Below are 57,671 nucleotides of genomic sequence, written 5' to 3' on the forward strand. Positions count from 1 at the left end.
GCCGGGACACCGGGCGCCGTCTCGGCACTCCCAGCGTCGGTTACGTCGGGCACGACCACATCACGGGGCACACAGACTCCTTACTATCGAGTCCAGGCCCCCCAGTGTATCCAGGTGACAAACCTGGCCTCTCTCGGGGCGGGCTCAGACGATCACAAGGGAGCGCAAATCCACTCCCGCGAGACGCTCGCGTCCCTTGAGAAAGGCCAGCTCCATCAGTACGGCGACGCCGACGACCTCGGCACCGGCCCTGCGCACCAGTTGTACGGTGGCCTCCGCCGTGCCGCCGGTGGCGAGCACGTCATCGACGATGAGCACCCGGTCGCCTTCGGCGAAGGCGTCGCGGTGCACCTCGATGGTCGCGGATCCGTACTCGAGATCGTAGGACTCCTCCAGGGTTTCGGAGGGGAGTTTGCCCTTTTTTCTGATGGGCACGAATCCGGCCCCCGCCCGGTAGGCCACCGGAGCGGCCAGAATGAAGCCCCGCGCCTCGATCCCGACGATCTTGTCCACGTCGAACGCGCCGGCCAGTTCGTCGACCACGGCCGTGAACGCCACCGGGTCGGCCAGCAGCGGGGTGATGTCCTTGAACATGACTCCCGCCTGGGGGTAGTCGGGAACGTCCCTGATCCGGTCGCAGATCAACGAGCTCAGGTCGCTCATGACGGCACTCCTTCGGTTGACCGCCTGGCGGTCCTCTCCCACGACTGACGGCCTCCATGATGGCCCATCCGACGGACCACCGGCGCCTGCCGGGGGGTGGTAAGTGGCATTCACCCGGTTATGTCCGGCCCTGTGAGGGCCCTCAGGGCTTCTACAAGCCGACGCCCCCGCCCATCTGGGCGGAGGCGTCGTTCACGCGTGTGCGGGCCCGTGTGGGCCGAGCCGGGCTAGCCCTTGGCCGTCGCCGCGCTCTTGGCGCCCTTGCCACCCTTGGTGCCGGTGGAGGCGAGCCGCCTGGCGATGGCCTGGTATCTCGGCTCCCGCTCCTTCAGCGTCACCAGCAGCGGCGTGGCCACGCACAGCGAGGAGTAGGTGCCGACGATCATGCCCACGAACAGGGCCAGCGACAGGTCCTTCAGCGTGCCCGCGCCGAGCAGCGTGGTGCCGATGAACAGGATCGCCGCCACCGGCAGGATCGCGACCAGCGAGGTGTTCAGTGATCGGATCAGCGTGTGGTTGAGGGCGTTGTTGGCCGCCATCGAGTAGGTCTGCTTCGACGTGGTGCCCAGCTTGGCCGTGACTTCCTTGATCATGTCGAACACCACGACCGCGTCGTAGAGCGAATAACCAAGGATGGTCAGGAAGCCGAGCAGCGTCGCGGGCGTGACCTCGAAGCCCGACCAGGCGTAGACGCCCGCCGTGATGACGAGGTCGTGGATGAGCGCGACGATGGCGGCCAGCGCCATCTTCGGCTCGAACGCCATGGACAGGTAGAGAATGATCGCCAGCATGAAGACGCCCAGGCCGATCCACGCCTTCTTGGAGACCTCACCGCCCCAGGACGCGCCGATCGACTGGATGTCGACGTCCTTGACCGGGACGCTGAAGTCCTTCGCGATGCCGTTCTGGACCTTGGTCACCGCCGCCGTGTCAAGGGTCTCAGTGGTGACCCGCCAGCGGTCGCCGGCCGTCTGCACGATCGGCTGGTGCACGCCCTCGTCGAGGAAGGAGGAGCGGACCTGCTGGATGGTGGCGGTCTGCGCCTTGAAGGAGAAGACCGACCCGCCCTTGAACTCCACGCCCAGGTTGAGCCCGTTGATGAGCAGCCCGGCGAGGGAGACGATCAGCAGGAAGCCGGAAAGGCTGTACCAGAGCTTCCAGCGGCCGACGAAGTCAACGTCGATCTCGCCGCGGTAGAGGCGACGCCCCAGTCCCATCTCAGGCCTCCTGCGGGGTGGTCGTACGGCCGGTGGTGCCAAGGTCCTGGCTCATACGCTCGGAGTCGAGGCCGGACAGCGGGTGACCCTTGGCGAAGAACTTGAGCTTGGCCAGCACCGCGATGAGCGGCTTGGTGAACAGGAACACGACCACGATGTCGATCAGCGTGGTCAGGCCCATCGCGAACGCGAACCCGGCCACACCGCCCACGGCCAGCAGATAGAGCACGATCGCGGCGATGAACATGACGGCGTCGGCGATCAGGATCGTGCGCCGCGCACGCACCCAGGCCACCTCGACGGCCGCGCGCAGCGTCCGCCGCCCTTCCTTCATCTCATCTCGGATGCGTTCGAAGTAGACGATGAAGGAGTCGGCGGTGATGCCGATCGAGACCACCAGGCCGATGATGTGCGGCAGCGACAGCCGGAACCCGGCGTTGTGGCCGAGCACGACCACCGCCGTGTACGTGATGATCGTGGCGACCGCGAGGCTGAGGACGGCGACGATGCCCAGGCCGCGGTAGTAGAACAGCGAGTAGAGCACCACGAGGGCGAGGCCGAAGGCGCCGGAGATCAGGCCGCCCATGAGCTGGTCCTGGCCGAGCGTCGAGGACACGGTGTCGATCGAGCTGGGGTTGAACTTCAGCGGCAGCGCGCCGTACTTGAGCTGGTCGGCCAGGTCGGTGGCGGTCTTCTGGGTGAAGCCGCCGGTGATCTCGGCGCGGCCGCCCGGGATCGGGCCGATGATGTTGGGCGCGGTGATCACGACGCCGTCGAGCACGACGGCGACCTTGTTGCGCGGCTCCTTCGAGTTGTACGCGGTCGAGGTGAGCTTGCTCCACTCACTCGCGCCGCTGCTCTTGAAGTCGAGCTGGACGAGCCACTGCGTGCTGCCCTGCTGGACGCCGGCGCTGGCCGAGGAGATGTCGGTGCCGACGACCTTGGCCACGTCGAGGACGTACTTGAGGCTGCCGTCGGACTCACACGCGGCGAACTGCTTGGCCGGGTCGTCCTGGACGCCCTTGCCGCGGTTCTTCGGGTCGCTGCAGTCGAGCTTGTTGAACTGCGCGAGCACGGCCGGGTCGATGCCCTGGGTGTCGATCCCCGCGGTGGGGTCCTGGGTGGGCGGCTGGCCGCTCGACGTCGGGGTGGGCGCCGGGGTGGCCTTGGCGTCCTTCTGGCCCTTCTTGGTGTCCTGAGCCTTCGGCGTCTCCTGGGCCTTGGGCGCCTCGGTCGCCGGAGCGCCGGCCGACGGGGTGGCCGTCGGCGCGACGAGCGCCGAGGACAGGGCCTTGCCCGTGGGCGACGTGCTGGGCTTGGGGGCCCCAGCAGACGAGGACGGCTTGGCCGACGGCTTGGAGGTTGCCGTGCTGGACGGGGCGGCGGACGGCGAGGTGCCCGGCTTGGGGGCCTCGGTGGCGAGCTCCTGCGGAGTCTGCGTGGCCGCCATGGCGAGCACCTGGCGGAAGCGGAGCTCCGCCGTGGTGCCGACCAGCTTGATGACCTCCTCCTGACCCGCGCCCGGAACGGAGATGATGATGTTGTCGCCTGACTTGGCGACCTCCGCGTCGGACAGGCCGGTGCCGTTGACCCGGTCGCGGATGATGTTCACCGCGCGGTCCAGGATCTCCTCAGGCGGGGCGGCGCCGTTCAGGGTCACGGGAGACAGAGTCACCGTCGTGCCGCCGGCGAGGTCGAGTGCCAGCTTGGGCGTGAACGCCTTCTGCAGGAACATCGTCCCACCGAGGGCGATGATGAGCGCCAGCAGCACCAGGAGCGTTCGCCCCGGTCGGCTGTGGCGGCTGGTCGGTCGGGCCACTGGTCGTCAGTCTTTCAGATAGGGGTTTGAGGCAGAGCCTAGTCAGGACTGCTTGGTGCTGGAGTCCTTGCCGCCGTTGCGCTCCACGGTCGTCTCGGTCTCCTCACGGGGAGTGTTGTCCTTGTCGTCGTCGCCCTTGACTACCTCGTGGCCGACCGTGTCGTCCGCGACGGGCTCGTCGGCGAGAGGCTCGTCGGCCGGAGCGTCTCCGGGAGTGACGACACGCCCGATGGCGGCCTTCACCCATCGGGTCTCGATCCCGGGGGCGACCTCGAGAATCACGTCCTCATTGTCCACCGCCACCACCGTTCCGAACAGGCCGGTGGTGGTCATGACACGGGCACCCGGAGCCAATGAGTTCTGCATGGCGGTCGCTTCTTGCTGGCGCTTGCGCTGGGGACGGATCAGCAAGAAGTAGAACACCACCACCAGAAGGATCAGCGGCAGGATGCTTCCGAGTTGTCCCATGTTCATAAGGGGCGACCTTCCATTGTCGTACAAGAAGTTGACACCGGCCTCGCGCCGGAAATTCCGTGCGTAGCCTCGGGGCCGCGCCGCTCAGCCCGTCAGCCTACACAGCCAGCCAAGCCACGGAGTGTAGGCGCTTGTTGCGAAACGCGGCAACGAAGCAGCGTTTCGGCGCGCGGGGAAGTTCCCATATTGAAACGGTTGCAACCGTTCTGTGATCAGTCGAAAAGTGTCGCTCCGAATGCGTCGGGTGGCGGTGTCATCCCGAGGTGGTGCCACGCCGCGGCGGTGGCGACCCGGCCGCGCGGGGTCCTGGCCAGCAGTCCTTGGCGTACGAGGAAGGGTTCGGCCACCACTTCGACCGTCTCCGGCTCCTCGCCGACGGCCACCGCGAGCGTCGACAGGCCGACGGGGCCGCCGCCGAACTTGCGCAGCAGCACCCCGAGCACCGCGCGGTCGAGCCGGTCGAGCCCTTCGGGGTCGACTTCGTACAGGTTGAGCGCCGCGGAGGCGATGTCGCGGTCGATGACGCCTTCCGTGCGCACGTCGGCGAAGTCACGGACCCGGCGCAGCAGGCGGTTGGCGATGCGGGGCGTGCCGCGCGAGCGCCTGGCGATCTCGTGCGCCCCCTCGCCCGGCAGCGTCACCTCGAGCAGCCTGGCCGAGCGGTAGAGGACCCGCTCCAGCTCCTCGACCTCGTAGAAGTCCATGTGCGCGGTGAAGCCGAACCGGTCGCGCAGCGGTGCGGGCAGCAGACCGGCCCTGGTGGTGGCGCCGACCAGGGTGAACGGCGCGATGTCGAGCGGGATCGCGGTGGCTCCGGGGCCCTTGCCGACGATGATGTCGACCCGGAAGTCCTCCATCGCGAGGTAGAGCATCTCCTCCGCGGGGCGGGCCATTCGGTGGATCTCGTCGATGAACAGCACCTCGCCCTCGGCCAGCGTCGACAGGATGGCCGCGAGATCACCGGCCCGCTCCAGGGCCGGCCCTGAGGTGATGCGGAGCGGAGCGCTCAACTCGGCTGCGATGATCATAGCCAGTGTCGTCTTGCCCAGACCCGGCGAACCACTCATCAGCACATGATCCGGCGGCCGATTGCGCCGCATGGCGCTCTCCAGCACCAGCGACAGCTGCTCCCGCACCCGCGCCTGGCCGATGAACTCGCTCAGCCGCTTGGGCCGCAGCGCCGCCTCGATCTGCAGCTCGTCACCCTCGGCGTCGGGCGAGACGAGATCACGTTCAAGGCTCACGCCTGGACCTCCCCGCTCATCGCGCGCTGCTCAGCGTTCGCAGGGCGGCCTTGAGCAGGACGGCGATCTGCGGGTCGTCGCCCGCCTCCGGCTCGACCGCGGCGATGGCCTCGTCGGCGTCCTTGGCGGAGTAGCCCAGCCCGACCAGGCCCGAGTGGACCTGGTCGCGCCAGGCCGCCGCCCGCCGGTCGCCGTTGAGGGCCGCGTCGAGCGCCTCGTCGGGGGTGCCGAGCCGGTCCTTGAGCTCCAGCACGATGCGCTGGGCGCCCTTGGGGCCGATGCCCGGCACCTTGGTGAGCGCCTTGAGGTCGGCGGAGGCCACGGCGACGCGCAGCGCGTTGGGCGTGTGGACGGCGAGCATGGCCAGCGCCACCTTGGGGCCGACGCCACTGGCCGTCTGGAGCAGCTCGAAGACGGTGCGCTCGTCGGCGGTGGCGAAGCCGTAGAGGGTGAGCGACTCCTCCCGCACCACCAGCGACGTGGCCAGCCGCGCCTCCTCGCCCACTCTGAGCGCGGCGAGGGTGGCGGGTGTGCAGTGGGTGAGGATGCCGACCCCGCCGACCTCGATCACCGCGCCGTAGGGGGTGATCGCCGTCACCTGCCCGGCCACGGACGCGATCACAGCGCCACGTCCTTCCCTGTCGTACGGCCCTCTGCCATACGGCTCAGGGACGTGCGGTCCTCTGCCGCGCGGCCCTCTGCCATACGACTCAGGGACGTGCGGTCCTCTGTCGTGCGGCTCTGGGCCGTGCGGCCCTGTGTCGTACGGGGGGCCCGGGCTGTGCGGCTCTGGGCTCTGACCACGGCCTCGGCCAGCTTGTGCTGGGCGCCGCCGCGCCACACGTGGCAGATGGCCAGGGCGAGCGCGTCGGCGGCGTCGGCGGGCTTGGGCATCTCGCTGAGCCGCAGGAGGCGGGTCACCATGGCGCCGATCTGCTTCTTGTCGGCGGTGCCGCTGCCGGTGATGGCGGCCTTGACCTCGGACGGGGTGTGGAGCGCGACCGGCAGACCGCGCCTGGCCGCGCACAGGACCGCGATGCCCGCCGCCTGGGCGGTGCCCATGACCGTGCGGACGTTGTGCTGGCTGAACACCCGCTCGACCGCCACCGCGTCGGGACGCACGTCGTCGAGCCACTGCTCGATGCCGGCCTCGATGCCGACCAGCCGGGTGCCCAGCTCCTCGTCGGCGCCGGTGCGCACCACGCCGACGGCCACCAAGGACAGCGGCGCGCCCGGCCGCCCCTCGACCGCGCCAAGGCCGCACCGGGTCAGCCCCGGATCGACGCCCATCACCCGCACCGGCCTGCCTCCCCGCGCCGCCGAACATCTGTTCGGCACGAGACTCTACCCCGGCTGACGTGCCCGCGCATCGGGAAACGCCCGCGAGCATGGGCCATCCGCCGGGAACACCCGCGACCGTGCGCCGGCTCTCCGGAACGCCCGCGACCGTAGGACCGCCGGAGAGCGGACGTGGCTGGGGCAGTCAGAAGTAGTCCAGCATGTACGGCTTGGCGGCGAAGACGGTGTCCAGCAGCTCGTCGTAGCGTTCGTGCCCGGACATGAGGCCGCCGCGCCGCAGCGTGGCCGCCGGGATCCCCGCGTACAGGGCGGACAGGCCGTTGATCGACAGCACCGCCCCGGACTCCCCCGGGTCCCCGAGCGGCGTGGCGGCCCCGGCGCCGCCGGAGAACTCCAGCCGCCAGCGCCCCGTGTTGCCCGCCCGCAGCCGGTCGGTCACCTCGACGACCGCCTCACCCGCGACGGCGGCCGGGTATCCCCTGCGCTCCACGGCCGCCGCCACGTCGAGGACGCGGAACATCCACCGCACCTGCTTGATGTGCTCCGTGGACCGCTCACGCAGCAGCCACAGCACCGGATCGTCGGGCGCGACGTTGGCGGTGACGTGCTCGGCCATCGACGACGCGCTGCCCACCAGCGACCACAGCGCCCTGGCGGTCTCCTCGGACTCGGCGACGAGGTTGTCGACCTCGATGTCCGGGCCGGCCCAGCGGTAGACGACGTAGCCGTCCGGCGCCAGATAGAGGAAGTCGTCCTCCCGGCCGAGCCACAGCGCCCAGGTGCGCTCGTCCCATGAGACGGGGCCGGAGGCGCGCGCGGCGCCGTGTGCCCGCCGCAGCACCGAGACCACCTCGGCCGCGTCGCCGGGACCCATCCTGCGCAGCTCGACCCGGCCGCTCGGCGGGATCGTCCGCAGCGCCTCGGCCGGGAGCGTGACGCGGTGCTGCGCCCCCGCGTGCTCGTAGCCGGCCGAGCGGTAGAGCGGCGTGGTGGCCGGATAGAGCGCGGACACGGCGTCGCCGAACGCCACGGCCCGCTCCACGGTGGCCTGCATGAGCCGGCCGCCGACCCCCTTGCCGCGATCCTCCGGGCTGACGGTGACGGCCGCGACCCCGGCCAAGGGCTGCGGCTTGCCGTGCCACCACTGGGTGAACGGGCGCAGCCGCGAGGTCGCGACCAGCCTGGGCCCGTCGAACATGCCCAGGTAGCGGCCCTCGGCCAGCGCCGGCAGCGCCGCCTGGCGCCAGCGCTCCCGCTCGGCGGCAGGGACCAGGCCGAAGGAGCGCTGGCGGAGGTCGAGAACGGCGTCAAGGTCGTCGGAGGTCACATCACGGATGTCCACGGTCCCACAATTTACGCAGGTGAGGCGTCCGTCCGCGAACGGCCCACGGTGATGGCGAGCCGGTCGAGGTAGAGCAGTTGCGCGGCGACGATCCCGATCAGGGCGACCGCGACCACGGCCAGCGGCGTGGCCAGGCCGACGTCGGGCGGGGCCGAGGTGTAGCCGCTGGTCCGGGTGAGCAGCTCGACCGGCGCGGTGGCCAGGCCGGGGTCCTGGGCGACCAGCAGGGGCCACAGGAGTTCCTGGCCGTTCACGAGCGTGACGGCCAGGACGAGGATGCCGGCCATGGGGAGTGAGGGCAGGACCACGCCGCTCAGGAAGTCCTTGCCGGCACGCGCGGCCAGCCCCTTGCACAGCAGCGTCAGGATCAGCAGGGCGGGCACGCTGACCAGCACCGGCTGGACGAGGGCGATGAAGGAGTCGATCAGGCTCATGCCGCGGATGGTGCGCCAGTCGGCCAGGCTCAGCGGGCCCATCCCGACGAACAGCCAGGGGGCGAACACCAGCAGCAGCCACTCGCTCCTGCGGCCCAGCGGCCGCAGCCCGCCGATGCCGAGGGCCCCGAGGTAGGCGACGCCCACCGACACCAGCGCGCCGATCAGGGCGGGCGCCCAGGTGTTGAGGACCGTGCGCCACCCGGACGGGGCCGCGGATCCCGGCTGGGTGGGCGCCAGCAGCGCCGACAGCCACGGCCAGGTCAAGGCGAGCCCGACGGCGGTGACGACCACCAGCGCCACCACGCCGACGATCACCTTGGCCCCGGAGCCGGCGCGTACGACGGCCTGATCCGGGGTCGCCCCGCGGGGTTCGACCGTGATGCGCATGCCGCTCGCCGCCGCCACGCAGACCGCGCCGATCCCCAGGACGCCCAGGACCAGCCCCATGACGGTCGCCACCGCGGCGCCCAGCCCGACCCTGCCCACCATGAAGCTGTAGGTGTACTGGACGAGGCTCAGCGTCTGCGTGGACCCGTTGGGGCCGCCGTGCGTCATGGTCAGCCCGATCGCGAACGTCTGCAGCCCGGCGGCGACCATCGCCAGGGCGACGAGCCCGCCCACGGCCAGCATGGCCGGTGAGACCGTGCCGCCGCGCAGCGCGGGCAGGAACGCCATCGTCGCCAGCGCGCAGACCACGCCGAAGGTGGCGGCGGCCAGGATGAGCTGGAGCGTTCCCGGAGCCGTGGCGGGGTCGCGCAGGCCCTCGGCCATCGTGGCCAGGCCGGACGCGTCGGGCATCAGCCCGCGCATCCAGGAGACCGCTACGGCCACCGGCGAGAACGCCACTATGGCGAGGGACAGCACGATCCGCCCGGCGCGCCTCGGCCAGGCGCCCGACCAGTCGAGCGCCAGCGCGAGCAGCGGTCCCACCACCACGGCCACCAGCAGCGGGATGACCGTTATGGACAGCGTGAAGACCAGTGCCTTCCAGAACGCCCCCTGACCCAGCACCTGGCCGTAGTTGGCCAGTCCCACGAAGACGCTCGGGCCGGTGAGCCCGGCCGACTGGAGGCTGAGCAGGATCGTCTGGACGGTGGGCAGGAGCAAGGTGATCAACGTGCCCAGCAGGGCCGGCAGCAGGAGCAGCCAGCCGAGGGCCGGAGACGCGAAAGCGGGCGAGATGTCGGTAGAGGTACGGGGGGAGGTCACGACGCCCGACCTTACAGCGGACTCAGATCAGGCGTGCGCCATCACGCTTCCAGCTTCTCCATGACCTCGTCGGAGACGTCGAAGTTGGCGAAGACGTTCTGCACGTCGTCGCTGTCCTCGAGCGCGTCGATGAGGCGGAACACCTTCTTGGCGCCGTCCTCGTCGAGCGGCACGCTCATCGTGGGCAGGAAGCTCGACTCGGCGGAGTCGTAGTCGATGCCCGCCTCCTGGAGCGCCTTGCGCACCGGGACCAGGTCGCCGGCCTCGGAGACGACCTCGAAGGAGTCGCCCAGGTCGTTGACCTCCTCGGCGCCCACCTCCAGCACCGCCGTCAGCACGTCGTCCTCGTCGAGCCCCTGCTTGGGCACGAGCACGACGCCCTTGCGGTTGAACATGTAGGACACCGAGCCGGGGTCGGCCAGCGAGCCGCCGTTGCGGGTGAGCGCGACGCGCACCTCGGAGGCCGCGCGGTTGCGGTTGTCGGTGAGGCACTCGATGAGCACCGCGACGCCGCCGGGGGCGTAGCCCTCGTACATGATGGTCTGCCAGTCGGCGCCGCCCGCCTCCAGGCCGCCGCCGCGCTTACGGGCCCGTTCGATGTTGTCGTTGGGCACCGAGTTCTTCTTGGCCTTGAAGATGGCGTCGAAGAGCGTCGGGTTGGCGTCCGGATCGGGGCCGCCGGTCCTGGCCGCCACCTCGATGTTCTTGATGAGCTTCGCGAACAGCTTGCCGCGCTTGGCGTCGAGCGCGGCCTTCTTGTGCTTCGTCGTCGCCCATTTGGAGTGGCCGGACATTACCTAGAGCTCCCTCAGCATGTCTACGAAGTATCGGTGCACGCGCGTGTCACCCGTCAGCTCAGGGTGGAACGAGGTCGCGAGCAGCGGTCCTTGGCGGACCGCGACGATCCTATCCCCAGGCTCGGCGATGCCCAGCACTTCGACGTCCGTGCCGACCGATTCGACCCATGGGGCGCGGATGAAGATGGCGTGCACCCGCTCGCCGGCGAAGTCCAGATCGGACTCGAAGGAGTCGATCTGGCGGCCGAAGGCGTTGCGCCTGACGACCATGTCGATGCCGCCGATGGTCTGCTGTCCCTCGGCGCCGTCCTCGATCCGGTCGGCCAGCATGATCATGCCGGCGCAGGAGCCGTAGGCGGGCATGCCGTCCTTGATCCGCATCCGCAGGGGTTCGAGCAGGTCGAAAGTGTCGGCGAGCTTCCACATCGTGGTCGATTCGCCGCCGGGGATGACCAGGCCGTCGACCGTGTCCAGCTCGGCGGGCCGGCGTACGGCGATGGCCGACGCGCCGGCCTCCTGGAGCATGCGCACATGCTCGCGCACACTCCCTTGGAGAGCGAGTACACCGATCGTGGGCACGGTGATCCTTCCGTCCGGCTTACGGGTTTCGGACAATTCAACACCAGGACGGCCTGGGATCTTCCTAGGGGTGGGCGATCACGCCGCCGCGGCGGCCTCCTGGGCCACGACGTCCACGCGGGACAGGGCGCTCAGGTGGTGGCGCCGGGCGTACAGGATGGCCATGCCGATCAGGCAGCACAGGGCGCCGAGCGCGTACGGGACCGGGGCGCCGAGTTCCTCGCCCAGCTTGGTGGCGATGAAGGGGGCGAGGGCGCCGCCCATCCAGCGGACGAAGTTGTAACCGGCGGAGGCGACGGGCCGGGGCGCGTCGGAGACCTCCATGGCCGACTCGGTGAAGACGGTGTTGTTCAGGCCGATCGGGATGCCGGACAGGATCGTGCAGACGATGATCCCGGCGTGCCCCGACACGGCGATGCCGACCTGGAGGACGGCCAGCACGGCCAGCGCCAGGTGCAGGACGTTCACCGAGCCGATCCGGCGCTGCAGCGGCGGCGCGCCGAACACCGAGGCCAGCGCCACGCACACGCCCCAGCCGAAGAACACCGCGCCGATGCCGTAGGCGGTCATGTGCAGGATGAACGGGGTGAAGGCGAGGATCGTGAAGAAGGCGAAGTTGTAGAACAGCGCGGTGAAGGCCGTGGTGGACAGGCCCCCATGGGCCAGGGCCCGCAGGGGCGCGCTCAGCTTGGTCCTGACGGCGGGTTTGGGCGTCGCCTCCAGCAGCGTGGCGATCAGCACGAAACCGGCGGCCATCAGCGTGGCGGTGCCGAAGAAGGGGGCTCGCCAGTTCCAGTCGCCGAGCAGGGCGCCGGCCAGCGGACCGGCCGAGATGCCCAGGCCGAGCGCGGCCTCGTACAGGATGATGGCCGCGGCGCCGCCGCCGCTGGCCGCGCCGACGATGACGGCGAGCGCGGTGGCCACGAACAGCGCGTTGCCCAGGCCCCAGCCGGCGCGGAAGCCGACGAGTTCGGCGACGCTGCTGGAGGTGCCCGCGAGCGCGGCGAAGACGATGACCAGCGAGAGCCCGGCCAGCAGGGTGCGCTTGCCGCCGATGCGGCTGGAGACCCAGCCGGTCAGCAGCATGGCGACGGCGGTCACCAGGAAGTAGCTGGTGAACAGCAGTGACACCTGGCTGGGCGTGGCCTTCAGACCTTGGGCGATGGACGGCAGGATGGGGTCGACGAGACCGATGCCCATGAAGGCGACCACCGCGGCGAAGGCGGTGGCCCAGACGGACATCGGCTGACGAAGGATTCCGCCACCGGACTGCATAGTGCTCCTCTCATGTGCGGCCGAGCTTCGCCAACGTGGGCAAGGCGACCGCCAGGGCGGCTCGCTCGTCATCGCTGAGCGCCGCCAGTTCCCGGCTGAGGTGGGCGATCCTGGCCTGGCGTACGGCCCGCAGCCGGACGCGGCCCTCGTCGGTGAGCTCGACCGTCCTGACGCGGGCGTCGGCCGGGTCGGTGCCTCTGGCCACCAGCCCCGCCTCTTCCAGGCGGTTGATCTGCACGGACATGGTGGGCAGTTGTACGGCGTGCTCCTCGGCCAGCTCGGTCATCCGGCGGGGGCCGGGCTCCAGGGAGCCGAGGACGGCGTACTGCTGGCTGGTGACCGGCTGGCCCGCCACCGTGCGCCTGAGCAGCAGCACCAGGTGGCGGAGCACCGCGGAGACCTGTTCGGCCAGCTCGGTGGGATCGTCCCTCATGATACTTAGCTTAACTAACTTAGCCTGGCTAATATTCCAGGCGCGAAAAAGGCGGCGCCCTGTCGGACGCCGCCTCGCCGGGATTTACGGGCGTTCGGTCTCCAGGCGGACGGTCTCGTCCACCGTGACGCGCCGCGCGAGCACGGACGGGTCGAGCGGGCGCAGGTACGTCTGCTGCACCCCGGGGACGCGGTCCTCGACCACGAACGTCGCCCTCGTGTACGCCTCCGCGCCAGGTTCCCGCAGGTGGGGCACCACCTTGAAGTCCGCGGTGAGCGCGTCGCGCTCGATCTTCGTCAGCACGTAGCCGCGCTGGTTGTTGTAGAACTTCAGGTGCGGGTTGATGGCCAGGAACGGGTGCGTGGCCGGGTCGGAGTCGGCGCCGTCGCCGCCGGTGGAGATCGAGCTGGCCACCAGTTCGGAGCCCACGCTCGGGCCGGTCGGGTCGTCGTAGTTCAGCTTCAGGTCGCTGGCCCAGTGCGCGTGCACGTCACCGGTCAGCACGACGGGGTTGCGGACCTTGGCGTCGACCCAGCCCTGCGTGATCCGCTGGCGGGAGGCGACGTACCCGTCCCAGGCGTCCATGCTGGTCACCTTGGCCGGGCCGGCGTTGTTGTCGCGCTGGGCGAAGAAGACCTGCTGGCCGATGATGTCCCACTGCGCCCGCGACTTGTGGAAGCCGTCGACCAGCCACTCCTCCTGCGCCGCGCCGGTGATCGACCTCGCCGGGTCCACCGCGGCCGGGCAGTCCTTGTAGCCGTCGCCGCAGCCCTGGTCGTCGCGGTACTGGCGGGTGTCGAGCATGTGGAAGCTGGCCATCCGCCCCCAGCGCACGCGCCGGTAGAGCTGCATGTCGATGCCGCGCGGGATGGAGGTGCGGCGCAGCGGCATGTTCTCGTAGTAGGCCCGGAAGGCGGCCTCTCGGCGCTGCAGGAAGGTCGGCTGGTCCTCGGCGTGCTCCGGGACCTCGTCGGCCCAGTTGTTGTCCACCTCGTGGTCGTCGAAGACGACGAGCCAGGGGGCGGCGGCGTGGGCGGCCTGAAGGTCGGGGTCGGCCTTGTACTGGGCGTGGCGTTGGCGGTAGTTGGCCAGCGTGACGGTCTCGGGGCCCTCGTGGTTCCGTACGTTGCCGCCAGGGATGTTGTAGGTGTTCTTGGTGTATTCGTACTGGTAGTCGCCCAGGTGCAGGATGAGGTCCGGGTGCTCCTCCGCCAGCCTCCGGTAGGAGGTGAAGTAGCCGTGCTCGTACTGGGCGCAGGAGACGAAGGCCATCGACAGGGCGCCGCCGTACGACAGCGGGTGCGGGGCGGTCCTGGCCCGGCCGACGGGCGAGACGTAGGGGCCGACGCGGAAGCGGTACCAGTACTCACGGTCGGAGCCGAGACTGTCGACCTCGATGTGCACGCTGTGGCCCCATTCGGGGGCGGCCACGGTGACGCCGCTGCGGACCACGCGGCGGCAGCGCTCGTCGGAGTAGATCTGCCACAGCACCGGGAACGGCCGCTGCGGCATGCCGCCGAAACCGTCCTCGGCCAGCGGCTGCTGGGCTAGCCGGGTCCACAGCACGAAGCCCTCGTGGTCGGGGTCGCCGCTCGCGACGCCGAGCGTGAACGGGTCGGTGGTCAGGCCCCGCGAGGCCAGGCTCTGGGCGGTCTCGGCGGCGGGGTCCGGGGTGGGGTCGGCGTGGGCGGCGGTGGCCGGGAGAGCCGCGGCGGCACCCGCGGTTAACCCGGCCACGAGGAAGTGCCGGCGGTTGAGCTTGGACACGGGGCGCTCCTGGGACGATCAATGGGGAGGGGGGCGTCCCGTAGCCTGACTCAGAATCGTGACGCCCGGGTGAACACCACCTAACACGAAAAAGGCGACATCCTTCGCGGATATCGCCCTCTTCGGAAATTTCCGTCGTCGTGGCGGCGTGCCCGGCGTACTAGATCATTTCATCCCGAGTCATGCGTGACCTGCGGCGACACGCCGCACAGCAGGCCGATGTCACCAACCGCGCTCGGCGAGGCGGTGCGGCTGGGGGATGTCGTCGACGTTGATGCCGACCATCGCCTCGCCCAGCCCGCGCGAGACCTTGGCGATCACGTCGGGGTCGTCATAGAACGTGGTGGCCTTGACGATGGCCGCGGCGCGCTTGGCCGGGTCGCCGGACTTGAAGATGCCGGAGCCGACGAACACGCCCTCGGCGCCGAGCTGCATCATCATCGCCGCGTCGGCCGGGGTGGCGATGCCGCCCGCGGTGAACAGCACGACGGGCAGCTTGCCGGTGCGGGCCACCTCGGCGACCAGCTCGTACGGCGCCTGCAGCTCCTTGGCCGCGACGTAGAGCTCGTCCTCGGGCAGCGAGCTGAGCCGCTTGAGCTCGCCGCGGATCGTCCGCATGTGGGTGACCGCGTTGGAGACGTCGCCGGTGCCGGCCTCACCCTTGGAGCGGATCATGGCCGCGCCCTCGGTGATGCGGCGCAGGGCCTCGCCCAGGTTCGTCGCGCCGCACACGAAGGGCACGGTGAACTGCCACTTGTCGATGTGGTTGGCGTAGTCGGCCGGGGTCAGCACCTCGGACTCGTCGACGTAGTCGACGCCCAGGGCCTGCAGCACGCGGGCCTCGGTGAAGTGGCCGATGCGGGCCTTGGCCATGACCGGGATCGACACGGCGGCGATGATGCCGTCGATCATGTCGGGATCGCTCATCCGGGACACGCCGCCCTGCGCGCGGATGTCGGCGGGCACGCGCTCCAGGGCCATCACGGCGACGGCGCCGGCGTCTTCGGCGATCTTCGCCTGCTCGGGGGTGACGACGTCCATGATGACGCCGCCCTTGAGCATCTCGGCCATGCCACGCTTGACGCGCGCGGTGCCGGTGACGGGGGTGTTTTCGGGCGTGCTGGACACGACGGTCTTCCTCACAAAAGCGAACGGTAAGTTATCAAACCCATGGTAGGTCCTGAGGGCCTCTCTCCTGACACGCCACCATGTCAGGATTTATCAGCCCTCTTGTACATCTAGGTGCGCATTTCAGGGGATGACAGGCTTGCGACTGGCGAGCGCGACCCAGACCTGGCCGGGCGCGAAGTTCATCGGCTCGCCACTCTCCGTGGTGAAGGTCGTGCCGCTCTCCTCCGACTTCCGCTCCCACTTGGCCTTGTACGCCTTGCCGTCGCGCAGCACCACCGCCGAGCCCCTGCCGACGCTGTGCACCAGGGGCGTGTAGCTCTGGTTCTTGTCGTGGAACTGGGAGCGCTCGGTCTTGGTGTACTGGACGACGATCGTGGGCGCGCCGAGCTGGCCGCCCTCCGCCGCCATGTCCTTCTTGCCGTCCTGCCAGATCATCCACTTCTTGTCCGACTCGGACCAGCCGAAGGTGAAGCGCGCGCCGGGCCACTTGACGCTGTAGGTCTTCTTGTCCACGCCGCCGTCGGCCGGGGCGTCGCCGAAGGTGAAGCCGATGTCCTTGGCCTTGTCGGCACCCGGCGCCCGCGACAGCAGCTTCTTGGTGGTGGCGAACAGGTTGTAGGGGGCGACGCGGCCCGGCTGGCGGAAGAAGGCGCCGGGGTTGCGGGTGTCGCCGACGTCGTACAGCGACGCCTTGGCCATGAACGGCAGCATCAGCGACTGCACGCCCGAGTAGGCGAAGGCGGGCTTGCCGAACTGCGGCACGATGTGCAGGTCGGAGATGCGGGCACTACGTACGGGCCCCACCTTGGCCGGCAGCTTGGAGGAGAAGACCGCCATCAGACGGGTCAGACCGGCCTCGACCTGCTCGATGTAGACGATGTCCGCGCTCTTGAGCCCGAGCTGGGGCTTGCCGGCGGCGGTGTTCTCGATCTTCACGGCGAGCACCGGCTTGGCGGCGCCCTCCATCGGCAGCCCGGTGAACGGGTGGGTCTTGCCGGGCTCGGCCGCGGGCTCCTCGGTCGGGGACGCCGTGGTCGCCTGCGGGGCCTTGCCCGCCGCGGGCTCGTTCGACGAGCAGGCCGCGACCGGCAGCAGAACCGCCGCTCCGGCCAGCGTCACGGTAATCATCCGAGGTAGCCGCACCTGTGTACTCCTCCGCATGGGCCAAGAAACGGAAGAAGCCTACCGGCGCTCTCCAAATCGGGTCATTCAGTTGCCATAGTCGCCGGTGGATTGTCATCTATTTCGAAGAATTGGGGGTATTCGGTATGTCCGGCCAGGCGAAGGACTCTGGCGAGCCAGCGCCGCTGGGCCGTACGTGTGACACCCACGGCGCTGTTGTAGAAACGGCGCGAATAGACGACCTTGGCCACGGCCGCGCCGAGCTCTTCGAGCAGCGCCTGGCCGCCGGGCGACTCCGACAGCTTCTCGGTGAAGCGCTCTTGCTCGACCACGGCGCGCAGCGCGCCCGACAAGTCGCTCTCGGCGTGCTCGCGATCGTCCGGCCCGGCCATCCTGGCCTCGTGCGCCGCCGCGGCCAGCACCAGCGAGGTCGCCGGATCGAGCAGCCGGGAGCCGGCCAGCTCCAGCACCACGGCCCGGCGCCGCATGAGCGCGGCGTCGAGCGCCTCGCGGGCCAGCTCCAGCCGGATGTGCAACCGGTCGAGGCGACCGGCCCGCCAGGAGATGTAGACGGCCGTGAGCACCACGACGATGCCCGCGATCAGCACGATCATGGTCGAGGTCACAGCTCATCCCCCACGTCGCTGACCGAGGTCACAGGCCTTCCTCCACGCCGCTGACCGTGGTCACAGGTCTTCCTCCACGCCGCCCGCGCCGCTGGCCGTCACCGTCTCGTAGACCCGGACCACGTCACGGGCGACCGTCGACCAGTCGTACTTGCCGACCGCTACCAGCGCCTCCTCGGCCAGCTTGGCGCGCCGCTCGGGGGCGTCGAGCAGCGCCGCCGCCTCGCGGGCCAGCGAGGCCGGGTCGCCGTTGGCGAACAGCGCGCCCGCCTGACCCTCGCCCAGCACCTTGCGGAAGGCCGGGATGTCGCTGGCCAGCACGGTCGCGCCGGAGGCCATGGCCTCGGCCAGCACGATGCCGAAGCTCTCGCCCCGGGTGTTGGGCGCGCAGAACACATCGACCGAGTGGTAGGCGCGGATCTTGTCGGCCTCGCTGACCATGCCGAGCACGGTGACCCGGTCGTGCAGCTCCTTGGGCACCCGGTCGTAGACGTCCTTGGCGTCACCCGGCCCGGCGATCAGGAGCTTGAGCTCCGGACGTTCGGCCGCCAGCGGCTTGAAGGCGTCCAACAGGATCGGCAAGCCCTTGCGCTCCTCGTCCATCCGGCCGAGGAAGCCGAGCGTGGCGCCGTCGGGCCCCCAGCCGTCGAGCGGTTCGGCGTGGGCGTAGCGGCTGACGGTCACCCCGTTGGGGATCAGCACGGTGTCGCCGCCGAACTGCTCGACCAGGCTCTTACGGGCCGCGTCGGAGACCGCGATGCGCCCGCTGAGCTTCTCCAGCGCGCTGCGCAGCAGCGGCTCGGCCACCGCGATGGCCCGCGAGCGCGTCCAGGAGGCGTGGAAGGTGGCCACGATCGGGCCCTTGGCCGCCCAGCAGGCCAGCACGCCCAGGCTCGGCACCAGCGGCTCGTGGATGTGCAGCACGTCGAAGCGGCCGTCGCGCACCCAGCGCCGCACCCGGGCCGCCGAGATGAAGCCGAACGACATCCTGGCCACCGACCCGTTGTAGGGCACCGGGATGGCCCGGCCCGCGCCCGTCACGTAAGGAGGCAGCTCCTCGTCGTCGGCGGCCGGCGCGATGACCGAGACCTCGTGATCCTGTGCGATGAGCGCCTGGGCCAGGTCGTCGATGTGCTGTTTGACCCCGCCGGGCATGTCCCACGAATAGGGACAGACGATGCCCACCTTCATCTCGCCAGGTCCTCCAGCCAGAGCCGCTGCAGCATGTGCCAGTCCTCCGGGTGCTCGGCGATGCCCTTCTCGAAGACGTCCGTCAGCCGCTGCGCCACGATGGCGACCTTCTCCTGCCTGGTGCCCTCCTCGGGCACGGGGATCTCCTCGTGGATGTCGATCCCCCAGTCGTCGCCGTGGAAGTAGACGGTGGCGGGCAGCAGCGCCGCGCCCGTCTGGACGGCCAGCAGCGGCGGGCCCGCGGGCACCTTGGTGGCCGAGCCGAAGAAGCGCACCTCGATGCCGCTCTTGGTCAGGTCGCGCTCGGCGGGCAGGCAGACGACGCCGCCCCGGCGTACGCGCGTGGCCAGTGTCCCGAAGTTGTGGCCGTCACCGCCCGTGAGCGGCAGCACCTCCATGCCCAGACCCTCGCGGAAGGCGACATAGCGGCGGAACAGCGACTCGGGCTTGAGCCGCTCCGCGACGGTCGCGAACGGGTGGCCCACGCCCACCAGCCACGCGCCGGCCTGGTCCCAGTTGCCCATGTGCGGCAGCGCCAGCACCACCCCGCGCCCGGCGGCCACGGTGTCGTGGATGTGCTCGGCGCCGGTCACGTGCGTGCGGCGGACGATCTCCTCGCGGCGCATCGACGGCAGCCGGAACACCTCGTGGAAGTAGCGGAAGTAGGAGCGCATGCCGGCCCGGCTCAGCTCGCGCAGCTCAACGCTGCCGGGATCGAGCCCCGTCACCCTGGCCAGGTTGGACTCCAGGCGGCGCACCGACCTGCCACGCTTGCGCCACACCCGGTCGGCCAGCAGCCGGAACGCCCCCGCGGTCGCACGCTGGGGCAGCAGCGGGACGAGCTTCCAGCCGGCCGCGAACCCCGCGGCGACGACCCGATCGGTGACCGAGATCTTCTGGCTCATCGCTCCCTCGTCTGCCGCGTCTGTGAGTGGACGTGGACCACCCGCTGCACCACCGTGACCGCGCTGGCCAGCGCCAGCAGCCACATCCCCGCGGGCAGGACGTACGGTACGCCGAGCCCGGCGAAGAAGGTGGCCACCAGCGCGACGACCAGCCGCTCCGGCCGCTCGGCCAGCCCCACGTCACAGGTGAGCCCGAGGCCCTCCGCCCTGGCCTTGGCGTAGGACACCAGCGTCCCGGCGACCAGGCAGGCCAGCGTCACCGCGGCCATCAGCGCGTCGTCCTTCGAGATGAAGTAAAGAATCAGCCCGGAAAATATGGCCGCGTCGGCCACCCTGTCGAGGGTGGAGTCGAGGAAGGCCCCCCAGGTGCTGCCGCCCTTGCCGCCGAGCCGGGCCACCAGGCCGTCGAGCAGGTCGAACAGCACGAACACCGTGATCAGCAGGGCGCCCCAGGACAGCTGGCCCAGCGGGAAGAAGAGCAGGGCGCAGACGACGGTGCCGATCGTGCCGATCGCCGTGACGACGTTCGGTCCGATCCCGCGGGCGGCCAGAGCCCTGCCCAGCGGGGTGAGTATCCGGGTCATGGCCGGGCGCAGGAGTTTCAGCATCGCGGTCTGATCGTAGGCCATTTACGAGCCGACGACTTTCTTTGCCCCACCCCCCTTGTGATATCCGCCACAGGGGTATTTGGTGAACACACCGCGTCCATGCGGTTTCTGTCCCCTCGCTCGGGCGCGGCGTTGGCACGTCAACCGACGACGCGGGAGGCGAATGTGGCAGAAAAGAACCCTGGTCATGCCATGGGAGCCGCGGGCAGGGCACCAGCGGCCGACAGGGCGGATGCGATACGCAATGTCGTGCTGGTCGGCCATTCAGGGGCGGGTAAGACGACCCTCGTGGAGCAGCTGCTGGCCGCGACGGGCACCGTTCAGCGGGCCGGCCGGGTGGAGGACGGCAACACGGTCAGCGACTTCGACGAGGTGGAGGTACGTCAGCAGCGCTCGGTGAACCTGTCACTGGCGCCGCTGGTGCACAACAGCATCAAGATCAATCTTCTGGACACCCCCGGTTACGCCGACTTCGTGGGCGACCTGCGCGCCGGACTGCGCGCGGCCGACGCCGCCCTGTTCGTCGTGTCGGCCTCGGAGGGCATCGACGGGCTGACCCAGATGCTGTGGGAGGAGTGCAGCCAGGTCGGCATGCCCAGAGCCGTCGTGATCACCAAGATCGACCACCAGCGGGCCGACTTCGACGAGGTCCTCGCCACCTGCCAGGACGTCTTCGGCGACGGCGTGGCCCCCCTCTACCTGCCGGTGATCACCAACGGGCACGTGAACGGCCTGATCGGCCTGCTGTCGCAGAAGTTCTACAACTACGCCACGGGCACGCGCACCGAGAAGGACCCGGGCGCCGAGTACGAGTCGCAGATCGAGGAGCACCGCGGCGTCCTGATCGAGGGCATCATCCAGGAGAGCGAAGACGAGTCGCTCATGGAGCGCTACCTGGAGGGCGAGCCGATCGACACCAAGGTCCTCATCGGGGACCTCGAGAAGGCCGTCGCCCGGGGCAGCTTCTTCCCCGTGCTGTGCAGCGGCATCGGCGTGGGCGCCCAAGAGGTGCTCGAACTCATGACGCAGGGCTTCCCCTCCCCGCTCGAACACCCGATGCCGGAGATCACCTCCCTCGACGGCAAGCCCGTCCAGGGCATCACCTGCGACCCCGACGGCCCGCTGGTCGCCGAGGTCGTCAAGACCACCAGCGACCCGTACGTGGGCCGCATCAGCCTGGTACGCGTCTTCTCCGGCTCCCTGCGCCCCGACATGACCGTGCACGTGTCAGGGCACGGCCTGGCCGAGCGCGGGCACGAGGACCACGATGTGGACGAGCGCATCGGGACCCTCACCTGCCCGCTGGGCAAGCAGCAGCGCGGCGCGCCGAAGGGGGTGGCGGGCGACATCATCGCGGTGGCCAAGCTCTCCCGGGCCGAGACCGGCGACACGCTGTCGGAGGTGGACAGGCCCCTGCTCATGACGGCGTGGGAGACGCCCGAGCCGCTGCTCCCGGTCGCCATCCAGGCCAAGTCCAAGGCCGACGAGGACAAGCTGTCGCAGGCACTGGGCCGCCTGGTGGCCGAGGACCCGACGCTCCGGCTGGAGAACAACGCCGAGACCCGGCAGCTCGTGCTCTGGTGCATGGGCGAGGCCCACACCGACGTGCTCCTCGACCGGCTGTCCAAACGGCACGGCGTCGAGGTCGAGCGCATCGACCTGCGGGTGCCGCTGCGCGAGACGTTCGGCGGCAAGTGCCAGGCGATGGGCCGCAACGTCAAGCAGACGGGTGGCCACGGCCAGTTCGCGATCTGCCATCTGGAAGTGGAGCCCCTGCCGTCCGGCGGCGGGTTCGAGTTCGTGGACAAGATCGTCGGCGGTGTGGTGCCCCGGCAGTTCATCCCGTCGGTCGAGAAGGGCGTACGCGCGCAGATGGAGCGGGGCGTCGTCGCCGGCTACCCGATGGTGGACGTGCGCGTCACGCTGTACGACGGCAAGGCGCACTCGGTCGACTCCTCCGACATGGCCTTCCAGATCGCCGGGCAACTGGCGCTCAAGGAGGCCGCGTCCAAGGTGCCGACGCTGCTGCTGGAGCCGGTCGACGAGCTGTCGGTGCTGGTGGCCGACGACTACGTGGGCTCGGTGATGTCGGACCTGTCGTCGCGGCGCGGCCGGGTGCTCGGCACCGAGCCGGTGGGCACCGGACGCACCCTGGTCAAGGCCGAGGTGCCCGAGCTGGAGATCACCCGCTACGCCATCGACCTGCGGTCCATGTCGCATGGCACCGGGACCTTCCAGCGGGCGTTCCTGCGCTACGAGCCGCTGCCGACGCACGTGGCGGAGAAGGTCGCCGTCACGGACTGACGTACGGGACCGAGGCCGGGAGGGGCGCCGTCCCTCCCGGCACATCCATTACTCTGGCCACTCGAACATCACGAAACGATTTCTTTTTTCCGGCCTGCGCACGTCGGAGCCAATGCCAGACTGGAACATCATGCGAACCGGACGCCCTCTCATCGCCGCTGCCGCCCTCGCCACCGTCACCGTCGGCGCCGCCTACCTCTTCGGACCGGGAGCCAAGCAGACGCCCGCGGTGACCGCCGCCACCTCCGCGAAGAAGACGGCGGCCGAAACGCGGGACGGGGCCGCCTGCACCGCCGACGTCCGCTACCCCAAGCGCCAGCTGCGCGGCATCTGGATCGCCACGGTCAAGAACATCGACTGGCCCTCGCGCACCGGCCTGTCCGTCGCCAAGCAGCAGGCCGACTACCTCAAGATTCTGGACGCGGCGGTCAAACGCCGCTTCAACGCGGTGTTCGTACAGGTGCGGCCGGCCTCCGACGCGCTCTACAAGTCCTCGATCGAGCCGTGGACGCAGTATCTGACCGGCACCGCCGGAAAGGACCCGGGCTGGGACCCGCTGCCGTTCCTCATCGCCGAGGCGCACAAGCGCGGCCTGGAGTTCCACGCCTGGTTCAACCCCTATCGCGCCTCCTACGACGGCGACGTGGCCGAACTGCCCGCCAACCACCCGGCCCGCCAGCACCCGGGCTGGACCGTCAAGTACGACGGGCGCCTCTACTACAACCCCGGTCTGCCGGCGGTCCGCGAGCACGTCACCAAGGTCGTCACCGACGTGACGCGGCGCTACGACATCGACGGGGTGCACTTCGACGACTACTTCTACCCGTATCCGGGCGAGGGCGGCACGTTCAACGACGCGGCCGCCTTTACAAAGTATGGCAAGGGCAAGAACCTCGCCGACTGGCGGCGGGACAACGTCGACAAGCTGATCGCCCAGGTCGATGAGGCCGTGCACGCGACCAAAAAGTACGTCAAGTTCGGCGTCAGCCCGTTCGGCATCTGGCGCAACAAGGCGGAGGATCCCACGGGCTCCAAGACCTCCGGCATGTCGGCCTATGACTCGATTTATGCGGATGCGCGGCACTGGATCAAGGCGGGCACAGTCGACTACGTGATGCCGCAGCTCTACTGGTCGCGCGGCTTCAAGGCGGCCGATTACCGGGCCCTGGCGCCCTGGTGGGCCAACGAGGTCAAGGGCACCGACGTCGACCTCTACATCGGCCAGGCCCTCTACCGGGTGGGCACCAGGGACGACAAGGCGTGGACCAAGCCGGGCGAGCTGTCCGCCCACCTGACGCTCAACCGCGAATACCGGCAGATCGGCGGCGACGTCTACTTCAGCGCCGCGCAGCTGCTCAGCAACCCCCTGGGCGCCGTCGACCGCCTGGCCAAGGAGCACTACAGCCGCCCGGCGCTGCTACCGCTCATCAAGGACCGCGGTGGCGAGGCTCCGGCCAAACCCGCGGCGGTCAAGGCGGCCGGCCAGGTCATCTCGTGGAACGCGAGCCAGGGCGCCCGCTCGTACGCGGTCTACGAGGTCCCGAAGTCGGGCCAGGACTGCCAGTCCGTGGACGCCCGCAACCTGGTGGCCGTGGTCACCACACCCACCTTCACCGCCGGCGCGCCGGGCACCTACCTGGTGACCTCCCTCGACCGCCTGCAGAACGAGAGCAAGCCCGCCAAGGTGACGGTCGCCCCGGCTTGAGAGGCTGGAGCTGTGAACGGTCTCGCCACCCACGGCGAGGTGAGACGATGCTGCGGACGGTAGCCGTAGATCGTAGGGGGACATTCCCGTGAGGCGCGTGCTGGTCGTGATGGCGGTTCTCCTGTTCGTCGGGGGGTTCGCCCAGGCGGGGCAGGCCGAGGACGGTGGTGGGCGGGTCGCGCTCATCGGTGTGCCGGGGCTCCACTGGAACGACATCACCCCGAACGACACGCCCAATCTGTGGCGGCTCGCGGGTGCCAGTGCGATCGGATCGCTGTCCGTACGGACTGTGGGCAGTCTGACCTGCCCCTACGACGGGTGGCTCACCGTGTCGGCGGGCACCAGGTCGGCCTCCGGCTACAGCTGCGGCGCGCCACCGGCGCCGGAGGCGAGCGGCCAGGGCGCCGTCATCCCCGACTACCGCTACCTCATCGACGTGGCGGGCCAGCGCAACGCGGGCACGCTCGGCGAGGCGCTGAAGGCCGCGGGCCAGTGCTCGGTCGCGGTCGGCCCCGGCGCCGCGCTGGCGCTGGCCGACCGGAGCGGCGCGGTGTCCCGCTACCTCGCCTCCCCCGATCAGGTCACGGCCGCCGACCTGACGCAGTGCCGGATGGTCGCGGCCGAGGTCGACGACCTCATCCGCCCCTACCTGGCCTCCGGCAAGCTGCCCCGCGTGCCCGACCAGCTCGGCGCCCCCGAGCGCCGGGCCGCGTTGCGGCAGGCCGACGCGAAGGCGGGCGCGCTGCTGTCGGCCCTGCCCGCCGACGCCACCGTCATCCTGGCCGGCCTGTCCGACCACGGCTCCGTACCGCACCTGCGGGTGGCGATGCTGCGCCAGCCCGGCGCGCAGGGCCGCCTGCTCGGCGCCGCCTCCACGCACCGCGACGACATCTCGATCCTGCCCGACCTGACCGCCACCGCGCTGACCACGGTCGGCGTGCCGGTGCCCGGCACGGTCGTGGGCGTGCCGCTCCAGGTGAGCGCGCAGAGCGCGACGATCGACCGGCTGCGCCGCGCCGACGCCACCGCGCAGACGATCCGCTCGGTCAAGGGCATCTACTTCACGGTCGTCGCCGTGCTGCAGGTCCTGTTCTACCTGATCGCGTTCCTGCTGCTGCGCCGCCGCAAGGGCCTGCCCTGGGTACGCCTGGCCGCGGTCGCCCTGGCCTCGCTGCCCGTCTCCAGCTACCTGGTCAACCTGCTGCCGTGGTCCACCCTGCCGGGCCTGATCGGCGGCGCGCTCGGCTGGACGGCGGCCATCACCCTCCTCGCCTGCGCGGGGCCGTGGCGGCGCAACCCGCTCGGCCCGCTCACGGTCGTGGCGGGCATCACCGCGCTCACGCTCGCCGGCGACCTGCTGACCGGCACGACCCTGCAGCTCAACAGCATCATGGGCTACAGCGCCGAGGTGGGCGCCCGCTACTACGGCCTGGGCAACATCCCGTTCGCGCTGCTGGCCACCGGCACCCTGCTGGCGACCACGACCATCGCCCACCACTTCCCCGGCAAGGTGGGCGTGGCGGCGGTGGCCGTGCTGGGGGCGTTCGCGATGGTGCTCGGCGGCTCGGGCATGGGCAGCGACTTCGGCGGCGTGATCGCGTTCGTCCCGGGCATCGCGGTGACCGCACTGCTCATAGCGGGCAAGCGGGTGTCGATCGTGAAGCTGGGCGCGTTCTGCGTGGCGGGGGCGGTGATCGTGATGACGTTCGCGGTCATCAACTACCTGCAGCCGCCCGACAAGCAGACCCACCTGGGCCGCTTCGTCGGACAGGTGCTCAGCGGCGAGGCCCTCGAGGTCATCCTGCGCAAGCTCAGCGCCATGCTCGCCACGCTGCTCAGCCCCAACCTGATGCCGATCGTGATCGCCGCCACCGCGTTCCTCGTCTACGCGATCCTGCGGCCCGAGCAGGCCTCCGCCGGAGTGGTGCCCGCCGCCTTCACCTACTCCCCCGCGCTGCGCGCCGGGCTGATCGGCACGCTCGTGAGCGGCGTCCTCGGGATGCTGGTCAACGACTCCGGCGCGGCCGTACTGTCGATGGCCCTGGCCCTGGCCATCCCGCTGCTGCTGTCGGCGGGCATCTCCGCGCTGCCGCGGCCGTCAGTCCCAAGCGTCGGCGAGCAGCTCGCGCGTGTCACGAAGTAGCTGCGGCAACACCTTGGTCTGCGCGACGACCGGCATGAAGTTGGTGTCGCCGCCCCACCTCGGCACCACATGCTGGTGCAGGTGGGCGGCGATGCCCGCCCCCGCCACCTGACCGAGGTTCATGCCGACGTTGAACCCCTGGGCCCCGCTCGCCTTGCGCAGCGCGCGCACCGCCCGCTGCGTGAACTCCGCCAGCTCCACCAGCTCGGCGCCATCAAGCAGGTCATAGTCGGGTACGTGCCGATAGGGCACGATCATGAGGTGGCCGGAGTTGTAGGGGTAGAGGTTGAGCACCGCGTACACGACCTCCCCCCTGGCCACGATCAGCCCCTCCTCGTCGCTCATCTTGGGGATGGCGTCGAACGGACACCCGTCGTCGGCGCCCGTCCCGGTCGGCTTGCCCTCGCCCTTGATGTAGGCCATCCGATGCGGGGTCCACAGCCGCTGGAAGTTGTCTGGTGCCCCGGCCCCTGCCTGATCGTGCATATCTAGCAGCATAGGGCCCCAGGTCTTGGGACAAACGGCACAGGCTTCCGGGACAATCCTCAAGACCGCCCAGAGGAGGCCGCGATGACCGACGCATTAGGCGACGACACCACCAACCCGGGCACCACGGGGACGAACAGCACGGGATACGAACCCCCTGCCTACCTCGCCATGGGATATGGCGATACCGGCACCGGCACCGGCACCGGCGCCACAGAACGAGGCCCCGAACCATACGGTGGCGGCCCGCTCCGCTCCATCGGCCCCAACTCCAGCGTCGACGCGGACTCCGGTTCCGGCTGGAGTACCGGCGTGGGCTCCGGCTCGGATTCCGGCTTGGGGTCCACCTCCGGCTCAGGTTCCGGCTTGGGGCCCAGCTCCGGCTTGGATTCCAGCTCCGGCTCCGGCTCCGGCTCCGGCTTGGGCTCCGGCTCTGGCTTGGGCCCCAGCCCCAGCCCCAGCCCCAGCCCCAGCCCCAGCCCCAGCTTGGACTCCGGCGACGTTGGAGTCCGCTCCATCGGCTCCATCTCTGGTGACGCCGGAGTCCGTGGCACCGGTGCCGACTCCAGCGTCGTCAGCGCCCGGAGCATCGGCAGTGACAGTGGCAGTGGCAGTGGCGGATCTCGCAGAAGCGGCGCCGACTCCAGCCGCGTCGGACTCCGCGGCATCGCCCCCGCCAACCCAGAGCCCAGCCCGGACAGCCCTGGTTTCCCTGACCCTGGTTTCCCTGACCTTGGCGTCTCCGAACTTGGCCCCTCCGGACCAGGCACCGCCGAACTTCGCCACACCAGCCCTGGACCTGCCAGCCCTGGACCCGCAGGGCTCGGACCCAGCAGCCCTGGACACACAGGGCTCGGACCCGCCAGCCCTGGACCCACGGGGCTTGGATCTACCGGGCTCGGATCCGCCGCAACTCCCGCTGCCGGATCCGGCACCGCGCCGTACGGAGAGGCGGCCGCGACGGCGTTCTCTGGGGACCGGCCGACGGCCACCGCGGCCGTGGTGAAGGGGCAGATCAAGGTCGCCGACGAGGTGGTAGAGAAGGTGGCCTATCTCGCGACAATGGAGGTGTCAGGCGTCGCGGACATGGGCGGCGACCTGGCCCGGGCCTTCGAGTCGGTCCGCGACCGCATCGGCATCGGCTCCCAGCGCGGCAACCAGGGCGTGAGCGCACAGATCCAGGACCGCCAGGTGGCGGTGAGCCTGACGATCGTGGTCGAGTACGGCCATGTGGTGATGGAGGTCGCCGCCGCCGTCAAGACCAATGTGGCCCGCAGCGTCAGCCGCATGCTCGGCCTGCGCGTCACCGAGGTGAACGTCACGGTCGACGACGTCCGCCTCCCCGGCGAGCCCAGACCCACCGAAGAGCCCTCGGGATCAGACCCCTTCTGACCAAGATCCCAACCAGCCCACCGCCCCTGGACACGACTCCAGTGCACCCCCAAGCAGGGCACCCGAACACCGGACCGGTGGAGAGCACCTGAGCACCGGCCCGGTGCAGAACAACGGTCCGGAGCGACGCAGCGGGCCGGAGCGACGCAGGGTAATGGTCCGGTGGCACGTACCGCCCGGAGGCGGGTCAGGCCACCGCGTCGGCCAGGCGGTCGATCTGGTCCGGGTCGGAGGCCCAGCAGTAGAGCATCACCTCGTCGGCGCCGATGCCGGTGAACGCCGTGACCACGTCCCGGATCGCGGCGGACGTGGTGAGCAGCCCGGCCAGCATGTGCTCGGGCCGCCCGGTGAAGGCGTAGTAATCGCCCATCTCCTTTCTGGCCTCCGCCAGCACCGTCTCCGGACCGAGGGCGACGTTGACCTGGGCCACCAGGCGGGGACGGCCCTCGCGACCGGCAAGCTCCCATCGCCGCTCCACGTCGCGGAAGGCCATGTCCATCCACTGGGGCCCGAGCCCGGCACCCAGGAAGCCATCACCCCATCGGGCGACCCGCTCGAACACCGCCGGGACGAAGCCACCGAACAACACCTCGGGGCCACCCGGCCGAACAGGCGCGGGCCCGATCGGACCCACGCCATCGCCCTCAGGCCGAACAGGCACAGGACTCACCAAACTCACGCCATCGCCACTACCGACCCCATACGGCTTGCCGGACCAGGCGCGTCGCAGGGAGGTGAGCTGTTGGTCGAGGCGACGTCCCCGGCGGTGGACGTCGACACCGGCTGCCAGGTAGTCGTCCTCGCGTCCTGCCGTACCGATGCCGAGTGTGAACCGGCCGCCCGAGAGGCGGTCCAACGTGGCGGCCTGCTTGGCCAGGATCGCGGTGTTGTGCAGGGGCGCGATCAGCACCTCGGTCTGGAGGCGAACACGCGAGGTGGCACCGGCCAGGACGGCGAGGGTGACCAGGGGCTCGGGGTTGTCGTAGACGAGCCGGTCGAGCAGTCCGAGTGCGCTGAAAGGGCCGGCGTCGGCGCGGCGGGCCCAGGTCAGCAGCTGGGCGGGGTCATTGATGGGGAGGCCGAGACCTACGTTCATCGGGGGAACACTCCTTCGAAAGGGCATGCGAACAGATCGCACCGCCCCTCCGGGGTCCTCACACGCGATGTGCGGGCCTTGCTTCCACTCTGCGGCGTATCTCTGGGAAGCGTGATCTTCAGAGTATGGGCAGACTACCGCATTCTCACCGCCCCACAAGTTCTGACAGACCTCATCGACTCCCCCAGAGCACTCCAGACCCCACAGCGCCAGGCCGCAGTACGCAAGAAGGGGTACGGCGAACTCCCGCCGTACCCCTTCTTAGACGCTGGAAAGTCAGACCTGGATGCGACGCTCCACAGCGTCGACGATCTCGGCGATCGCCTCCTCCACGGGCACGCCGTTCTTCTGCTCGCCACTGCGGTAGCGGAACGAGACCGCCCCGTTGGCGATGTCGTCATCACCGGCCAGCAGCATGAACGGGACCTTCGACTTCTGGGCGTTGCGGATCTTCTTCTGCATCCGGTCGTCGGCCGTGTCGACCTCGATCCTGATGCCGCGCTCGCGCAGCTTCTTGGCCACGTCCTGCAGGTAGGGGATGTGCGCGTCGGCGATCGGGATGCCGGCGACCTGCACGGGGGCCAGCCACGGAGGGAAGGCGCCCGCGTAGTGCTCGACCATCACGCCGAAGAAGCGCTCGATCGACCCGAAGAGCGCCCGGTGGATCATGACGGGCTGCTTGCGGGTGCCGTCGGCCGCCTGGTATTCGAGCTCGAACAGCTCGGGCAGGTTGAAGTCGAGCTGGATCGTCGACATCTGCCAGGTGCGGCCGATGGCGTCACGTACCTGCACGGAGATCTTCGGTCCGTAGAAGGCCGCGCCGCCCGGGTCGAGCACCAGGTCCAGGTGCTCGGACTCGGCGACCTCGCGCAGCGTCTCGGTCGCCTCCTCCCACGCGTCGTCGGAGCCGACGAACTTCTCCGGGTCCTTGGTGGACAGCTCCAGGTAGAAGTCGTCGAGGCCGTAGTCGCGCAGCAGATCGAGGACGAAGCGCAGCAGCGAGGCCAGCTCGTCGCGCATCTCCTCGCGGGTGCAGTAGATGTGGGCGTCGTCCTGCGTCAGGCCGCGCACCCGGGTCAGGCCGTGGACGACGCCTGACTTCTCGTAGCGGTAGACGGTGCCGAACTCGAACAGCCGCAGCGGCAGCTCGCGGTAGGACCGCCCCCGCGCACGGAAGATCAGGTTGTGCATCGGGCAGTTCATCGGCTTGAGGTAATAGCGCGCGCCCTCGAGCTCCATGGGCGGGAACATCCCGTCGCGATACCAGTCGAGGTGACCCGAGACCTGGTACAGCTTCTCCTTGGTGATGTGCGGCGTGTTGACGAACTCGTAGCCCGCCTCCTCGTGCTTGCGCCGCGAATAGTCCTCCATCACCCGGCGGATCACGCCGCCCTTGGGGTGGAAGACCGCCAGCCCGGAGCCCAGCTCGTCGGGGAAGGAGAACAGGTCGAGCTCGGCGCCCAGCTTGCGGTGGTCGCGCTTCTCGGCCTCCTCCAGCATCTTGAGGTAGTCGTCCTGCTTGTCGCGCGACTCCCACGCGGTGCCGTAGATGCGCTGGAGCTGCGGGTTCTTCTCGCTGCCCCGCCAGTAGGCGCCGCCGGAGCGCATGAGCTTGAAGGCCGGGATGGACCTGGTGGAGGGCACGTGCGGGCCGCGGCAGAGGTCCTTCCAGCACAGCTCGCCGGTCTTCGGGTCGAGGTTGTCGTAGATGGTCAGCTGACCCGTGCCGACCTCGACGCTCTCCTCCTCGAGCGAGCCGCCCTTGAGCCCGATGAGCTCGAGTTTGTACGGCTCCCCGGCCAGCTCCTCGCGGGCCTCGTCGTCGGAGACGGCCCGGCGGGAGAACAGCTGCCCCTGCTTGACGATCTCGCGCATGCGCTTCTCGACGCGCTTGAGATCATCGGGGTGGAACGCCTGCTCGACGTCGAAGTCGTAGTAGAAGCCGTTTTCGACGGGCGGCCCGATGCCCAGCTTGGCCCCGGGGAACAGCTCCTGCACCGCCTGCGCCATGACGTGGGCGGTGGAGTGGCGGACGATGGCCCGGCCCTCGTCGCTGGAGACCTCGATGGGCTCGACGACGTCGCCATCCGCGACCTGGTGGGCCAGGTCGCGGGCCTCGCCGTTGACCCTGGCCGCGATGACGGTGCGGCCGTCGGCCTCCAGCGCGTCACCGGCCGTCGTGCCGGCCGCGACCACACGCTCGGCTCCGGCGAGGGTGATGCGTAGCTCGGCTGACACGGTGACTCCCTTGGATAGCAGTGTTGGTGGTAAGCACCGATGCTATCGCGGGTGAAACCCCAGCCTTGTCAGGTCTTCCCGGCTCCCGCGGAAGACGTTGCGATCCAGCGGGCTGTTGGCGTATTGGTGAATCGTCCACTCGCCCCAGGGACCGGGCACCAGCGGCTCGCCGCAGGGTTTCTCCGGGTTGGCGATCCACAACGGATAGTCACCGAGCCCCGCGCAGTGACCTCCGCGGGCGAACCACGGGAAGGTGTAGACGAACGGGCGCACGCCGCCGTGCCGCTCGACGTAGCGGCACCAGCGGCGGGCATATTGGGCGACCTGCTCGGGCCGGATCCCGTCGTTGCTCTCCAGGTCGAGCGCGACCAGGTCGCCGCGGCGAAAGCCGCCCGCCGCCCCCACCGCGTTCAGGAAGTGGCGGGCCTGCTCATTGGGGTCGCCCTTCGGGCGGGCGTAGTGGTAGGCGCCGCAGACGATCCAGCTCTCCCGCATGCCCTGCCAGTTGCGGGCGAAGTACGCGTCGGTGTAGTCGCCGCCCTCGGTGGCCTTGGCGAAGGCGAACGCTACCCCGGCTCCCGCGTGGCCGGTCCAGTCGACGGAACCTTGCCAGTTGGACACGTCTATGCCATGCAGCAAGCGCTTCACCTTGCGGGAGTTTATTCGGATGCCTCCCGGTCACCCCACCGACGCGCCGGTCAGGGCTGATCAGAGCCGGTCAGAGAAGTGTCTTGAGGAATGCCCTGGTGCGTTCCCGATGGGCGAACTCGGAGGCCACGAACTCCGTCACCCCGGCCTTGGCCAGCCCGTCGAGCTGGGCGCGCACGGTGTCCTCGTCGCCGACGATCGCCACGTCACCGGGGTCGGCCGCGCCCTCCCGGTCGAGCATGGCCCGGTAGGAGGGCAGCTGGCCGTAGATGGCGAAGATCTCGTTGGCGCGGGCTCTGGTGGCCTCGACGTCGTCGGTGACGCTGATCGGCAGCGAGCAGACCACGCGCGGCGCGGGCCGCCCGGCTTCGCTCGCGGCGGCGGTGATGGTGGGCGCGACGTGCTCGGCGACCGTCTTGGGGCCGGTCATCCAGAGCACGGTGCCGTCGGCGACGGTGCCGGCCAGCTTGAGCATGCGCGGGCCCAGGGCCGCGATCAGCACCCGCAGCCCCGCTCCCGGCGTGGTGAGCCGGGCGTGGGCTTTGAGGGTCTCGCCGTCGTAGTCGACCTGCTCGCCGCGCGTGGCCGGCATCAGGATCTCCAGGTATTCCTTCATGTGCCTGCCCGGCCGCTCGAAGCTGTAGCCGAACATGTTCTCGATGACCATCTGGTGCGACAGGCCGATGCCGAGCGACAGCCGCCCGCGTACCGCCGCGTTGACCGTCATGGCCTGCTGGGCGAGCGCGAGGGGGTGACGCGGGAAGGTCGGCACCACGGCGGTGCCGAGCTCGATGCCGGGCACCTGGCTGCCCGCCACGGCCAGCGTGGTGAGGGCGTCGAGGCCGAAGATGTGCGAGAGCCAGGCGGAGGCGAAGCCCTCGTCGGCGGCCTTGGCGAGCTTGTCGCGGAGCCCGCCCAGCGGGTCCGGATCCTGAGATTCGTTCAGGAGCAGTCCGATACGCATGGCAACAGAACTCCATTCTAGTGACTGACGCGAGTCTAGCCGAGCCTCGCCGAGCGGCCACTCGTAAAGTGGCCTCATGACCCACGAACGCGCCGGACAGCCCGCCCAGCCCGCCGACCTGGTCGACGTGGCCAAGCTGGTCACCGCCTATTACGCCCTCCACCCCAATCCCGACGAGGTGGCGCAGCGGGTGGCGTTCGGCACCTCCGGGCATCGTGGCTCGTCGCTGAACACGGCGTTCAACGAGGATCACATCCTCGCCACCAGCCAGGCGATCTGCGAGTACCGCCACGCCCAGGGCACGGACGGGCCGCTGTTCCTCGGCGTCGACAGCCACGCGCTCTCGGAGCCCGCGCGGGTGTCGGCGCTGGAGGTGTTCGCGGCCAACGGGGTACGGGTCCTCATCGACAGCCGCGACGGCTACACGCCGACGCCCGCCGTCTCGCACGCGATCCTCACCTACAACCGCGGCCGCTCCACCGGACTGGCGGACGGGGTGGTGATCACGCCGTCGCACAACCCGCCGCCCGACGGCGGCTTCAAGTACAACCCACCGCACGGCGGCCCGGCCGACACCGACGCCACGACCTGGATCCAGGACCGGGCCAACCGCCTGCTGGCCGGGGGCATGAAGAACATCCTCCGCGTTCCGTACACGAAGGCCCTGCGGGCGGACACGACCGGGCGCTACGACTTCGTCGGCGCTTACGTCGGCGACCTGCCCTCGGTCCTCGACCTCGACGCGATCAGGTCGGCGGGGGTACGCATCGGCGCGGACCCCCTCGGCGGGGCCAGCGTCGCCTACTGGGGGGAGATCGCCGAGCGGCATCGGCTGGACCTGACCGTGGTCAACCCGCTGGTGGATCCGACCTGGCGGTTCATGACGCTCGACTGGGACGGCAAGATCCGGATGGACTGCTCGTCGCCGTACGCCATGGCCTCGCTCATCGCCAGCAGCGGCGAGTACCAGATCTCCACCGGCAACGACGCCGACGCCGACCGGCACGGCATCGTCACGCCCGACGGCGGGCTGATGAACCCCAACCACTACCTGGCCGTGGCCATCTCCTACCTCTACGCGCACCGCGACGGCTGGCCCGCGGGCGCCGGGGTGGGCAAGACGATGGTCAGCAGCAGCGTCATCGACCGCGTGGCGGAGTCGCTCGGGCGGCGGCTCTACGAGGTGCCTGTGGGCTTCAAGTGGTTCGTGCCGGGGCTGCTGGACGGCTCGCTCGGGTTCGGCGGCGAGGAGAGCGCCGGGGCCTCGTTCCTGCGCCGCGACGGGTCGGTGTGGACGACGGACAAGGACGGCGTGATCATGGCGCTGCTGGCGTCGGAGATCCTCGCGGTCACGGGGCGCTCGCCGAGCGAGCACTACAAGGAGCTCACCTCCCGGTACGGCGAGCCGGCGTACGCCCGGGTGGACGCGCCCGCGACGCGGGAGGAGAAGGCGGTGCTCGGCAAGCTGTCGGCCGACCAGGTCACGGCGACGTCGCTGGCCGGCGAGCCCATCACCTCGGTGCTGACGGCGGCGCCCGGCAACGGGGCGGCGCTGGGCGGGGTGAAGGTGTCGACCGAGAGCGCCTGGTTCGCGGCCCGGCCGTCGGGGACCGAGGACGTGTACAAGATCTACGCCGAGTCCTTCCAGGGACCCGAGCACCTGGCCGAGGTCCAGAAGGAGGCCCGCTCCCTGGTCTCGGCCACCCTGGGCTGAGGCCCCGACCGCCGCACGCCCGGCCTCCAACAGAGACCGGGCGTGCGGAGGGCAGGCAGGACGGGTGGCCAGGGCTGAGGCCGGGCCGGGGCTGGGGTCAGGCGGGGCTGGGGTCAGGTCAGTTCGCGGCCGGGCCGGCTGTCCACGCGGGTGCGGCCCAGGTCGGCGCGGCGGCCCGCCTCGACGCCGGCGCGGTAGCCGGTGCCGCTGGTGCGCGGCACGCTGAGCCGGATGCGCGGGTAGTGCGCGGCCACCACCCGCTCCACCTCCGCCCGCCGGTCGGCCAGCACGAGCGCGGTGCTCGCGGCGGGGGCCCGCTCCTCGGCCCGCGTCTCGGCCTCGCGCAGCAGCCGGTACACCTCGTCGGTGAACCCGAGCAGCCACGATCGCCGGTAGGCGCGGATCGCGGTGTCGGGCGGCCGTACCCGGGCCAGTCCCGTGGCCATCTGCAGCAGCAGCGAGGTGGCCAGTACGTCGGCGCGTTCGAGGTCGGCGGCGAAGCCGAAGACGTGCACCCGCTGCCCGCCGTCGCCGCGCCCGATGAGCAGCGGCCGGCAGCGCAGGGCCTGCGCGACCAGGCTGACGAGGCGCGCCTTCTCCCGGGCCCACGGGTTGGGCAGGGTGACGATCCGGTCGCCCGGCGCCTGGCGGGTGTCGGCGGGGTCGAGGGAATCGATGCCGTACTTGGCCATGAGCGACGCCGCCGCCGCCATGAACGTGGCCCGCTCATGCTCGTTGTCGGTACGTTCGGCCTTGGCCAGGAGCTTTCTGACCCGTTCGAGCGTGCGCTCCCTCAACCGGCCCCCCCGGGCTCAGGACTTGGTGGTCAGCATCCGCCCGTCGTCGGCGATGGCCGGGAAGGCGCCGGTGTCCACGATGCCGTGCTGCTGGTACAGAGCCTCGATGAGCGCGTGCGCCTCGGGCTCCAGCTTCCACAGGGCACGATACTGGCGGGCGGCGGGCAGTGAGAGGCCGATCTCCTGCGCGATGTCGATCGTGCGCGGCACGATGCCCTTGGCGATCTGCCTGTCCCAGTAGTCGCGGGCGGAGCGCATCAGCGCGGCCCGCTGGGCGGTGTCGACGACCTGCGGCGTGGTGTCGAACACCTGGACGTCCTCGTCGTCGTCCTGGACGAGCTCGACCAGCGCGGGCGGCAGGGCGGGGCGGGCCGGCACGGGGTGGTGGTCGGCCTCCGGCTCCCAGGGCACGCGCGGGTCGGCGTCGATGAGGGCGGAGGTGTTGTACAGGGCGGCGATCTGGGCGAGCAGCGCCTCCTGGCGGCCCTGGTCGACGGCCAGCCCGGTGTGCTCGACGGCCTGGTCCATGGCCTTGTCGAGCTTGGCCAGCGCGCCGCGCATCTTGCGCTCGGACGCGCCGCCCTCGCGCAGCGACTTGGCCCGCTTGGCGGCCAGCGCGACGCGGGTGAGCCTGCGGTGCGCGTCGACCTCGCTCGCGGTGCGGTCGCTCACTTCGGCCAGGCCCACCCTGACCAGCAGCCGTTCGGGGGTGAGGCGCCAGTTGATACGGCCGGTGCCCCTGATGCGGTGCCGTTCGATGGCCATGCCGCGCTCCCACAGCCAGGCGGCGACCAGCGGCGCGGCGAGGCGGAAGACGGCCTCGGGCAGGCTGCGCGCGTCCATGCTGGACAGTACGGCGGTCAGGCAGGTCAGCGCCCACACGGCGATGCCGTCGATCCCGGCGGAGAAGTTCTCGCGCATGTTGCGGCGCGCCCGTACGGCCGAGGTGATGATCGCGACCTCGATGAACGCGAACAGCAGCAGCCGCAGCGGCCCGTCGAGGCCGAGCACGTCACCGGAGAAGCGCCACATGCCCTGGGCGGAGACACCGGTGGCGATGGAGGCGGCCACGACGGTCAGGACGTCCTCGATGGGACGTGGGGCGATATAGCGCGAGACGACCCAGGCGAGGGCCCGCCAGGCGACCCTGAGTATCAGGTAGGCGAGCACCAGCCCGGCCAGGCCCAGCAGCGCTATGACCGCGGTGGCGAACGGCTTGTCGGCGACGAAGGCAGCTATTTCCTCGAATGTGGTGGGCATCAGTCACTATCCGTGAGGCTCAAACTCCGCTTATAGCGAGATCATCGCAGAATGTGGCGTACCTGTACGCCAAACGGCCTCTGCCGCCCCGCTTTGCCCACGTTTACCACAATCCTCCCCCGGCACAGGAGACCTCGCGTTCATGAAGGTCGTGACGCAGAATGGAGCCGGTCGGCCTAGGAGGCTTCGTGAGCAAGCGATCGCGCAGACGCCGTGCTCTCCCCAGTGGGGCTCCGAGCTGGCTACCCGGGTTCGGTCCGGGTGAGCCGCACGGCCCCGACGACGAGGATTTTCCGTTCGACGAACCTGGCGGAGGAGAAGGCGGGGTGCGCGAGCCACGCCGGCCCAAACCGGCGCCGCCGTCGCTGATGGCGGAGGCCCTGTTGCCCGAGCCTCCGGTGCGGGCGCGCGACCGGTCGATCCCATCCCCCGACGAGGTCACGAGCATGCCGGCGCTCGGCTGAGCCTGGCCAGATCGCGTCCTGCGGATGGGACCATCTATGTAGGGATTTATCCCAACAAAGTGTGATGTATCCCAGCAGGACGGATTTCGATGTCAGACTCAGAGTTCCCGCTCGTCCAGTTCATGCGCGAGGGCTTCGACCCGGTGGCCGAGCTCGGCCGCATCCGCACCGAGCAGCCGGTGTTCCCGATGTCGATCCCGGGAGACCAGACGGTCTATCTGGTCACCCGCTACGACGACGTGCGCAGCGTGCTCGCCGACCATGAACGGTTCAGCAACGACTTCGGCAACGTGATCGGTCTGGGCACCAACCAGGAGGATCCGGGCGGCCTCGGCTTCCGCGACCCGCCTGAGCACACCAGACTGCGCAAGTACCTGACGCCGGAGTTCACCATGCACCGCCTGCGCAGGCTGGTGCCGCGCATCGAGGCCCTGGTCGAGGAGTGCCTGGACCGGATGGCGGCCAACGGGTCGCCCGCCGATCTGGTGGAGGCGTTCGCGCTGCCGATCCCCTCTCTGGTCGTGTGCGAACTGCTGGGTGTGCCGTACGAGGAACGGTCCGAATTCCTGAAGATCAGCACGAACCGCTTCGACCTCACCGCCGGGCCCGAGGCGTCCCTCCAGGCGATCAACGACGCGATGGCGTACCTGACGGACCTGGTCGCCCGCGAACGGCTGAACCCCGGCGAGGGCCTGCTCGGGGAGTTGCTGCGCGAGCACGGCGACGACCTCGACGACCGGACGCTGGCCAGCATGGCCGACGGCCTGCTGACCGGCGGCCACGACACCAGCACGAGCATGCTCGCGCTGGGCACGCTCTGGCTGCTGGAGAACCCCGAGCAGGCCGCCCGGGTACGCGAGGACGACCGCTACGCCGAGCAGATGGTCGAGGAGCTGCTGCGCTACATGACCGTGGTGCAGGTGGCCTTCCCCCGCTTCGCCCGCGAGGACCTGGAGCTGTTCGGCCACTCGATCAAGAAGGGCGAGATGGTGCTCTGCTCGCTCACGGCGGCCAACCGCGACCCCCACCTCGGCGAGGGGATCGAGGAGGTCCGGCCGGAGCGCCCGACGGCGGGCTCGCACCTGGCCTTCGGGCACGGCATCCACCGCTGCGTCGGGGCGCCCCTGGCGCAGATGGAGATGCGGATCGCCTTCCCCGCGCTGCTGCGGCGTTTTCCGGGGCTCCGGGTGGCGGGTGAGGTGCCGTTCAGAAAGCTCGCCATCGTCTATGGCGTGGAGAAGCTACCCGTAGCGTGGTAGAGCGGTTACGTTCACAGAGTGAACGAGCCCGTCATCGACCTGGCCGCGATCAGTGCCGTCGTGTTCGACACCGACGGCGTGGTCACCGACACCGCTCGGGGGCACGCGGCCGCCTGGAAGCACGTCTTCGACGCGTTCCTGCGCGGCCGCTCGGCGCCTTTCGACATCCGCGACGACTACCTGCGGCATGTCGACGGCCGTCCGCGTCTGGACGGCGTCCGCACCTTCCTCGCCTCACGCGGCATCACACTGCCGGAGGGCGCCCCCGACGACGAGGCGGGGGCGCTCACCGTGCACGGCCTGGGCCTGGCCAAGGACCGGCTGTTCATGTCGCAGGTGGACAAGTACGGGGTGGCCGCCTTCCCCTCGACCGTGGCGCTGCTGCACGAGCTGCGCCAGCGGGGCGCGCGCACGGCGGCCGTCTCCGCCAGCCTGCACGGCCGCCGGCTGGTCGGCTCGGCGGGTGTGCTGCACCTGTTCGACGTGCTGGTCGACGGCAACGACGCGGCCCTGATGAACCTGCCGGGCAAGCCGGACCCCGCGCTGTTCCTGGAGGCGGTCCGCCGTCTGGCGCTGCCCGCGCCCAAGGCGGCCCTGGTGGAGGCCACCCTGCCGGGGATCGAGGCGGGCCGCAAGGGCGGCTTCGGGCTCGTCGTCGCGGTCGACCGGCACGGCGAGACCACCGAGCTGAGCGCGCAGGGCGCCGACGTGGTGGTGAAGGACCTCGCCGAGCTGGCCGTGCGCGGCAGGGTCCTACCCTTTACTTCGTGACGGTGCTCATCGATCCCCCCGCCTGGCCGGGGCCGCGCGGCCTCATGTGGTCGCATCTGGTCAGCGACAGCTCCCTGGAGGAGCTGCACGCCTTCGCGCTCCGGCTCGGCGTGCCGGAGCGGGCCTTCGACCGGGACCACTACGACGTGCCGGAGACCGTGCACGCCCGTGCCGTGGAGCTGGGCGCGGAGGCGGTCAGCTCGCGCGAGCTACTGCGCCGCCTCATCGCCGGCGGCCTGCGCCGCCGCAAGCGCCACTAGCTCGGCGCTCATGTTGGCCCGTGCGCGCGCCTCCCACAGCGCGTACGCCTCGGCCGTGCGATAGAGCCGGGGTACGGCCAGGAGCCTGCGCAGGACCGCGGCCCGTCCCTGGCGGAAGAGCTCGTCGGGCACGTGCGCGTACTCCTGACGGATCCGCGCCGTGTAGGGCTCGTAGTCCGGACCGCCCAGGACCGCCAGGTCGGCGTCGCACAGGACGGCGCCGTCGCGGTCGCCCTCGGCCAGCGTGTCGTGCGCGGCCGTCAGCCGCACCAGCCTGGCCACCTCGGCGACCCGGTCGGCGGGCACCCCGCAGCGGGGCAGCCGCGCCTGGGCCAGCTGAGCGCTGCGCTCCTCATCCCAGCCCGGCCGCCCGTCGTAGACGGCGTCGTGGAACCAGGCGGCCAGCCGTACCGCGACGGGGTCGGCGGCGGCGTCCGCCAGCCGGTCGATGGCGGCGAGCACGGCGGCGAGATGGGCGAGCGTGTGGTAGCGGCGGTGCGGCTCGGCCCAGCGGGCGACCAGCTCCGCGCCGGTGGCCCTGGCCGCCGCGGAGTCCGCCACCAGGGTGAGCCAGTCCTCGCGCATGGAGACCACCGTAGATCACCCCATCCGGCTACTCGCGAGCGCGGTGCCGCGCGGGAGGCCGGCGAGCGGGGGCGCGCACTCATTGGGAGCACGTGTATGCGGGCTGTATACCGAGATATACCGGCTTGATAGCGTTCTTGACATGGAGCCGACGGCGAGGGATCCCCGGCGCCTGCCCCGTTGGCAGGACCTGCGTGCCGTACTCCCGCCCCGGCCGCGGCCGTTCCCGTCGCGGAAGCGGCGGCTGGCGGCGGTGGCCGATCTGGCGGACATGCGGCGGCTGGCGTGGCGGCGCGCCCCACGGGTGGTGTTCGACTACGTCGACGGAGCGGCCGAGGCGGAGCGGTCGCTGGCCAGGTCGGTCGCGGCCTTCGCGCGGGCCGAGCTGCGGCCACGGGTGTTGCGGGACGTCTCCGAGGCGCCCACGGCGGTGGAGGTGCTCGGCAAGCGGATCTCGATGCCGGTCGTGCTCGCGCCCACCGGGTTCACCCGGATGATGCACCGCGAGGGCGAGCGGGCCGTGGCCAGGGCGGCGGCGCGGGCGGCGGTGCCGTACACGCTGTCCACGATGGGGACCACCACGCCCGAGGAGGTGGTGGCGGCGGCGCCGGACGGCTGGAACTGGTTCCAGCTCTACGTCGTGCGCGACCGGGGGCGCAGCCAGGAGACGCTCGACCGGGCCCGTGAGGCGGGCATGGACGTGCTGGTCGTCACCGTGGACGTGCCGGTGGCGGGGGCGCGGCTGCGTGACGTGCGGCACGGCATGACGATGCCGCCCGCTCTGCGCTGGCGTGGCGTCCTGCAGGCGCTGAGCCGTCCGGCCTGGTGGTTCGACTTCATCACCAGCGAGCCGCTGCGCTTCGCCACGGTCGACGGCGCGCCGGACGACCTGGCGGGGATCACGAACCTGATGTTCGATCCGACGGTGACGCTGCGGGACCTGGAGTGGATCCGGTCGGTCTGGCCGGGGCGGTTGCTGGTCAAGGGCGTGCAACGGGTGGACGACGCCAAGGATCTGGCGGCCGTGGGAGTGGACGGGCTGGTCGTCTCCAACCACGGCGGGCGCCAGCTGGACCGCGCCCCCACCCCGCTGGAGCTGCTGCCCGAGGTGGTGGCCGCGGTCGGTGACCGCACGGAGGTGTTCCTGGACGGCGGGGTACGCAGCGGCGCGGACATCGCCATCGCGGTGGCGCTGGGCGCGCGGGCCTGCTTCGTCGGCCGGGCCTACCTGTACGGGCTGATGGCGGGCGGTGAGCCCGGCGTGGACCGGGTGCTGGCCATGCTGCGCGCCGAGCTGGTCCGCACGCTGCAACTGCTGGGTGTGGGCGGCGTAGAGGGGCTCGACCCCGACTGCGTACGCCTGCGGTAAGCAACGCGGACAAACCCTTTCCCGGTTTACGGTCTGGTTACGGCCAATGAATTCCTCGCCGTAACCCTTGGCAGTCAACCCGCCAGACACCTATCGTTCAGTGCAATGCCACACATTACTGATGAAGAGCTGGTGTCCGAGCACGTCAAGCCGGTCGCCGTCCGCATCGTGGGCGGCCTGCTGCATGCCTGGCAGCTCAGGAACAGCACGGCCACGGTCCCCCACGCCATCGAGCGGCTGCGCGCCGCCGGGAACGTGGACAACCTCAGCCGCCTGCTGATGGACGACCCGCCCCCGTACCGGGGCCGCTACCCGTTCCTCGACACCGACCTGTACAAGACGCTCGAAGGGCTGGCGTACGAGCTGGCCACGGGCACCGCGGCCGAGCCCGTACGGGAGTTCTACGAGGAGGTCGTCGGCCTGCTGGAGCGGGTCCAGGCGGACGACGGCTACCTGAACTCCTTCTTCCAGGACCCGGCCGCCGCCAAGAAGCCGTGGGAGGACCTGGCCTGGGGGCACGAGCTGTACAACCTGGGCCACCTCATCCAGGCCGCCGTCGCCGCCGCCCGGCACCTGGGCGACCGGCGGTTGCTCGCGGTGGCGGTCAAGTTCGCCGACCTGGTCGTGTCCCGCTACGGCGAGGGCCGCGAGGAGGCCGTCTGCGGTCATCCGGAAGTGGAGATGGCGCTGGTCGAGCTGTTCAGGGAGACGGGTGAGCGCTCCTACCTCACCCAGGCCCGGCTGTTCGTCGACCGGCGCGGCCACGGGCACCTGAAACACAGCATCTTTACCGCCGAGTACTTCCAGGACCACCTGCCCTTCCGCGACCTGCCCTCGGTGACCGGCCACGCCGTGCGCATGACCTACCTGGCCGCCGGCGCGGCCGACGTGTACCTCGAGACGGGGGACCGCTCCCTGTTCGAGGCGCTGGAGCGGCTGTGGGACGACATGGTGGCCACCAAGCTCTACATCACCGGCGGGCTGGGCAGCCGGCACTCCGACGAGGCCATCGGCGACCGGTACGAGCTGCCGTCCGAACGCGCCTACAGCGAGACCTGCGCGGCCATCGGCACCATGCAGTGGGCGTGGCGGATGTTCCTGGCCACCGGCGGCGCCAAGTATCTCGACGTGTTCGAGCGGATCCAGTACAACGCCTACGCCGTGGGGCTGTCGGCCGAGGGCACCGCCTTCTTTTACGACAACCCGCTCCAGCGCCGCCCCGACCACGAGCAGCGCAGCGGCGCGGAGGACGGCGGCGACCCGCTGCGCCGGCCGTGGTTCGGCTGCCCCTGCTGCCCGCCGAACATCGTGCGCTGGATGACCCAGCTCGGCGACCACATGGCCGCCGAACGCGAGGGCGCGCTGCTGATCGCCAGCTACGCCGGGGCCAGGATCGACACCGAGGCGCTCGGGCTGACGATGGAGAGCGACTATCCGTGGGACGGCGACGTGCGCCTGGTCCTGGACCGGGCGCCTGACGGGCCGTACACGATCATGCTGCGCGTGCCGGGCTGGGCGAAGAACGTGACGGTCACCGTCAACGGCGCGGCGGCCGACGCCACCGCGCGGGACGGGTGGCTGAGCGTCGAGCGGGTCTGGCACGCGGGCGACGAGGTGCGCCTGAGCCTGCCGATGCCGGTCAGGGCGCACGGCTCGCACCCCCACCTCGACGCCACCCGGGGCGCGGCCAGCCTGGCGCGCGGCCCGCTGGTGTACTGCGTCGAACAGCAGGACTGCCCTGTGGACGTGGACGACCTGGTCCTACCACGGCTTGTTAACGCCAACATCGCCAAATCCACCGCCGGCATCGCCTTGTCGGAAGGCGCGGTCGTCCTCCAGGTGGAGGCGGCCACGGCACCGCCGCCATCCGCGGAGCTCTACCCCGAGCTGCCGCAGGAGCCGGCGTTCCCGGAGACGACGGTCACCACGACCTTCGTCCCGTACTTCATGTGGGGCAACCGTAGCCCCATGGCCATGCGGGTGTGGGTCCGCAATGCGTGACGCCCACCCAATGGATTGATTCAGAAAGAAGGCGACATGAGGAGATCGGCTGCGCTTTCGGGCGTCGCGGTGAGCGCCATGCTGGCGCTCGCGGCCTGCGGGGGCGGCGGCGCCGCCCCCTCCAACTCCACCGGATCCGGCTCGTCCGGCTCGTCCGCGAAGCCCGCCACCGGTGGCACTGTGCACTTCCTGACGAAGGCGGACTTCTCCCACCTGGATCCGGTACGCGGCTGGGACGGCGGCGTCAACAACTTCTACCGGCTCATCTACCGGAACCTGACCACCTTCGGCGCGGCCCCGGGCGCGGAGAGCACGAAGATCGTGCCCGACCTCGCCACCGACACGGGCAAGCCGTCCGACGGCGCCAAGACCTGGACCTTCACCCTCAAGGACAACCTGTTCTTCGAGGACGGCACGCCGATCAACAGCGAGGCGGTGAAGTTCGGCGCCACGCGCGGCTTCGACCCCGAGGCCGGGATCGGCTCACCGTACGCCAAGCTGCTCCTCGACGCGCCCAAGGACTACAAGGGCCCGTACGTCTCCGGCGACCTCGACACGATCGAGACCCCTGACGCCAAGACCATCGTCTTCCACCTCAAGAAGCCCTTCGCCGACTTCCCCAGCGCCCTGGCCATGGCCAACTTCGTCCCCTTCCCCAAGGGCACCGGCGCCGCGGCCGCGTTCGACACCAAGCCGATCGCGTCGGGGCCGTACAAGGTGGCCGGCTACAACCGCGGCTCCTCGCTCAAGCTGGTGCGCAACCCGCAGTGGAAGGCCGAGACCGACAGCGTCAGGTCGGCCAAGCCGGACGCCTGGGAGTGGACGTTCGGGCTGGACCCGGCCACCATCGACGAGCGCATGCTGGCCGGTCAGGGCGCCGACGCCGACGCCGTCGCGGGCACGATCCAGGCGGCGACCGTGGCGCGGGTGCAGACTCCGCAGCTCAAGGCGCGCTCGCTGAGCGGGCTCAACGGCTGCACCACCTACATGGGCCTGAACACCACCAAGAAGCCGCTCGACGACGTGCGGGTGCGCCAGGCGATCAACTACGCCATCAACAAGGACACCGTGGTGGCCGGGATGGGCGGTTCGAGCCTGGCGGCCAAGGGCACCTCCATCCAGCCGCCGACGGTCGCCGGCCGGGTCGACTACGACCCCTATCCCACCGACGTCGAGGCGGCCCGCAAGCTGCTCGCCGAGGCGGGCCAGGCCAACGGCTTCACCCTCACCCTCGACACCCGGCCGGACCCGAAGATGGCGGCGGTCGCCGTGGCCATCCAGGAGGCGCTCAAGGCGGTGAAGATCGACGTCAAGATCAACAACATCGACACCTCCACTTACTACGAGGTGATCGGCACACCCGCGCAGCAGCACGACGCCGCCGTCACCGGCTGGTGCCCCGACTGGGCGTCCGGCGCGACGTTCCTGCCGCCGCTGTTCGACGGCCGCAACATCACCGCCAAGGGCAACGCGAACCTCGCCCAGATCAACGACAAGGCGATCAACAAGCGCATCGACGAGATCGCCGCGATGCCCGACGTCACGGCCGCGAACGCCGCCTACGGGGAACTGGACAAGGAGATCATGAAGCTGGCGCCGATCGTGCCGCTGGCCTATGAGAAGTACGTCCTCGTCTATGGCGCCAACATCGCCGGCGCGTACCAGTCCGCCTCGTTCTCCGGGGGTATCGACCTGGTATCCGTCGGGCTGGCCAAGCCGGGCAAGTAGCCGAAGATGACCACCACCACTGCCCTCCCACCGGCGGGTGCCCCCGTGGCGCCCGCCACCTCGGCCCGGCGGGTCGCCGGCGCGCTGCTGCACGACTGGGCGGCCGTGCTCAGCACGGCCTTCCTCGTGCTGGTCCTGCTGATGGCGATCTGCGCGCCGCTGATCTCCGCGATCACCGGCCACGGGCCGAACGACTTCGACAGCGCCGCCATCGACACCGACCTCGGCGGGCTGCCGCGCGGCTCGCTGGGCGGGATCAGCGCCGACCACCTGCTCGGTGTGGAGCCGCAGAACGGCCGCGACATCCTGGCGCGCATCGCGTACGGCGCGCGCGTCTCGCTGCTGATCGCGGCCGCCGCCACCGTGCTCACCACCCTGCTCGGGGTGGTGCTCGGCATGCTGGCCGGCTTCTACCACGGCTGGGTCGACCAGGTGATCTGCCGGATCATGGACTTCCTGATGGCCTTCCCCGCCCTCATCTTCATGATCGCGATCCTGTCCTCGCTGCCGACGGGCAACCGGTCGGTGCTGCTGGTGGTGGTGATCAGCGTCTTCGGCTGGCCGTACCTCGCCCGTGTGGTGCGCGGCCAGACGCTGACGCTGGTGAACAGGGAGTTCGTCGAGGCCGCCCGGGTGTCGGGCGCCTCGACGGGCGTCCTGGTGTTCAGGGAGATCCTGCCGAACCTGCGCAGCTCGCTGATCGTGATGACCACGCTGGCCGTGCCCGGCTACGTCGGCACCGAAGCGGGGCTGTCGTTCCTGGGCGTCGGCGTGGCCCCGCCGACACCGTCCTGGGGGCAGATGATCTCCAGCTCGGTCGGCTGGTACGCCGTGGACCCGATGTACTTCGCGGTGCCCGGCGCCTTCCTGTTCTGCACCGTGCTGTCCCTGACCGTGCTCGGGGACCGTCTACGTGCCGCCTTCGACGCCGGGGAGGCCTCCTGATGGCGCGTTATGTCGCCGGGCGGTTCGCCGGCATCGTGGTGATCCTGTTCCTGGTCTGCCTGTTCACCTTCATCATCTTCTTCACGCTGTCGCCGGATCCGGCGCTGATGATCTGCGGGAAGACGTGTACGCCCGAGCGGATCGACCAGATCCGCGGGGTGCTCGGGCTCGACCAGCCGTTCTTCACCCAGTTCTGGACGTTCCTGGCGGCCATCTTCGTCGGCCGGGACTACGGCTCGGGGGCCAACCTGATCCACTGCGCGGCCCCGTGCCTGGGCTACAGCTTCCAGACCAATCAGTCGGTCTGGGAGATGGTCGTGGACCGGCTGCCGGTCAGCGCCACCGTCGCGATCGGCGCCGCGGTGCTCTGGCTGCTGATCGGCATCCTGGCCGGGCTGCTCAGCGCGGTGAAGGAGGGCACCTGGTGGGACCGTACCGCGATGGGGCTGGCCCTCGGCGGGTCGAGCATCCCCAACTACGTGCTGGCGCTGGCGCTGCAGTACGTGCTGGTGGTGTGGCTGCAGATCCTGCCCTTCCCGTCGGCGGTCTCCTTCTCCGACGGGCCGGTGCTGTGGTTCCAGTCGTACCTGATGCCCTGGGTCGTGCTGGCCACCGGCTACGCCTGCCTCTACGCGCGGCTGACCAGGGCCAACGTGATCGACACGCTGGCGGAGAACTTCATGCGCACGGCGCGGGCCAAGGGCCTGCCGCCCATGCTCACCATGCGGCGGCACGCGCTGCGGCCCGCGCTCACCCCGATCGCCACCATCTTCGGCATGGACTTCGCGGCCCTGCTGGGCGGCGCGCTCATCACCGAGACGGTCTTCGGCCTCAACGGGGTGGGCAAGATGGCCGCCGACTCGATCGCCAAGAACGACCAGCCGGTGATCATGGCGGTGACGCTTCTCGCCGCGTTCTTCGTGGTGGTGGGCAACCTGGTGGTCGATCTCGTCTACACCACGCTGGACCCGAGAGTGAGGATCACCGCGAAATGAGTGACCTGCTTGTCGTGGAGGACCTCACCGTCACCTTCCCCACCACGCGGGGGCCGGTGGACGTCGTCAAGGACGTCTGCTTCACCGTCGGGAGCGACGAGACCGTCGGCATCGTCGGCGAGTCCGGCTCGGGCAAGTCGATGACCAGCCTCGCGATCATGGGGCTGCTGCCCCGGGGGGCGGTGACCCGGGGCAGCATCCGGCTGGACGGCACCGAGCTGCTCGGCCGCACCGACAAGGACATGCGCCGGATCAGGGGGGACCGGATCTCGATGGTCTTCCAGGACCCGCTGTCGTCGCTGAACCCGTACTACACCGTGGGCCTGCAGATCGAGGAGGTCTACCGGGCCCACCGGGGCCGCTCGCGCAAGGCCGCGCGCAAGGTCGCGATCGAGGCGCTGGAGCAGGTGGGCCTGCCCGACCCGGAGCGGCGGGTGGACTACTACCCGCACCAGTTCTCCGGCGGGCAGCGGCAGCGCGTCATGATCGCGATGGCGCTGGTCTGCTCCCCCGCCCTGCTCATCGCCGACGAGCCGACCACCGCGCTCGACGTGACCGTCCAGGCGCAGATCCTACGCCTGCTCGCCGACCTGCGGCGGCAGAGCGGCACCGGGATGGTGTTCATCACGCACGACCTCGCGGTGATCAGCTCGATCGCCACGCGCGTCCTGGTGATGTGCCGGGGCGAGCAGGTCGAGTACGACACCGCCGAGCAGGTCTTCTCCGATCCGCGGCACGACTACACCCGCATGCTGCTGGACAGCGTCCCGCGCATCGACGACTCCCCCATCGACGAGGTGATGTCATGAGCGAGCCCCTGCTGAGGGCGAACGAGCTGACCAAGCGGTTCGTCACCCGCGGGCCGCTGGGCGGCAAGGCCGAGTTCGTCGCGGTCGACGGCGTCAGTTTCGACGTACGGCCGGGCGAGACGCTGGCCGTGGTGGGCGAGTCGGGCAGCGGCAAGTCGACGACCGCCCGCATGGTGGCCAGGCTGACGGAGCCGAGCGCGGGCACCCTGGAGTTCGAGGGCGAGGACATCACCGTCGCCAAGGGGGCCGCGCTGGCCCGCTACCGCGCCAACGTGCAGGTCGTCTTCCAGGACCCGTTCTCCTCGCTCAACCCCCGCCACACGGTCGAGCGCATCCTGATGGCGCCCCTGGTGTACCAGGGGATCCCCCCGACGGGCGGGAAGCGGGCGCACGCCAGGGAGCTGATGGAGCGGGTCGGGCTGAACCCGGACCACTCCCAGCGCTACCCCGCGCAGTTCTCCGGCGGTCAGGCGCAGCGGATCGGCATCGCCCGCGCGCTGGCCGTGCACCCCAAGCTGGTCATCTGCGACGAGGCGGTGTCCGCCCTGGACGTCTCCGTGCAGGCCCAGGTCATCGAGCTGCTGCGGCGGCTGCAGGCGGAGAGCGGCTTCAGCTACATCTTCATCGCCCACGACCTGGCCGTCGTCCGGCAGATCGCCCATCGGGTGGCGGTCATGAGCAAGGGCAGGATCGTCGAGCAGGGCCCGGTCGAGAGCGTCTTCGGCGACCCCCAGGACCCGTACACCCGTACGCTCCTGGCCGCCATCCCCCGCATCAACCCCGAATGGGACCGCAGGCGCCGTGAAGGGAGCCCCCGTTGACCACATACACGATTCCCGGGATGCGCGTGCGCGACCACGTGGTGGAGGTGCCGCTCGACTGGTCCGCGCCCGATGGGGACACGATCACGGTGTTCGCCCGGGAGCTGGCCGATCCGGTGCGGGCGGCCGAGGACCTGCCGTGCCTGCTCTACCTGCAGGGCGGTCCCGGCGGCAAGGGCCCGCGCCCGGTCGGCACGAACGGCTGGCTCGGCCAGGCGCTCAAGACGCACCGGGTGATCCTGCTCGACCAGCGCGGCACCGGCCGCAGCTCGCGGATCGACGGGCGGGTCATGAGCTCGTTCGGGAGCGCGCGAGAGGCCGCCGCCTACCTCGCCCACTTCCGCGCCGACTCGATCGTCGCCGACGCCGAGCACCTGCGTACGACCGTCTTCGGCGGCCGTCGCTGGGAAACGCTGGGCCAGAGCTACGGCGGGTTCCTCACGCTGACGTACCTGTCGCGGGCTCCACAGGGGCTGCGCGCCTGCTACGTCACCGGAGGGCTGCCCGGCCTGGACCCGGACGCGGCGGAGGTCTACCGGCGCACCTATCCCCGCGTCGCGGCCAAGAACGCCGAGTTCTACCGCCGCTACCCGCACCACGTGGAGACCGTCGGCCGCCTGGCCGACCGGCTGGCCGCGCAGGACGTCCGGCTGCCCGACGGCGACGTGCTCACGGTACGGCGGCTGCAATCGCTCGGCATCGACTTCGGCATGAAGCCGGGCTACGAGCGCATGCACTGGCTGCTCGACGAGGCGCTCGACGGCGAGCACGTGACGGACACCTTCCTGCAGCAGGTGCTGGCCCGCTCCTCGTACAGCGACAACCCGCTGTTCGCCGCGCTCCAGGAGAGCATCTACGGCTCGGGCCCCGGAGCCACCGGCTGGGCGGCCGAGCGCGAGCGGGCCCATCACCCGGCCTTCGCCGAGTCGGCCCGGCCACTGCTGTTCACCGGGGAGATGATGTACCCCTGGATGTTCGCGGAGATCCGGGTGTTGCGCCCGTTCCGCGCGGCCGTGGAGCTGCTGGCCGAGCGGGCGGACTGGCCGCCGCTCTATGACCCGGTACGCCTGGCCGCCAACGAGGTTCCGCTGGCCGCCGCCGTGTATTACGACGACATGTACGTAGATTCCGGCCTGCAACTGGACACCGCCGCTCGTATCGGCAACGCCCAGGCGTGGGTCACCAACGAGTACGAGCACGACGGCCTGGGCGAGGAGCGCGTCTTCGCCCGGCTGACCGAACTGGTGCGTGACATCGGAGGAGGCATCACAGGTGACTGACGGCAGGCCCCCGAAACTGCTGGACATTCCCGCGTTCACTGACTACATCGGCAAAGGCTGGGACATCCCCGACCGCACCCCGACCGTGGTCGCCGGTGCCGCCGAGGCCGCCGCCGCGCACCGGGCCCGGCTCGGCGCGGCGCTCCCCGGCCGGACCGTCGTGGTGGCGGCCGGCCAGGCGCCGGTGCGCAGCAACGACACCTCCTACGACTTCCGTCCCGGCAGCGACTTCTACTGGCTGACCGGCTGCGTGGCCGAGGACGCCGTGGCGGTGATCAGGGACGGCGACGCGGTCGTCTACCTGCCCGTCCCCGCCTATCCCGGCGAGCCGGGCTTCTTCGCCGACGCCGCCCACGGGGAGCTGTGGGTGGGCGCCGCCCCCGGACTGGCCGAGTGGTCGGCGGCGCTGGGCGTGCCGGTCAGGCCGCTGACCGACTTCGACGGCACGGTCTCCACCGACGACGAGCTCGCCCGGGTGCTGGCCGAGCTGCGCATGATCAAGGACGACTGGGAGATCGGCCAGCTGCGGGAGGCCGTGGACCGGACGGTCGAGGGGTTCGCCGCCGTGCTCGCCGAGATCCCGACCGCCGTGGCCGGGCCGGGGGAGCGCTGGCTGCAGGGCACCTTCGACCGGTACGCCAGGGCGTACGGCAACGGCCCCGGCTACGCCTCGATCGTGGGCAGCGGCCCGCACGCCCCGACCCTGCACTGGGTGCGCTGCGACGGCCCGGTGCTGCCGGACGAGCTGCTGCTGCTCGACATGGGCGTGGAGGTACGCAGCCACTACACCGCGGACGTCACCCGCACCTTCCCCGCCTCCGGCACCTTCTCCCCCGCCCAGCGCCAGGTGCACGACCTGGTGGAGCGGGCGCACCGGGCGGCGCTGGCGCAGGTCGCCCCCGGCCGCCGCTTCACCGACTTCCACCACGCCGCGATGGAGGTCATCGCGCGCGGGCTGGACGACTGGGGGATGCTGCCGGTCTCGGTGGACGAGGCACTGTCGGAGCGCGGCCAGCACCACCGCCGCTACCTGATCTGCGGCATCGGCCACCACCTCGGCCTGGACGTGCACGACTGCGCCAAGGCCGCGCCCGAGGCCTACCAGGGGGCGCTCATCGAGCCGGGCATGGTGTTCACCGTGGAGCCCGGCCTGTACTTCCACGCCCACGACCTGACCGTGCCGCCCGAGCTGCGCGGGATCGGCGCGCGCATCGAGGACGACCTGCTGGTGACGGCGGACGGCATCGACGTGCTCTCGGCGGAGCTGCCCTTGTCGGCGAGCGGCCTGGAGGACTGGATGAAGTGACCCTGACCTACGACCCCTGACCTACGACGCGTCGTCCGCGCGTCGCAGAACGCCCTCCACGGCGGCCAGGGCGAGCGTCTTGTAGCCCACCGAGTCGAACAGGACCGTGATCCGGTCCGGCTCGCGGCGCATGACCGTGCCCCGCCCCCATGCCTGGTGCTCGACCTTGGCGTGCAGCGGGTACGGTCCCTCCCCGGTCGCGATGGGCTCCTGGCCGTCCTGGCAGGTGTCGCAGGTCCGGCAGGCCGTGTCGTACGGCTCGCCGAAGTACTCCAGCAGAAAGCGGCGGCGGCATCCGGTCGTCTCCGCGTAGCCGCGCATCATGTCGATACGCGAGTCGTCGACGCGGTGCCGGATCTCGTCGAGTTCCACCGCCCGCGCGGCGGCCCGCTCCGGCGGCGGGCCGCCCGGCGCGTAGCGCAGGTCGCCGGAGTCGGTGACGGTCAGCGCCTCGGCCTGCTCCAGCAGGTTGACCAGGCTCGTCAGCTGGGAGGCGCCCACCTCCAGCAGGGCCCGCAGCTCGGTGACGGGCACGGTGCCGCCGTGCTCCTTCACCAGGGTCGCCACCCGCAGCAACGCCTCGGCGTCCGCCCGGCCGCTGGCGAAGAAGCGGCGCAGGCCCAGATCCTCCGGCCGGTAGAACAGCACGGCGCGGGCGGGCCCGCCGTCCCGGCCCGCCCGGCCGATCTCCTGGTAGTAGGCGTCAGGCGACTCGGGCGGCGATGCGTGCAGCACGTAGCGGACATCGGGCCGGTCGATCCCCATCCCGAACGCCGAGGTGGCCACCACCGTGTCCACCTCGCCGGCCGTGAAGAGCGCGTGCACGCGCGTCCGCTCGGCCGCCCGCATCCCGGCGTGGTACGGCTCCGCGTGGCGGCCCATCCCGGTCAGCAGCGCGGCGTACTCCTCGGCCTCGCGCCGGGTGGCGACATAGACCAGGCCGAGCCCGTCGAGGGAGGCGGCGTGCTCGGCCAGGGCCCGGCTCTTGTCGTCGTCGCCGACGAACCGGCGTACCTCCAGCCGGATGTTGGGCCGGTCGAACCCGCGGACGATCTGCACCGGGTCCTTCAACCCGAGGGAGCGGACGATCTCCTCCCGGACGTTCGGCGCCGCCGTAGCGGTCATCGCCACCACCGGCGGATGCCCCAGGCGCTCGATCACCTTGCCCAGCCGCAGGTAGTCGGGGCGGAAGTCATGCCCCCATGACGAGACGCAGTGGGCCTCGTCGACCGCGATGAGCGACGGCTTGGCCTTGGCCAGCTGGGTGACGACGTCGAGCTTGGCCAGCTGCTCGGGCGACAGGAACACGAACTCCGCCTCCCCCGCCGTGACCTTCTCCAGCCCCGCCTTGACCGAGGAGGTGGAGTTGACCGCGACGGCCCCGCCCGCGTCGGCCTTCTCCAGGCCGAGCACCTGGTCGCGCTGCAGCGCGATGAGCGGCGAGACGACCACGGTGGGGCCGTCACGCAGCTGCGCGGGCACCTGGTAGACCGCCGACTTGCCGGCGCCGGTCGGCATGACCAGCAGCACGTCACGCCCGTCGAGCAGGTGTTCCATCGCCTCCTGCTGCCCCGGCCGCAGGTCCTTCCAGTCGAAGGTCTGCCGGGCCGTGGCCCGCAGCCGCCGTCCCTTCCGCCCGAACCGGCTGTTGAGCCTCGCCCGTAATCCCATACGCCCCTCCTGGTAGTGGGCGGCCAGTACCCGCTGCCGCGCTCACCGAACGCCGGCCGTCGAACTCAGCGTGGCGCCCACTCGGGCAGCCAGCCGGGACGATGGCGGTAGCCGTAGGCGAGGAGCCGCAGTGTGTCGCAGGGCCCCTCGTCTGCGTGCCCTTCTCCGTCCGCGCGCCCGGCTTCGTCTCCGTCCCCGGCGCCGTGTCCGTGCGCGGCGATCAGGCGCAGCTCGGCGGCGCAGCGGGCCATGACGTCACGGGGATCGTGGCGGGCGATGTGCACGGCGTCCCTCATGGACGGCGCGTGACCGGCGTCGCCGGTGATGCAGACCGCGCCACGGAAGGCCGACGGGTCGCCGAAGCCGACGAACTCCTGCCCGTTGGTCATGGTGACGAAGTCGTCGCCGTCGTACCACTCCCTGGTGGGGTCGTAGGACCACGGGCCGGGAGTCGCCGCCTCGGCCGTCGCGTTGTCGCCCTCGATCGTGGCGCGCAGCCAGGACAACAGGTCGTAGGTCAACGCTCTCCCTCAGTCGGCCCCGGCATAGGTCCAGGCGCCCTCGTGCCGGACGAAGCGGCTGTGCTCTTCCATGCAGCCCGCCTCGCCGTTGTCGGTGTAGTGGGCCCGGAAGCGGACGGTGCCCTCGGTGGAGACGACGCTGCCCCCGGTGGTCTCCAGGATCTCCAGCCGGGTCCAGCGTGTCCCCCGGTCGAGGTCGAGCCGGGCCGGGCGGGCCGCCGGGTGCCAGGTGCGCAGCAGATATCCGGCGTCGCCGACACTGAAGGCGCTGAACCGGGACCGCATGAGCGCCTCGGCCGTGGGCGCGGCGGCGAGGCCGCGATGCAGCCGCCCGCAGCACTCCCGGTAGGTCGCCGGCAGCCCGCACGGGCATGGGGCTGAGGCGGATTTCGAGTCACGTCGCGGCACGCCTCTCATTCTGCCCGGTGCGGGGACCGTCAGCGCCCGCGCAGGATCAGGCGCAGCTGCCTGCCGGTCCGCTTGCGCCGGAACGCCTCGCGTTCGTTGACCTGAGGGAAGGGCTCGTCCGGTACGGGCGTCCCAAGGAAGGCGCACAGCGGCTCCCATCCCTCCCGCACGTCGAAGACCAGCAGCCGCGCGGCCGGGATCGTCGCCTGGACCTCGGCGAGGTGCCGTTCGTAGACCTTCATGACGTACGCGGGATCGTCGACGCGGCCGTCGAAGATCCGGTCCATGACCGTCGCTCTGGCCATGCGCGGGTAGAGGGCGAAGTCCGGTGCCCGGCGCGCGACCAGCCACCGGATGATGCGGCGGCGGATCGGCATCGGGCGGCGTTCGGCCAGGGCGCCGGCGAAGATGGTCTCGCTGACGCTGTCGTACCACCGGCGCGGGTCGCGGACGGTGAGGATGACCTTCGCGTCGGGATAGTGCTCGGCCAGCTCCCGCCAGTAGGAGGCGGCGGGCCAGTCCACCGCCGATGGGAAGCCGGTGAACACCTCGTCCCAGTCGCGGGCGCGGCCCTCCCCGACGTCGAGCCACTGGCGGACCCGGTACGGCTCCGCTATGACCGTGGACATGTGGTAGCAGGGGCCGTACCCCAGCCGTTCCAGCGCCGCCTTCAGCGACCTCGTCCCCGTTCTGCCGAACCCCGCGCCGATCACCTTCACCTCGCGCTCCCTCCCGCCTCTGATCGGCCTCTGATCCGCGGTACCTACCGTCGCAGTGGACGACAAGCCGGTTATATGACCAGATACATGTCGCAGCCGACCGCCGCAATGGTGAGGAGCCGACCATGCTGTTCCCGCTTCCCCTTCTCGACGCGTTGCGGGGCTCGCCCGGCGGCGTGGCGTTCGAGCACGGGTCCCGGACCGTCTCACGGGGTGAGCTGCTGGAGATGATCCGGCGGCTGGCCGGCGCGCTGGCCGATGCCGGGCTCGGGCCCGGCCGGGGCATCGCCATCCGGACCGCCGTCTCGCCGGAGGCGTTCGCGGCGCACATGGCCGCGCACGCGCTGGGCTGCCGCGTCGTGGGCGTCCGGCCCGGCTACCCGGCCGCGCAACTCGCCCACGTGCTCGCGATGGGGGTCGACGCCCTGCTGGTCGACCGGTCGAGCGCAGTGCCCGAGGGGCCGCTTCCCGTGCTGTCCTTGGCGGAGCTGCTGGCGCGCGCCGACGACGGCCGCCCCCTCGCCGTCACGGCGCGGCCCGACGACGTGGCCGCCCTGACCTTCACCAGCGGCAGCACCGGGCGGCCCAAGGGCTGCGCGATCACCTACCGCGCGCTGAGCGAGCACTGGGCGTGGCAGCCCCGCGTGTGGGGCCCGGTCGCGGCGGCGCTCGCCGAGTCGTTCGGGCGCTACCTGCTGTTCGGCACCCTGGCCAGCATGGTCGTCATGGAGTTCCTGGCGCCGTGCCTGCTGGGCGGCGGGACGGCGGTGATCCCGGAGGACGACGGGCGGCCGGTCTTCCCGTACGCGATCGAGCGCCACCGGATCACCGGCTCCATCATCACCGTGCCCCGGCTGTACCAGATGCTCCGTCTGCTCAAGGACGACCCGGTCGACGTCGGCAGCCTGCGCGCGCTGATGGTCTCCGGCTCCCCGCTCAGCCCGTCCCGGCTGGCGGCGGCGGTGGAACGGCTCGGCCCGGTCGTCTACCAGGGCTACGGCCAGACCGAGGCGGGCAACATCGCGATGCTCACGCCCGCCGACATCGCCCGGGGCAACGTGGCCTCGGTGGGCCGTCCGCATCCGGGGGTCGAGATCAGCGTCCGGGACGAGGCGGACCGGGAGGTGGCCGCGGGCGTGACCGGCGAGATCCACGTACGCAGCCCGTACCTGATGTCCGGCTACTGGGGGCAGCCGGAGGAGAGCCGCGACACGCTGCGGGACGGCCGGCTGCGCACCCGCGACCTGGGCTACGTGGACGAGGACGGCTTCCTGTACCTGGTCGGCCGGACCCGGGATGTGATCATGGTCAACGCGGTGGTGGTGTACGCGGGTCCGATCGAGCGGGTGCTGGCCGCTCATTCCGACGTGGACGAGGCGTACGTGGCCGGGGCGCCGGACGAGCTGACCGGCGAGGCCGTACACGCGTTCGTGGTGCCCGCCGCCGGGCGGACCCCGGACCGCGACGCGCTGACCGCCCTGGTACGCGCCGAACTCGGCGACGACAGCGTGCCCCGGACGATCACGGTGGTGTCGGCCGTCCCGGTCGCCGCCAGCGGCAAACCGGACAAGCGCGCCCTGCTGGACCAGCCCGGCGGGCGGATGCTCTGAGCATTCTCTGAGAATCGCCCGCCAACACTGAGGTCGTCCGTTTCATGACATCGCTCGCTTCATGACATCGCTGTGACGGAGGCCTACGTGCCGGACAACGCCCTCGACTACCTGGTGATCGGCGCCGGCCCGGCGGGGCTGCAACTCGGATATTTCCTCGAAAAAGCGGGCCGGTCGTACCTGATCCTGGAAGCCGGTCCCACGCCGGGCATGTTCTTCCGCACCTTCCCGCGCCATCGCACGCTCATCTCGATCAACAAGAGGTACAACGGAACCTCCGACCCGGAGCTCAACCTCCGGATGGACTGGAACTCCCTGCTGTCGGACGACCCGGACCTGCTGTTCACCCGCTACAGCGACCGCTACTTCCCCGCCGCCGACGACATGGTCCGTTACCTCGCCGACTACGCCGCCGCGTGCGGCCTGCGGATCGTCCACGACGCCCGCGCCGTCCACATCACCCGCGCGCCCGGCATGGGCCCCTTCCGGGTGACCGACGAGCGCGGCCGGTCGTACGAGGCGAAGCGCCTGATCGTGGCGACCGGGGTCAGCCGGCCCAACATCCCGGAGATACCGGGCATCGAGACCGCCGAGCTCTACGGCACGGCCGCCACCGACCCGTCCGGCTACGTGAACCAGCGGGTGCTCGTCATCGGCAAGGGCAACTCGGCCTTCGAGACGGCGGACAATCTGGTAGAGACCGCCGCGGTGATCCACGTCGCGGGCCCGAACTCCGTACGCATGGCGTGGCGCACCCACTTCGTCGGCCACCTGCGCGCGGTCAACAACAACTTCCTCGACACCTACCAGCTCAAATCGCAGAACGCGGTGCTGGACGGCTCGGTCAAGCGGATCGAGCAGCAAGCCGACGATTCGTACCTGGTGACGGTGAGCTTCGCCCGCGCCGACGAGGTCACCAAGGACATCCCGTACGACCGGGTGATCGTCTGCACCGGCTTCCGGTTCGACGCCTCGATCTTCGACGACGGGTGCCGTCCTGAGCTGATGATCCAGGACCGGTTCCCGGCGCTCACCCCCGCCTACGAGTCGGTCAATGTGCCCGGCCTCTACTTCGCCGGGACGCTGACGCAGTCCCGGGACTTCAAGCGCGGCACCAGCGGGTTCATCCACGGCTTCAGGTACGGCACGCGCTCGCTGCACCGCGTCTTGGAGCACAGGTACCACGGCGTCCCGTGGCCCGGCCGCGAGCTCGCCGCAGAGCCGGAGGCCATGGCGGCGGCGGTGCTCGACCGGGTCAACCGCT

52 protein-coding genes and 1 pseudogene (1 of these 53 cut by a window edge) are annotated in these 57,671 nt (G+C 70.6%); 20 read left to right on the forward strand and 33 right to left on the reverse strand.

Annotated elements, in window-relative coordinates:
- Positions 1 to 144: 144 nt before the first annotated feature.
- From AB0C30_RS44495 to pgsA, 20 genes and pseudogenes are all read right to left on the reverse strand, one after another.
- Entirely contained in the window at positions 145 to 663 is a 519-nt protein-coding gene (locus tag AB0C30_RS44495) for an adenine phosphoribosyltransferase (protein WP_357955560.1), read from the reverse strand.
- A gap of 227 nt (positions 664 to 890) precedes the next feature.
- Positions 891 to 1,880, reverse strand: a complete 990-nt coding sequence (secF, locus tag AB0C30_RS44500) for a protein translocase subunit SecF (RefSeq protein ID WP_357955562.1) — start codon at positions 1,878 to 1,880, stop codon at positions 891 to 893.
- A gap of 1 nt (position 1,881) precedes the next feature.
- Positions 1,882 to 3,699 carry a protein translocase subunit SecD gene (secD, locus tag AB0C30_RS44505; RefSeq protein WP_357955564.1) on the reverse strand — a complete coding sequence of 606 codons (1,818 nt, stop codon included), beginning with the start codon at positions 3,697 to 3,699 and terminating at the stop codon, positions 1,882 to 1,884.
- A 42-nt stretch (positions 3,700 to 3,741) separates the two neighbouring features.
- Entirely contained in the window at positions 3,742 to 4,167 is a 426-nt protein-coding gene (gene yajC, locus AB0C30_RS44510; RefSeq protein WP_357955566.1) for a preprotein translocase subunit YajC, read from the reverse strand.
- Positions 4,168 to 4,385: 218 nt separating this feature from the next.
- Positions 4,386 to 5,417: a Holliday junction branch migration DNA helicase RuvB gene (ruvB, locus tag AB0C30_RS44515; RefSeq protein ID WP_357955567.1), complete on the reverse strand. Its 1,032-nt coding sequence runs from the start codon at positions 5,415 to 5,417 to the stop codon at positions 4,386 to 4,388.
- A 16-nt stretch (positions 5,418 to 5,433) separates the two neighbouring features.
- A complete protein-coding gene (gene ruvA, locus AB0C30_RS44520) occupies positions 5,434 to 6,039 on the reverse strand; it encodes a Holliday junction branch migration protein RuvA (RefSeq protein ID WP_357955570.1) in 606 nt (201 codons plus the stop codon).
- Between the two features lie 182 nt (positions 6,040 to 6,221).
- Positions 6,222 to 6,716, reverse strand: a pseudogene (ruvC, locus tag AB0C30_RS44525) (crossover junction endodeoxyribonuclease RuvC); the annotation flags it as partial.
- A gap of 184 nt (positions 6,717 to 6,900) precedes the next feature.
- Complete coding sequence (locus tag AB0C30_RS44530) at positions 6,901 to 8,058, reverse strand: GNAT family N-acetyltransferase (protein WP_357955571.1); 1,158 nt, start codon at positions 8,056 to 8,058, stop codon at positions 6,901 to 6,903.
- Positions 8,059 to 8,069: 11 nt separating this feature from the next.
- A complete protein-coding gene (locus AB0C30_RS44535; RefSeq protein WP_357955573.1) occupies positions 8,070 to 9,704 on the reverse strand; it encodes a sugar ABC transporter permease in 1,635 nt (544 codons plus the stop codon).
- Between the two features lie 41 nt (positions 9,705 to 9,745).
- Positions 9,746 to 10,498 (reverse strand): YebC/PmpR family DNA-binding transcriptional regulator, encoded by a 753-nt coding sequence (locus AB0C30_RS44540; protein ID WP_357955574.1) that lies wholly within the window; start codon positions 10,496 to 10,498, stop codon positions 9,746 to 9,748.
- A 3-nt stretch (positions 10,499 to 10,501) separates the two neighbouring features.
- The gene (pdxT, locus tag AB0C30_RS44545) at positions 10,502 to 11,080 is read right to left on the reverse strand and encodes a pyridoxal 5'-phosphate synthase glutaminase subunit PdxT (RefSeq protein ID WP_357955577.1); all 579 of its coding nucleotides are present in this window, start codon (positions 11,078 to 11,080) and stop codon (positions 10,502 to 10,504) included.
- Positions 11,081 to 11,158: 78 nt separating this feature from the next.
- The gene (locus AB0C30_RS44550; protein ID WP_357955579.1) at positions 11,159 to 12,322 is read right to left on the reverse strand and encodes an MFS transporter; all 1,164 of its coding nucleotides are present in this window, start codon (positions 12,320 to 12,322) and stop codon (positions 11,159 to 11,161) included.
- 43 nt (positions 12,323 to 12,365) lie between these two features.
- Positions 12,366 to 12,788, reverse strand: coding sequence for a MarR family transcriptional regulator (locus AB0C30_RS44555; protein ID WP_357955582.1), 423 nt, complete (start codon positions 12,786 to 12,788; stop codon positions 12,366 to 12,368).
- 84 nt (positions 12,789 to 12,872) lie between these two features.
- Positions 12,873 to 14,555 carry an alkaline phosphatase D family protein gene (locus AB0C30_RS44560; RefSeq protein ID WP_357955584.1) on the reverse strand — a complete coding sequence of 561 codons (1,683 nt, stop codon included), beginning with the start codon at positions 14,553 to 14,555 and terminating at the stop codon, positions 12,873 to 12,875.
- Positions 14,556 to 14,777: 222 nt separating this feature from the next.
- On the reverse strand, positions 14,778 to 15,698 hold the full coding sequence (pdxS, locus tag AB0C30_RS44565) for a pyridoxal 5'-phosphate synthase lyase subunit PdxS (protein WP_357654753.1): 921 nt from the start codon (positions 15,696 to 15,698) through the stop codon (positions 14,778 to 14,780).
- Between the two features lie 108 nt (positions 15,699 to 15,806).
- Positions 15,807 to 16,814 carry a DUF3048 domain-containing protein gene (locus AB0C30_RS44570; protein ID WP_357955586.1) on the reverse strand — a complete coding sequence of 336 codons (1,008 nt, stop codon included), beginning with the start codon at positions 16,812 to 16,814 and terminating at the stop codon, positions 15,807 to 15,809.
- Between the two features lie 77 nt (positions 16,815 to 16,891).
- Complete coding sequence (locus AB0C30_RS44575; RefSeq protein ID WP_357955589.1) at positions 16,892 to 17,434, reverse strand: hypothetical protein; 543 nt, start codon at positions 17,432 to 17,434, stop codon at positions 16,892 to 16,894.
- 60 nt (positions 17,435 to 17,494) lie between these two features.
- Positions 17,495 to 18,625 carry a glycosyltransferase family 4 protein gene (locus tag AB0C30_RS44580; protein ID WP_357955591.1) on the reverse strand — a complete coding sequence of 377 codons (1,131 nt, stop codon included), beginning with the start codon at positions 18,623 to 18,625 and terminating at the stop codon, positions 17,495 to 17,497.
- A complete protein-coding gene (locus AB0C30_RS44585; RefSeq protein WP_357955593.1) occupies positions 18,622 to 19,530 on the reverse strand; it encodes a phosphatidylinositol mannoside acyltransferase in 909 nt (302 codons plus the stop codon). Before AB0C30_RS44585 ends, AB0C30_RS44580 begins: the two co-directional genes overlap by 4 nt.
- Positions 19,527 to 20,138, reverse strand: a complete 612-nt coding sequence (gene pgsA, locus AB0C30_RS44590) for a phosphatidylinositol phosphate synthase (RefSeq protein ID WP_357955595.1) — start codon at positions 20,136 to 20,138, stop codon at positions 19,527 to 19,529. Before pgsA ends, AB0C30_RS44585 begins: the two co-directional genes overlap by 4 nt.
- A gap of 165 nt (positions 20,139 to 20,303) precedes the next feature.
- On the opposite strand from pgsA, the gene AB0C30_RS44595 reads away from it, so the two are divergent.
- The 3 genes from AB0C30_RS44595 (at position 20,304) to AB0C30_RS44605 (ending at position 26,290) form a co-directional block, all read left to right on the forward strand.
- Positions 20,304 to 22,442 carry an elongation factor G-like protein EF-G2 gene (locus AB0C30_RS44595; protein WP_357955597.1) on the forward strand — a complete coding sequence of 713 codons (2,139 nt, stop codon included), beginning with the start codon at positions 20,304 to 20,306 and terminating at the stop codon, positions 22,440 to 22,442.
- Between the two features lie 130 nt (positions 22,443 to 22,572).
- Positions 22,573 to 24,147 carry a family 10 glycosylhydrolase gene (locus tag AB0C30_RS44600; protein WP_357955599.1) on the forward strand — a complete coding sequence of 525 codons (1,575 nt, stop codon included), beginning with the start codon at positions 22,573 to 22,575 and terminating at the stop codon, positions 24,145 to 24,147.
- A gap of 88 nt (positions 24,148 to 24,235) precedes the next feature.
- A complete protein-coding gene (locus tag AB0C30_RS44605) occupies positions 24,236 to 26,290 on the forward strand; it encodes a hypothetical protein (RefSeq protein WP_357955602.1) in 2,055 nt (684 codons plus the stop codon).
- On the opposite strand, the gene AB0C30_RS44610 is transcribed toward AB0C30_RS44605, so the two are convergent.
- Positions 26,246 to 26,776, reverse strand: coding sequence for an HIT domain-containing protein (locus AB0C30_RS44610; RefSeq protein WP_308016238.1), 531 nt, complete (start codon positions 26,774 to 26,776; stop codon positions 26,246 to 26,248). The two genes, AB0C30_RS44605 and AB0C30_RS44610, sit on opposite strands and share 45 nt — an antisense overlap.
- Before the next feature lie 161 nt (positions 26,777 to 26,937).
- Positions 26,938 to 27,294, reverse strand: coding sequence for a hypothetical protein (locus AB0C30_RS44615; RefSeq protein WP_357955604.1), 357 nt, complete (start codon positions 27,292 to 27,294; stop codon positions 26,938 to 26,940).
- A gap of 484 nt (positions 27,295 to 27,778) precedes the next feature.
- On the opposite strand from AB0C30_RS44615, the gene AB0C30_RS44620 reads away from it, so the two are divergent.
- Positions 27,779 to 28,168 (forward strand): Asp23/Gls24 family envelope stress response protein, encoded by a 390-nt coding sequence (locus tag AB0C30_RS44620; protein WP_357955607.1) that lies wholly within the window; start codon positions 27,779 to 27,781, stop codon positions 28,166 to 28,168.
- A 187-nt stretch (positions 28,169 to 28,355) separates the two neighbouring features.
- Here AB0C30_RS44620 and AB0C30_RS44625 read toward each other — a convergent pair whose 3' ends face one another.
- From AB0C30_RS44625 to AB0C30_RS44640, 4 genes are all read right to left on the reverse strand, one after another.
- Positions 28,356 to 29,264, reverse strand: a complete 909-nt coding sequence (locus AB0C30_RS44625) for an LLM class flavin-dependent oxidoreductase (RefSeq protein WP_357955609.1) — start codon at positions 29,262 to 29,264, stop codon at positions 28,356 to 28,358.
- A 276-nt stretch (positions 29,265 to 29,540) separates the two neighbouring features.
- Entirely contained in the window at positions 29,541 to 31,523 is a 1,983-nt protein-coding gene (gene thrS, locus AB0C30_RS44630) for a threonine--tRNA ligase (RefSeq protein ID WP_357955862.1), read from the reverse strand.
- 21 nt (positions 31,524 to 31,544) lie between these two features.
- Positions 31,545 to 32,150, reverse strand: a complete 606-nt coding sequence (locus AB0C30_RS44635) for a glycoside hydrolase family 25 protein (protein WP_357955611.1) — start codon at positions 32,148 to 32,150, stop codon at positions 31,545 to 31,547.
- A 70-nt stretch (positions 32,151 to 32,220) separates the two neighbouring features.
- Positions 32,221 to 33,114: an LLM class F420-dependent oxidoreductase gene (locus AB0C30_RS44640; RefSeq protein WP_357955613.1), complete on the reverse strand. Its 894-nt coding sequence runs from the start codon at positions 33,112 to 33,114 to the stop codon at positions 32,221 to 32,223.
- A 76-nt stretch (positions 33,115 to 33,190) separates the two neighbouring features.
- Between AB0C30_RS44640 and pgm the strand changes: the two genes are divergently transcribed.
- Positions 33,191 to 34,828 (forward strand): phosphoglucomutase (alpha-D-glucose-1,6-bisphosphate-dependent), encoded by a 1,638-nt coding sequence (gene pgm / locus AB0C30_RS44645; RefSeq protein ID WP_357955615.1) that lies wholly within the window; start codon positions 33,191 to 33,193, stop codon positions 34,826 to 34,828.
- A 113-nt stretch (positions 34,829 to 34,941) separates the two neighbouring features.
- Here pgm and AB0C30_RS44650 read toward each other — a convergent pair whose 3' ends face one another.
- Positions 34,942 to 35,625 carry a DUF2786 domain-containing protein gene (locus AB0C30_RS44650; protein WP_357955617.1) on the reverse strand — a complete coding sequence of 228 codons (684 nt, stop codon included), beginning with the start codon at positions 35,623 to 35,625 and terminating at the stop codon, positions 34,942 to 34,944.
- A gap of 15 nt (positions 35,626 to 35,640) precedes the next feature.
- Positions 35,641 to 36,885 (reverse strand): hypothetical protein, encoded by a 1,245-nt coding sequence (locus AB0C30_RS44655; protein WP_357955619.1) that lies wholly within the window; start codon positions 36,883 to 36,885, stop codon positions 35,641 to 35,643.
- Between the two features lie 188 nt (positions 36,886 to 37,073).
- Here AB0C30_RS44655 and AB0C30_RS44660 point away from each other — a divergent pair, with 188 nt between their 5' ends.
- The 4 genes from AB0C30_RS44660 (at position 37,074) to AB0C30_RS44675 (ending at position 39,639) form a co-directional block, all read left to right on the forward strand.
- The gene (locus AB0C30_RS44660; protein WP_357955621.1) at positions 37,074 to 37,349 is read left to right on the forward strand and encodes a hypothetical protein; all 276 of its coding nucleotides are present in this window, start codon (positions 37,074 to 37,076) and stop codon (positions 37,347 to 37,349) included.
- An 89-nt stretch (positions 37,350 to 37,438) separates the two neighbouring features.
- Entirely contained in the window at positions 37,439 to 38,608 is a 1,170-nt protein-coding gene (locus AB0C30_RS44665; RefSeq protein WP_357955624.1) for a cytochrome P450, read from the forward strand.
- A gap of 18 nt (positions 38,609 to 38,626) precedes the next feature.
- Positions 38,627 to 39,379 carry an HAD family hydrolase gene (locus AB0C30_RS44670; protein WP_357955626.1) on the forward strand — a complete coding sequence of 251 codons (753 nt, stop codon included), beginning with the start codon at positions 38,627 to 38,629 and terminating at the stop codon, positions 39,377 to 39,379.
- Positions 39,376 to 39,639 carry a DUF4031 domain-containing protein gene (locus tag AB0C30_RS44675; RefSeq protein ID WP_357955629.1) on the forward strand — a complete coding sequence of 88 codons (264 nt, stop codon included), beginning with the start codon at positions 39,376 to 39,378 and terminating at the stop codon, positions 39,637 to 39,639. Before AB0C30_RS44670 ends, AB0C30_RS44675 begins: the two co-directional genes overlap by 4 nt.
- Here the strand turns inward: AB0C30_RS44675 and AB0C30_RS44680 are convergent.
- A complete protein-coding gene (locus AB0C30_RS44680) occupies positions 39,589 to 40,224 on the reverse strand; it encodes a metal-dependent phosphohydrolase (protein ID WP_357955632.1) in 636 nt (211 codons plus the stop codon). The genes AB0C30_RS44675 and AB0C30_RS44680 overlap by 51 nt on opposite strands.
- A 142-nt stretch (positions 40,225 to 40,366) precedes the next feature.
- On the opposite strand from AB0C30_RS44680, the gene AB0C30_RS44685 reads away from it, so the two are divergent.
- From AB0C30_RS44685 to AB0C30_RS44725, 9 genes are all read left to right on the forward strand, one after another.
- Positions 40,367 to 41,593 (forward strand): alpha-hydroxy acid oxidase, encoded by a 1,227-nt coding sequence (locus tag AB0C30_RS44685; protein WP_357955634.1) that lies wholly within the window; start codon positions 40,367 to 40,369, stop codon positions 41,591 to 41,593.
- Between the two features lie 105 nt (positions 41,594 to 41,698).
- The gene (locus AB0C30_RS44690) at positions 41,699 to 43,594 is read left to right on the forward strand and encodes a beta-L-arabinofuranosidase domain-containing protein (protein WP_357955636.1); all 1,896 of its coding nucleotides are present in this window, start codon (positions 41,699 to 41,701) and stop codon (positions 43,592 to 43,594) included.
- Between the two features lie 36 nt (positions 43,595 to 43,630).
- Positions 43,631 to 45,322, forward strand: a complete 1,692-nt coding sequence (locus tag AB0C30_RS44695; protein ID WP_357955638.1) for an ABC transporter substrate-binding protein — start codon at positions 43,631 to 43,633, stop codon at positions 45,320 to 45,322.
- 6 nt (positions 45,323 to 45,328) lie between these two features.
- Positions 45,329 to 46,267, forward strand: a complete 939-nt coding sequence (locus tag AB0C30_RS44700; RefSeq protein WP_357955639.1) for an ABC transporter permease — start codon at positions 45,329 to 45,331, stop codon at positions 46,265 to 46,267.
- On the forward strand, positions 46,267 to 47,262 hold the full coding sequence (locus AB0C30_RS44705) for an ABC transporter permease (RefSeq protein ID WP_357955641.1): 996 nt from the start codon (positions 46,267 to 46,269) through the stop codon (positions 47,260 to 47,262). Before AB0C30_RS44700 ends, AB0C30_RS44705 begins: the two co-directional genes overlap by 1 nt.
- The gene (locus tag AB0C30_RS44710; RefSeq protein WP_357955643.1) at positions 47,259 to 48,071 is read left to right on the forward strand and encodes an ABC transporter ATP-binding protein; all 813 of its coding nucleotides are present in this window, start codon (positions 47,259 to 47,261) and stop codon (positions 48,069 to 48,071) included. The genes AB0C30_RS44705 and AB0C30_RS44710 overlap by 4 nt, the downstream gene beginning before the upstream one ends.
- Positions 48,068 to 48,892 (forward strand): ATP-binding cassette domain-containing protein, encoded by an 825-nt coding sequence (locus tag AB0C30_RS44715; protein ID WP_357955645.1) that lies wholly within the window; start codon positions 48,068 to 48,070, stop codon positions 48,890 to 48,892. The genes AB0C30_RS44710 and AB0C30_RS44715 overlap by 4 nt, the downstream gene beginning before the upstream one ends.
- Positions 48,889 to 50,172, forward strand: a complete 1,284-nt coding sequence (locus AB0C30_RS44720) for an alpha/beta fold hydrolase (RefSeq protein ID WP_357955647.1) — start codon at positions 48,889 to 48,891, stop codon at positions 50,170 to 50,172. Before AB0C30_RS44715 ends, AB0C30_RS44720 begins: the two co-directional genes overlap by 4 nt.
- Positions 50,165 to 51,478: an aminopeptidase P family protein gene (locus AB0C30_RS44725; protein WP_357955649.1), complete on the forward strand. Its 1,314-nt coding sequence runs from the start codon at positions 50,165 to 50,167 to the stop codon at positions 51,476 to 51,478. Before AB0C30_RS44720 ends, AB0C30_RS44725 begins: the two co-directional genes overlap by 8 nt.
- 21 nt (positions 51,479 to 51,499) lie before the next feature.
- On the opposite strand, the gene AB0C30_RS44730 is transcribed toward AB0C30_RS44725, so the two are convergent.
- The 4 genes from AB0C30_RS44730 to AB0C30_RS44745 form a co-directional block, all read right to left on the reverse strand.
- Complete coding sequence (locus AB0C30_RS44730) at positions 51,500 to 53,149, reverse strand: RecQ family ATP-dependent DNA helicase (RefSeq protein ID WP_357955651.1); 1,650 nt, start codon at positions 53,147 to 53,149, stop codon at positions 51,500 to 51,502.
- A 65-nt stretch (positions 53,150 to 53,214) separates the two neighbouring features.
- Complete coding sequence (locus AB0C30_RS44735) at positions 53,215 to 53,670, reverse strand: DUF6221 family protein (protein WP_357955653.1); 456 nt, start codon at positions 53,668 to 53,670, stop codon at positions 53,215 to 53,217.
- A gap of 9 nt (positions 53,671 to 53,679) precedes the next feature.
- Complete coding sequence (locus AB0C30_RS44740) at positions 53,680 to 54,078, reverse strand: YchJ family metal-binding protein (protein WP_357955655.1); 399 nt, start codon at positions 54,076 to 54,078, stop codon at positions 53,680 to 53,682.
- Between the two features lie 29 nt (positions 54,079 to 54,107).
- On the reverse strand, positions 54,108 to 54,797 hold the full coding sequence (locus AB0C30_RS44745) for a sulfotransferase family protein (protein ID WP_357955658.1): 690 nt from the start codon (positions 54,795 to 54,797) through the stop codon (positions 54,108 to 54,110).
- A gap of 125 nt (positions 54,798 to 54,922) precedes the next feature.
- Between AB0C30_RS44745 and AB0C30_RS44750 the strand changes: the two genes are divergently transcribed.
- Both AB0C30_RS44750 and AB0C30_RS44755 read left to right on the forward strand, forming a co-directional pair.
- On the forward strand, positions 54,923 to 56,407 hold the full coding sequence (locus AB0C30_RS44750) for an AMP-binding protein (protein WP_357955660.1): 1,485 nt from the start codon (positions 54,923 to 54,925) through the stop codon (positions 56,405 to 56,407).
- A gap of 72 nt (positions 56,408 to 56,479) precedes the next feature.
- Positions 56,480 to 57,671 carry the 5' portion of an NAD(P)-binding domain-containing protein gene (locus AB0C30_RS44755; RefSeq protein WP_357955661.1) on the forward strand. 392 nt of this gene lie beyond the right edge of the window, so only the first 1,192 of its 1,584 coding nucleotides appear in the window; it begins with the start codon at positions 56,480 to 56,482; its stop codon lies off the right edge, out of view.

The organism is Nonomuraea sp. NPDC048901 (genome assembly GCF_040649695.1).
In the GTDB taxonomy this organism is placed as follows: Bacteria; Actinomycetota; Actinomycetes; order Streptosporangiales; family Streptosporangiaceae; genus Nonomuraea.

Coding starts and splice junctions, on each gene's coding strand:
- AB0C30_RS44555 (WP_357955582.1), bottom strand. CDS start 12,788: ATGAGGGACGATCCCACCGAGCTGGCCGAACAGGTCTCCGCGGTGCTC.
- AB0C30_RS44570 (WP_357955586.1), bottom strand. CDS start 16,814: ATGATTACCGTGACGCTGGCCGGAGCGGCGGTTCTGCTGCCGGTCGCG.
- AB0C30_RS44550 (WP_357955579.1), bottom strand. CDS start 12,322: ATGTCCGTCTGGGCCACCGCCTTCGCCGCGGTGGTCGCCTTCATGGGC.
- AB0C30_RS44615 (WP_357955604.1), bottom strand. CDS start 27,294: ATGGAGCGGACTCCAACGTCGCCGGAGTCCAAGCTGGGGCTGGGGCTG.
- AB0C30_RS44625 (WP_357955609.1), bottom strand. CDS start 29,264: ATGAACGTAGGTCTCGGCCTCCCCATCAATGACCCCGCCCAGCTGCTG.
- yajC (WP_357955566.1), bottom strand. CDS start 4,167: ATGGGACAACTCGGAAGCATCCTGCCGCTGATCCTTCTGGTGGTGGTG.
- secF (WP_357955562.1), bottom strand. CDS start 1,880: ATGGGACTGGGGCGTCGCCTCTACCGCGGCGAGATCGACGTTGACTTC.
- AB0C30_RS44715 (WP_357955645.1), top strand. CDS start 48,068: ATGAGCGAGCCCCTGCTGAGGGCGAACGAGCTGACCAAGCGGTTCGTC.
- AB0C30_RS44540 (WP_357955574.1), bottom strand. CDS start 10,498: ATGTCCGGCCACTCCAAATGGGCGACGACGAAGCACAAGAAGGCCGCG.
- AB0C30_RS44600 (WP_357955599.1), top strand. CDS start 22,573: ATGCGAACCGGACGCCCTCTCATCGCCGCTGCCGCCCTCGCCACCGTC.
- AB0C30_RS44655 (WP_357955619.1), bottom strand. CDS start 36,885: ATGCCCACCACATTCGAGGAAATAGCTGCCTTCGTCGCCGACAAGCCG.
- AB0C30_RS44730 (WP_357955651.1), bottom strand. CDS start 53,149: ATGGGATTACGGGCGAGGCTCAACAGCCGGTTCGGGCGGAAGGGACGG.
- AB0C30_RS44640 (WP_357955613.1), bottom strand. CDS start 33,114: ATGCGTATCGGACTGCTCCTGAACGAATCTCAGGATCCGGACCCGCTG.
- AB0C30_RS44585 (WP_357955593.1), bottom strand. CDS start 19,530: ATGAGCCAGAAGATCTCGGTCACCGATCGGGTCGTCGCCGCGGGGTTC.
- AB0C30_RS44685 (WP_357955634.1), top strand. CDS start 40,367: ATGGAGCCGACGGCGAGGGATCCCCGGCGCCTGCCCCGTTGGCAGGAC.
- AB0C30_RS44580 (WP_357955591.1), bottom strand. CDS start 18,625: ATGAAGGTGGGCATCGTCTGTCCCTATTCGTGGGACATGCCCGGCGGG.
- AB0C30_RS44705 (WP_357955641.1), top strand. CDS start 46,267: ATGGCGCGTTATGTCGCCGGGCGGTTCGCCGGCATCGTGGTGATCCTG.
- AB0C30_RS44680 (WP_357955632.1), bottom strand. CDS start 40,224: ATGCGCGAGGACTGGCTCACCCTGGTGGCGGACTCCGCGGCGGCCAGG.
- AB0C30_RS44750 (WP_357955660.1), top strand. CDS start 54,923: ATGCTGTTCCCGCTTCCCCTTCTCGACGCGTTGCGGGGCTCGCCCGGC.
- AB0C30_RS44665 (WP_357955624.1), top strand. CDS start 37,439: ATGTCAGACTCAGAGTTCCCGCTCGTCCAGTTCATGCGCGAGGGCTTC.
- AB0C30_RS44495 (WP_357955560.1), bottom strand. CDS start 663: ATGAGCGACCTGAGCTCGTTGATCTGCGACCGGATCAGGGACGTTCCC.
- AB0C30_RS44710 (WP_357955643.1), top strand. CDS start 47,259: ATGAGTGACCTGCTTGTCGTGGAGGACCTCACCGTCACCTTCCCCACC.
- pgm (WP_357955615.1), top strand. CDS start 33,191: ATGACCCACGAACGCGCCGGACAGCCCGCCCAGCCCGCCGACCTGGTC.
- AB0C30_RS44690 (WP_357955636.1), top strand. CDS start 41,699: ATGCCACACATTACTGATGAAGAGCTGGTGTCCGAGCACGTCAAGCCG.
- AB0C30_RS44695 (WP_357955638.1), top strand. CDS start 43,631: ATGAGGAGATCGGCTGCGCTTTCGGGCGTCGCGGTGAGCGCCATGCTG.
- pgsA (WP_357955595.1), bottom strand. CDS start 20,138: ATGCTGAAACTCCTGCGCCCGGCCATGACCCGGATACTCACCCCGCTG.
- AB0C30_RS44610 (WP_308016238.1), bottom strand. CDS start 26,776: ATGCACGATCAGGCAGGGGCCGGGGCACCAGACAACTTCCAGCGGCTG.
- AB0C30_RS44700 (WP_357955639.1), top strand. CDS start 45,329: ATGACCACCACCACTGCCCTCCCACCGGCGGGTGCCCCCGTGGCGCCC.